Origin of the sequence: Piscinibacter defluvii (assembly GCF_004011805.1) — a bacterium.
Lineage (GTDB): Bacteria > Pseudomonadota > Gammaproteobacteria > Burkholderiales > Burkholderiaceae_C > Piscinibacter > Piscinibacter defluvii.
The window spans coordinates 169,406-224,748 of the sequence record NZ_RCHJ01000005.1 but is presented as its reverse complement, the minus strand read 5'-3'; the positions used below and the strand labels follow the sequence as shown (position 1 = coordinate 224,748).

The following is a 55,343-nucleotide window of genomic DNA, read 5'->3' as shown; positions in this document are numbered from 1 at the left end:
CGCTGGCGCTGGGCCGCCGTCTGGCTGACGCAGCTGGTGTTCTACGGCCTGCCGTGGCTGAGCTGGAACGGCCGCCAGGCGGTGCTGTTCGACCTGGAGGCCCGCCGCTTCTATGTCGGCGGCCTCGTGCTCTACCCGCAGGATTTCGTCTACCTGACCGCGCTGCTGCTGATCAGCGCCTACGCCCTGTTCCTGTTCACCGCGGTGGCCGGGCGGCTGTGGTGCGGCTACGCCTGCCCGCAGACCGTCTACACCGAGCTGTTCATGGCGATCGAGCGCCGCGTCGAGGGCGACCGCAATGCGCGCATGAAGCTCGATGCCGCGCCGTGGAGCGCGGCCAAGCTGCTGCGCAAGGGCGGCAAGCATGCCGCCTGGATCGCGCTGGCACTATGGACCGGCTTCACCTTCGTGGGCTACTTCACGCCGGTGCGGCAGCTGGCGGGCTCGGCGCTGGCGCTGGACCTGTCGGGCTGGGAGACCTTCTGGACCTTCTTCTACGGCTTCGCCACCTACGGCAATGCCGGCTTCATGCGCGAGCAGGTGTGCAAGTACATGTGCCCCCATGCGCGCTTCCAGAGCGCGATGTTCGACCGCGACACGCTGATCATCACCTACGACACGCAGCGCGGCGAGCCGCGCGGCGCCCGCACGCGCAACGAGGCCCCTGGGGCCGCCGCGCAGGGCGCCTGCGTCGACTGCGGGCTGTGCGTGCAGGTCTGCCCGACCGGCATCGACATCCGCAAGGGCCTGCAGTACGAGTGCATCGGCTGCGCCGCCTGCGTGGACGCCTGCGATTCGATGATGACCAGGCTGCGCTTGCCCACCGGCCTGGTGCGCTACGACACGCTCAACGGCCTGGCGCAGCAGCTCGGCGCCGCGCAGCGCCTGCGCCGGGTGCTGCGGCCGCGCGTGCTGGTCTACGGCGCGGTGCTGCTGGCCATCGTCACTGCGGTCGGCACCAGCCTCGCGCTGCGCACCCCGTTCAAGGCCGACATCGTGCGCGACCGCGCCACGCTGGCGCGCCTCGTGGACGACGGCCAGATCGAGAACGTCTACCGGCTGCAGCTGATGAACGCCACCGAGCGCGAGCAGCGCTACACCGTGCGCGCCGACGGGCTGCCCGGCCTGGCGCTGGCCGCGCCGGTGGAGCTGCGGCTCGGCCCGGCGCAGGCGCGCTGGGTCACGCTGGCGCTGCGCGTGCCGCCCGAGGGCGCGGGCGCCGCGGGCCCCGGGGCCCACGAGATCCACTTCGAGCTGCGCCGCATGGCCGACGGCGACGACGCGCCGCGCACGCTGCGCGAGAAGTCGACCTTCGTCGTGCCGCGCTGACGCAGCAGGGCCCAGGCGCGGCGCAAGGCGCGGCCGAGGCCCGACCAGAACGCCTGCTGCGCCTGCGCACGCAGCTCGAGTGCGCGGGCGCGGGCGGCATCGTGAAGGCGGTCGGTCGGGTGCATGGCAGGCTCCTGGTGAGGGGGTGCAGCCACTGTAGGCAGCGGCCGAACGGCGCGACAGCCCGGCGCCGCCAAAGTGGTGTTGCGGCACCTGCAACACCGCCCCACTACCATGGCGGTCCATGGACTCGCTCGCCTTCGACGACCTCAAGCTGTTTGCCCGCGTCGCGACGCTGGGCACGCTGTCGGCGGTGGCGCGCGAGCGCGACGTGCCGGTCAGCCAGGTCTCGCGCGCCCTCTCGCGCATCGAGAAGACCTGCGGCGCGCGGCTGATCCACCGCTCCACGCACGGCCTGGCGCTGACGGTCGAGGGCACTACCTTCCTCGAGTACTGCCGGCGCCTGACCGGCACGCTGGACGAGCTGGCCGGCGAGTTCGCCCGCAAGGCGGCCGAGCCGAGCGGCCGGGTGCGCGTGGCCGCCAGCACGGTGATCGCCAAGTACCTGCTGCTGCCCAGCCTGGCCGGGCTGCACGCACGACACCCGCGCCTGCAGGTCGACCTGGAGGTCAGCGACCGGCTCGTCGACCTGGCGCGCGAGGGCATCGACATCGCGATCCGCACCATGCGCACGGTGCCCGAGACCATGGTCGCGCGGCCGCTCGGCCAGCTCGGCCGCGCCCTCTATGCAGCCCCCTCCTACGCGGCCCGCGCCGGCCTGCCGCAGCGGCCGGAGGAGCTGGCGCAGCACCGCCTCGTGACCAACAGCGCGGCCACGCACCTGAACGCCTGGCCCTTCGTGGTCGACGGCCGCTCGCTGCAGTGGCCGGCCGACGGCGACTGGCGCACCAACGACACCGGCCTGGCCGCCGACATGGTGCTCGACGGCCTGGGCATCGGCCGCCTCGCCTCGCTAGTGGGCGATCCGCTGGTGCACGCCGGCCGCCTGGTGCCGGTGCTGCCGGCGCTGGTCGATCCGCAGCCGGTGCCGATCCACGCCGTGATGGCCGGCGCGCGCCAGCGCCTGCCGAAGATCCGCGCCTGCCTGGACTGGTGGGGCAGCTGGTTCGCGCAGAACCGCGCGACGGGCGGCTGAACCATGGACTCGCGCGAGGCCCTGCGCTGCTTCTGCCGCGTCGTCGAGACCGGCAGCCTGGCGGCAGCCGCACGCGACCTGGACCTCTCGCCCTCGGTGGTGACGAAGACCGTGCAGTCGCTCGAGGAGTGGACCGCGAGCCGCCTGCTGGCGCGCACCACGCGGCGCATGCAGCTGACCGAGGCCGGCGAGCAGTTCTACGCCTACGCGCGCCGCGTGCTGGCGGACACCGAGCAGACGCTGGCGGCGCTGCAGGCCAGCCGCGGCGCCATCGGCGGGCGCCTGGTGGTCGCCGCGCCGGTCTCGCTGACGCTGTGCCTGCTGGCGCCGCAGCTGCACGCCTTCCAGGACGAACACCCCGGCGTCGAGCTCGAGCTGCGCCTGTCGGACCGCCCGGTGGACCTGCTGCGCGAGGGTGTCGACCTGGCCGTGCGCGGGCAGGCGCAGCTCGACGACTCCTCGCTGGTGGCCGCCCCGCTGATGGTGATGCAGCGGCGTGTGGCCGCCGCGCCGGCCTACTGGGACCGGGTCGGGCGCCCCGCGCACCCGCGCGAGCTGGTGGCGCGCGACTGCCTGCCCTACCTCGGCGGCAGCGATGCGCTGCGCTGGCAGTTCGACGGCCCGGACGGCCGCCACGAGGTCGAGCCGCGCGGCCGCGTCCGCGCCGACAACAGCCTGCTGCTGGTGGACGCGATGATCCGCGGCGCCGGCGTCGGGCTGGTGCCGGTGCCGATGATGGCCGCGCCACTGGCCGACGGCCGGCTCGAGGCGGTGCTGCCCGAGCACCGGGTCGAGCCGCGCGGCGTGTGGGCCGTCTACCCGAGCCGCGAGCACCTGCCCGAGCGGGTGCGTGCGTTCGTGCAGTTCCTCAGGCAGCGCCTGGCGCAGGGCTGACCGACGGCAGGTCGAACAGCAGCCAGCGCGCCTGCGGCAGGCCCGTGGCCGTGCCGGCCGGTGCGGGCGCGTCGAAGGCCAGCGCGTCGCCCGGCGCCAGCACCAGCGGCGGCGCCTCGCCGACCTGCACCTCGGCCTGGCCGTCGACCAGGTGCAGGTACTGGCTGCGCCCGGGGCGGCCTTGCCAGGCGAGCCGCTGCCCCTCGCCCGCCAGGCCGAGCGCGATGCACAGGTCCTGCTCGACGACGAGGCTGCCGTCGCGTCCGTCGGACGAGGCGAACACCTGCCAGGCCCCGGGGGCAGGTGCACGCACGGCCTGCTGCCACACGCCGGGCGCGAGGCCGTGCCGGCGCGGCTCGACCCAGATCTGCAGGTGCCGGTCGACCTGGCCGGCCTGCGGGTTCATCTGGCTGTGCGCGATGCCGTGCCCGGCGCGCATCAGCTGCACCTCGCCGGGCCGCACCAGCGCGTGCCGGCCCTGGCTGTCGCGGTGCTCGACCAGCCCCTCGAGCGGCAGGATCAGGATCTCGAGGTCGCGGTGCGGGTGCATCGCGAAGCCGCGGCCGGGCTGCACCACGTCCTCGTTGAGGGCGCGCAGCACGCCGAATCGGTCGCCCTGCGGCGCGCGCCAGTCGGCGAAGGAGAAGCTGAAGCGCGCGTCGAGCCAGTCGTTGTGCAGCCGCCCGCGTGCCGCCCCGCGGCGCAGCGTCCATCCTGCTGCGTTCATGCCCGCACCCCGGCCGCGGCCGGCGGCAGGGCCGGATGGCGCCGCATCAGGGCCAGGGCCGCGACGATCAGCAGCAGCGCGGGCCCGGTGGCCAGGCCGAGGCGCTCGTCGAACAGCCAGCTGCCGGCGGCCACGCCGGTGGCCGTCATCACGTAGCCCATCAGGCTGAAGGTCACCGGCTCGGCGCGCCGCTGCAGCCGGAAGTACAGCAGGTAGCCCCCCACCAGCGCGAGCGCCTGGACGGCGAGCCAGGCCTGCGCGGCCGGCGCCTCGGGCCAGGGCGCGGCGCCGCTGGCCAGCGCGAGCAGCCCGAGCAGCAGCGCGGACGCCAGCAGCGTCAGCGCGCCGAGCCACTGCCCCGCCACGCCCGGCGGCCAGTGCCGGGCACGGTAGACATTGGCGGCGCCGATCATCGCCGGCACCGCCAGCAGCACCAGCACCGCCGCCATGTCGGGTGCGCCGTCGATGCGCCGGCCGCCCACCAGCAGCAGCGCACCGGTCAGCCCGGTGGCGACCGCGGCGACACGCGGCCCCTGCCAGGCCTCCAGGCGCAGCAGCAGCGTGAAGGCGAGCGTGAACACCGGCGGCAAGGTGAAGGCCAGTGCACTGAGCCCGGCGCCGCGCTGGCCGGACAGCCAGAACAGCGCCGTCATCGGCAGCGCGTGGCCGAGCGCGCCGGCGATCAGGCCGAAGCGCAGCAGCGCCGCGCCGAGGCGCGGCGGGCCATGGCGCCGCCAGGCCAGCAAGGCGAGCAGCATGCCCGCGGCGGCGGTGGGCCAGAACGCGAAGGCCAGCGGGCTCGCGCCGGCGAGTCCGGCCAGGCGCGCCAGCGGCACGCCGGTGCCGAGCACCAGGCCGGTGGCCACGAGCAGCGGCCAGGTCGAGGAGGGTTTGTTCATGCCGCGCAGCGTAGGAAGCCAGGGGCGGCGCCGCCAGCGGCGCGGCGGAAGCACTGTGTTTCTGCAGCGCGTCGAATCGACCGGGCCGGCGCGATTGTTGGCCGCGGCGCAATGGAGCTTTCGCGCATGGCGCCTTGGTCGCGGGCGGTGCGGTTCCTAGATTGGAGTCATCGCAGACGCGACAACCCACCGAAAGGAAACGACCATGAAGACCTTCTCCCTCGCCACCCTCTCCGCCGCCTTCATCGTGTTTGCCGGCCCCGCTGCCGCCCAGTCGGGCACCGACGAGGCCCGTGCGCTCGCGGCGCAGCAGCATCAACTCGTCCCGTACGGCTCGGTCTCCGGCGTCGTCTCGGTCGGCGACTACCGCGCCGCGGCGCACGAGCAGCAGCGCCTGGCCCAGTGGCAGGCGCGTCAGCAGGCCGTGCGCGCCTATGCGGCGGGTGCGCGCAGCACGCCGATCGTGGTGAGCTCCGAAGACAGCGCACGCGCCGAGGCGCAGCGGGTGCATGCCGAGCAGGCGCTGGCCGAGCAGGCGGGCGGTTTGCGCGCCACCGTCGCGGCGCAGTGAGACGGACTCAGCCGCCCACGTGGCGGCAGCCCGCCTGGGCGGCGGCCTCCTCGATCGCGCTGTTCGAGATCCAGCCCTCCAGCACACCCGCGCCGGCGCGCCAGATCACCAGCACCGGCTTGAAGCCGGTGTACCCGCCGAACGCGTTCTTCGCGTTGACGTCCGCGCAGATGCCCCAGCCGTAGCGGGCCGGCACGAGCAGCGACGCCCGGGTCGTGGTGATGCGGCCGACGGCACGCATCTGCATCTGTGCCGACAGCGGGTCCTTCAGCTGGACACGCAGGTAGTCCTGCATGATGCGGGTGGGGTCAGCCGGCTTCGGGCCGTACTCGGCATCGCCGCCGGCGGGGCTGGCGCAGCCGAGCATCACGCCGGCGGCCAGCGTGAGCGGCAGTCGGATCGCTCTCGACACCTCAGGCCCCCGTGCCGTTCGGATCGCGCCAGGCCCGCTCGAACGGCAGGCGCCAGGCGTGCGGTGCGATCAGCTGGTGGATCGACTTCGGCCCCCACGACCCCGGCTCGTACAGCCGCACCGGCGGCGGTGACTCGAGCAGCGGCGCAGACACCTGCCAGAGCCGCTCGATGCCGTCGGCGGTGGTGAACAAGGTGCTGTCGCCGCGCATCGCGTCGAGGATCAGGCGCTCGTAGGCCTCCAGCACCTCGCCCATCAGCCCGGTGTCGTGCATCGCGAACTGCAGGCTCAGCTTGTCCAGCCGCATGCCCGGTCCGGGACGTTTGCCGTAGAAGCTGAGCGACATCTTCGAGGCGTCCGCGAGGTCGAAGGTGAGGTGGTCGGGCCCCTGCGCGCCCACGCCCGAGCCGGGCGGGAACATGCTCTTGGGCGGCTCGCGGAAGGCGATCGAGATGATGCGCTGCCCCTGCGCCAGGCGCTTGCCGGTGCGCAGGAAGAAGGGCACGCCGGCCCAGCGCCAGTTGTCGATGAAGCACTTCAGCGCGATGAAGGTCTCGGTCTCGGACTGCGGGTCGACGCCGGGCTCGTCGCGGTAGCCGCTGTACTGGCCACGCACCACGTCCGAGGGCCTGATCGGCAGCATGCTGCGGAACACCTTGTTCTTCTCCTCGCTGATCGGCTGCGGCTCCAGCGAGGTGGGCGGCTCCATCGCCATGAAGCCGAGGATCTGGAACAGGTGCGTCACCACCATGTCGCGGTAGGCGCCGGTCTGTTCGTAGAACGGCGCGCGCTTGCCGACGGTGAGCGTCTCCGGCACGTCGATCTGCACGTGGTCGATGAAGTTGCGGTTCCAGATCGGCTCGAACAGGCCGTTGGCGAAGCGGAACGCGAGGATGTTCTGCGCCGGCTCCTTGCCGAGGAAATGGTCGATGCGGTAGATGCGTTCCTCGCGGAACACCTCGTGCAGCCGGGCGTTCAGCGACACGGCGCTGGCCAGGTCGGTGCCGAAGGGCTTTTCCATCACGATGCGCGAGTTCTCCACCAGCCCCGCGCCGCCGAGCATGCGCACCGCGGCCAGCGCGGCCGAGGGCGGCACGCTCAGGTAGTGCAGGCGCTGGCACTCGGCGCCGAGCGCGCGCTCGGCCCGGTCCACCGCCTGGCGCAGCACCGGCGCGCCGGCGGCCAGCGGCACGTAGTCGAGGCCGGCGGCGAAGGCCTGCCAGGCCGCGTCGTCGAGCTGCCGGCTGCCGAACTCCTCCTGCGCGCCGCGCGCGATGGCGCGGAAGGCCTCGGCATCGATGTCGTCGAGCGACACGCCGACGATGCGGCAGCCCGGGATGAAGCCGGCGCTGGCGAGGTGGAACAGCCCCGGCAGCAGCTTGCGCCGCGCCAGGTCGCCGGTGGCGCCGAACAGCACGACGACCTGCGGGCTGCGCGGGCCGACGCCGGGGGGAATCTTGCGAGCCATCGGAGACCTCCATCCACCTGGCGGCGCCGGTACGCAAGAATCGTACTTGGAGACACCTCGCGATGCACGAACCGCCCGCCACCCTGACGCGCCGCCACCTGCTGCTGCTCGCGCTGCCCGCCGCCTGCAGCCGCGACGACCCGCAGGCCGCGCTCGAGGCCACCGTGCAGCGCCTGCAGGACGCGCTCGAGGCGCGCGACAGCGCCGCCGTGCTGGCCCTGCTGGACCGTGGCGCCGTGGTGCAGGGCGAGCCCGGCCGCGAATGGGCGCGGCGCACGATGACGCTGGTGTTCCTGCGCTACCCGAACGTGCGCATCGTCGCGCCGGTGCGGCGCAGCACGGTCGACCCGACCGCGCCGCACCTCGGCCTCACCGAGGCGCAGGTGCTGCTGGTCGGTGCGCAGGGGCTGCTGCCCGAGCGCGTCGAGCCCTATGCGGTGCGGCTGCGCTGGCAGCGCGAGGACGGCCAGTGGCGCCTGCTGGGCCTGGAATGGTCGTGATCGTCACCCGGCTGACGATCAGTGCAGGGATATCATCGCCGCTACCATGGGCAAGAAGACCACCGGCGCCGGCGTCGACCTCGACGAGCTGCCGGGCCACTACATCCGCCGCCTGCAGCAGATCGCCGTGGCGATCTTCCTGCAGGAGACCGAGGCCACCGGCATCACGCCGGTGCAGTACGCCGCGCTGCAGACCGTCTGCAACCAGCCCGGCATCGACCAGCGCAGCCTGGCGCGTGCGATCGGCTTCGACACCTCGACCATCGCCGCGGTGATCGACCGGCTCGAGGCCCGCGCGCTGCTGCAGCGCGCCGTCTCGCCGCAGGACCGGCGGGTGCGCCTGCTGACCCTCACGCCCGCCGGCCAGCAGGCGCTCGAGTCGGTGCTGCCCGGCATGCGGCGCGCGCAGGAGCGCATGCTCGAGCCGCTGCCCAAGGCCGAACGCGCCGAGTTCATGCGCATGCTCAGGCAGCTCGTCACGGCGAACAACGAGCTGAGCCGGGCACCGACGATGGAGTGAACCGGCCGGCCGGCACGACCCGGGCAACGCTCACGTGACCCAGAAGTCCGACGCGATGATCGTGGTGCCGACGCTGACGACGGCGAACAGCACGCGGGCGCCCGCGCCGCTGCCGTCCGCGTCGTAGAACAACTGTCCGCTGTCGGTGTCGTACAGCACATGGTCGTTGCCGTCAGCGGCCGTGCCGCTGGCGCTGGCACGAAAGGTCGCCGCATCGATCGCCCCGGTGCCCGTGAACGCCGTGAACACCGCGCTCTCCAGCAGGAATCGGTCGTCCACCGAGTTGAAGTCACCGATGCGGTCGACGTTGCCGGCCGCGTGCAGCGTGCTGTTGAAGACAAAGCTGTCCAGCCCGGCGCCGCCGACCAGCGAGTCGTTGCCGGCGGAGCCGTTCAGTCTGTCGTTGCCTGACCCACCGTTGAGCGTGTCGTTGCCGGAGCCGCCGTTCAACGAGTTCGCGCCGGCATTGCCGGTGATCGTGTTGGCCTGCGCGTTGCCAGTTCCGTTGAGGGCGCTCGAGCCCGTCAACGTCAGCCGCTCCAGGTTGGGGCCGAGCGTCCAGGTCACCGCGCTCAGCACCGTGTCGATCTCGGTGGCGTTGGTGCTGGACTCGCTGACGACGTCGGTGGTGGCGTTCACGAGGTAGATGTCGTTCCCTGCCCCGCCGGTCATCCGATCGGACCCCGGACCGCCGTCGAGCCGATCGTTGCCGCCATTGCCGCTGAGCCGATCGGACCCGCTGCCGCCGTCGAGGCGGTCAGCGCCCAGTCCCCCCGCGAGCGTGTCGTTTCCGTCCTCGCCGAACACGGCCCCCGACACCGTGCCCGTGCCCTGGTAGGTGTCGGCGTCCGAGCCCAGCCGCACGTTGCCGATGACCGTGCCGTTGTTGTCGACGAAATCTCTCTGATCGGTCGAGGTGCCGACCACGTCTCCGATCATCCGGCCGGTATTGGTGACCATCAGCCGGTCACCGTTCTCGGCCAGCACCGAATGCGTCCCCCCCTTGATGGTGCCGCTGTTGGTGATCACGGGTTGAGCGCCCGTCGCGTTCAGCAACCACACCCCCTTGCCGTCGGACGAGATGGTGCCGGTGTTGGTGATGTCGACGACGAGCGCAGAGCCGGACGAGATCGCGATGCCGCTCAGCGTGCCCGTGATCGAGCCCGAATTGGTGATCGACACGTGGTTCGATGCACCCAATGCATGGATGCCGTGCTCCGCGAAGGCGTGCATGGTTCCTTCGTTGCGGATCTCGTTCCGATCGGAAGCGACGGACAGTGCCCTGAAGCCGGCCATGAGGGCGCCGGCCATGTTGTGGACGACTACATCGGGCTCCACGAAGTACGCGGCAGCGATGGTGTCGCCCATCAGGTTGCCGTAGTTCACGAGCGTCGAGCCGGCGAAGACGCTGGAGACCGAACCGCCGGCGTTGACGCCAGGCGCGATGAGCCAGGCCTGGTTGACGCTCGTGTAGTGGATCGTCGTCGCGGTGTGGGTGACTTGCACGGGCATGGAATGCTCCTCCTGCGTCATGGACGCCCGGGTGCCTGGAAGACCGTCACCTTCCCCGCGCTGGTGAAGATCTGCGTCGCGCCGACGAAGATCCTGTCGCCGTCCATCGCGGCAGCGAGTCCGAACCAGTCCGAGTCCTCGGCGTCCGAGGCCGCGAGCGTCAGGACCTCGACCGAGCGGCGCGGCTCGCCGATGTCGAAGACATAGGCCGAACCCGAAGACAGTCCGAAGGGGCCGTCGGAGAAGGGAACCCCGACCACCGCCGTCCTGTTCCTGAGCGCGACCGACCAGCCGAAGTTGAATGACCTCGTGGGCGGGGTGGAAGCCGTCAGCCTGGCCAGCCGGCGCCCCGAGCTGGCATCGAACAGGTAGGCCGCGCCCATGAACGCCTCCCCGCTGCGCACCCATGGCGCTCCCACGAGGATCCGGTCGCCGTCGATGGCGAGGGCATGGCCGAACCGGCCGTCACCGGCATCGGCGGCGGTGAGCTTGTGGCGCTGGACGGGATGATGCGGGTTGCTCACGTCGAAGACGTAGACGGCGCCGGTGTCACCGTCCTTGACCGGCGCGGAGACGAGCAGCGTGTTGCCGCTGATCGCGAGCTGCCGGCCGAAGGCATCGCCCGTCACGGTGTCCGACGCCGTGAACGCGGCGAGCTGGTCTCCCGTGGCCAGGTCGAACAGGTACACCTTGCCGTTCGCATGCAGTCCGTTGCCCACGTAGGCACCCACGGCGGCCAGCTTTCCGCGGACCGCCACCGAGGTGCCGAACTCCCACGCCACGCTCCCGTCGGCGTCGCCGGGAAGCAGCTTCATCCGTTCGACGGGCCGGTCCCGGTCCCGCACGTCGTACACCGTGACCGAACCGGTCGGCCAGCCGGCGCCGATGACGTCGATGCGGTCACGCGGGGCGCCCACCAGCACGGTGTGGCGATCGATGGCCACGGCATGGCCGAATCGGGCGAAGCCGGCTGCGTCGTTGGTGGGTGGCAGGAGCGCCGTCTGCCGCCCCGTCGTCGCGTCGAACAGATAGGCCGCTCCGGCCGAGAATCCGCCGCCGCCGCCATAGCTGGGCGAACCCACGACGACAGTCGATCGGTCCACCGCGATGCTCTCGCCGAAACTCCACCCGAGGCCCGGACTGAAGGCCGTGAGCCTGAGCAACTCGTCGCCGGCGGCCGGCCGCGCGGCGGGGCAGGTTCCCGAGCAGATGTTCAGCGTCCATCCCCGCAGCGATCCCGTCTCGTCGCCCGCCCATTCGGTGATCTCCAGGGTCCACGCGCCATCCGCCCGCTTGCCCCCGAAGGTGCGTGCAAACGAGGCGGGCGTGTACATGTAGTCGAGCGCATTCGCGTCGGGCGCGTTCGGGTTCGACGTGGGGCGGAAGGTTCCCGACGAGATCGACGGGCCTTCCTGCCAGCCCCCCGGCGGGCCGGCCAGGGGGTGGGGCAGGAACAGGATCGTTCCGTTGTCCGCGAAGGTGTACTTGTTCGTGGCGACGAAGTCCGCACCGAATCCGAAGGTGCTCGAGATCGTGAACTCGCCGGCGCCCCGGCCCGGACGGCTGAAGAGATCCATCGCCGTCGTCCCGTCGGGGTGGATCAGGCGCGCACGGAGGTCGCCGGGCCAGGTGTGCGCCAGCCCATCGAACTCCACCCAGACCGTCGTGACGGGACCGGAGAAGTGGCGCGGCACCACGATGGTCGAGCGCAAGGGCGCACCCGACATGTTGGTGCCGATGCCGTCGGGAATCACGCCCCCCGCACCGCGGCCGGAGAAGAGCCACCCCGGCGCGGGTCGGGCGTCCCGCAGATCGTCGCCGTCGCGCTCGTGCGCGAGGGATCGCGGCGGCGAACCCAGGGCCATGGCGACCAGCACGGCGAGCCCCAGGCTGCAAAGCGAGCGAAGCGAGATCGACCTGTTCATGCGTGGCTCCTGGTGGGCTGAGGTGACGGCGCGCCGCGCCGGACCGTTCCTGCTCTCCAGTACGTGCCGAACCCACCAGACCGGACATGGCACCGCCATGCAGGCATCGCCTCGGCCGGGGCGTTCGAGACCGGCGTTTCGCGTGCCGGCCGGAGCCACCGTGAGCTACAGATGGTGCTTGAGCGGCACGGCAGGGTCGGCCGCGAGCTCCGGTGCAGGGCTCCTGCCCGCCTCCAGCAGCTTGCGCGCAGTCATGTGGTCGAGCGGCGCATTCACGCTTTCCACACACGCCAGTCGGTCACCCTGGTAGTGCAGCAACGAGAAGCTGGTCGGTGTCGGGCCTGGCCGGCGCACGCGCCTGGCATCCGGCGGCATCAGGCCGACCATCTGCAGGCGCATGGATCCCTGCTCCGACCAGAACCAGGGCACGGCCCGATACGGCTCCGGTCGGCCTTGCATGGTCGCTGCCGCGGTGCGCGCCTGGTCGTTGGCGTTCTGCACGGACTCCAGGCGCAGGCGTCGCCCGGTGCCGTGCTCGGGAAAGTTGGCACAGTCGCCGATGGCCAGGATGGACGGGTCGGAGGTCTGCAGGCAGGCATCGACGCCGATGCCGTTGTCGCACACCAGCCCGGCCGCCTGCGCGAGCGAGGTCTCCGGCGTGGCACCGATGCCCATCACCAGCAGCTCGACGAGTTCGCGACGCCCGTCGACCGAGAGGGCGACGAGCCGGTCACCCTCGACCACGAAATCGCTCACCGCCACGCCCAGCCGCACATCGGTGCCGACGGCGCGGTGTCCGTTCAGCACGTGCTCGGCCAGCTCCGGTGACACCGAACGCTGCAGCAGGCGCGGTGCGGCCTCCAGCACGGTGACCGACTTGCCCAGCAGCGCGGCGGTGGCGGCGATCTCCAGGCCGATGAAGCCGCCGCCGAGCACGGTCACGCGCCGTGCGGCGTCGAGCAGACTGCGCAGGCGCAGCGCATCGGCGGCGCTGCGCAGCACGGCCACGTTGGCCAGCGAGGCGGGCAAGGCCGGCACGGTGCGCGCCGCGGCGCCGGTGGCGAGCACCAGCCAGCCGTATCGCAGCACCGCACCCGAGCGCAGCGTCAGCGTGCGGGCCGCGCGGTCGATAGCCAGGGCCGGGTCGGCGCGGTGCAGCGTGATGCCCGACTCGGCGTACCAGGCCTCGTGGCGATGCAGTTGCACCGCCTCGCCGGGGTTCTTCAGGAATGCCTTGGACAGCGGCGGGCGCTGGTAGGGCAGATCGTGTTCGGCGCAGACGAGATGGGTGCGGCTGTCGAGTCCTGCGGCGGCCAGCGCAGCACACAGCGCGGCGCCGGCGTGGCCGCCGCCGACGATCACGATCGGTCCGTCGGGTTCACTCGTCGCCATCGTGGGCCTCGCGTGCAGCACCGCGCTTCGCCGCCTTCGGGAAGCGCTGCGCCACGTAGCGCGCGGTGGCGGTCTCCACCGCCGGCAGGTTCTCGTGCAGCCGCTTGAGCAGCCCGATCAAGGTCTCGGTCTCGGCCGGTGTCAGCACCGACAGGAAGGCGCGCTCGCGCTCCAGCGCCACGCCGAGGATCTGGTCGTGCAGCGCGCGGCCCTTCTTCGTCAGCGTGGCGATGCGCAGGCGGCCGTCGTCGGCATCCAGGCCCATCGCGATCAGGCCCTTGGCCTGCATGCTCTTGAAGCATCGGCTCACCGAGGCCTTGTCCATGCCGATGATGCGCGAGACCTGCTGGGCCGAGATCGAGCCGTGGATGGCCAACAGCACCAGGCAGCGCCAGGTCTCGATGCCGACGTCGAACACCGCCAGGTAGTTCTGCGAGGCGCCGCGCGACAGCTTGTTGGCGATCCAGGTCAGGAAGGCCGGAACGTAGCGTTCGAGGTCGACGTTGGTCGGCGCCGCCTCGTCCGGCGGCAGCGTCGGCCGGGTGGCCTTGGCGCGCGGGCTCGTGGCCATCTACTGCTGGCGCTCCGGGATGCGCACCACCAGCCCCTGCAGCGCGGCGGTGAGCTTGATCTGGCACGACAGCCGGCTGTTCGGCTGCCGCTCCGCGGCAGTGCACTCGAGCATCTCCAGCTCGTTGGCCAGAGGCGCAGGCAGCTCGTCGGCCCAGGCGTCGTCGACGTAGACGTGGCAGGTGGCGCACATCGCCGAGCCGCCGCACTCGGCGACGATGCCCGGCACGCCGGCCCCGGTGGCCGCGGCCATGACGCTGACGCCCTCGGGCGCCTCGAGGCCGCGCTCGCTGCCGTCGGCCAGGATGAAGGTGATGTCGGGCATGGTGAGGTTCGCTCGCAGGAATCAGGCCGGAATCAGTCGCAGGGGCAAGGTGTCGAGGGCACGCAGCGTGTTGTTCAGGCGGCGGGTATGCTGACCGGCAGGCTCGATGCGCTTGACGCGCCTGGCCAGCGCCGTCAGCACCACTTCGCCTTCGAGCCGAGCCACCGCCTGACCGACGCAGCCGTGGATGCCGGCGCCGAACGCCACGTGGCCGCTCGGCCGCCGCTCGATATCGTAGCGGTCGGGGTCGGGCCACTTGCGCGGGTCGCGGTTGGCCGCGGCGAGCATGCACAGCACCTTGGTGTTCTCGGCCACCGGCACGCCAGCGATCTCGCAGTCGCGCACCGCGGTGCGGTAGAAGGTCTGCGCGGTCGATTCCCAGCGCAGGGCTTCCTCGAACGCCGGGCGGGCGAGCGACGCGTCGGCGTGCAGCTTCGCATACTGCTCGGGGTGGTGCGCCAGCGCGAACAGCGCATTGCCGAGGCCGTTGATGGTGGTGTCCACGCCGGCCGACAGGAACGAGCGCACCAGCAACGGCGCCTGCTCGTGGGTGATCTCGCCGGCGTCGGCGGCCTGGTAGATCTGATCGCCGAAGCCGCCGGGGCGCAGGTGCTCGCGCTGGCAGTTCGACATGATCCACTCGGTCACCGGTCCCATGCGCTCGGCCGACCGGGCCAGCAGCGCATTGCGCGGGCCCATCGAGTTGAAGACGAGGTCGCCGTAGACCAGCAGGTTGTCCCGGCCGTCGTCGCCCACACCGACGGCATCGGGAAAGACCTTCAGCGGATAGATCTGCGCCAGATCGTGGATGCCGCAGATCGTGCCCTTCTCGACGCAGCGCTCGACCAGTTTCTCCGCCACTGCGGTGAAGGTGGCACGGATCTGCATCACCGCCTTCGGGCTGAGGATGCGGGAGAGCACGGCGCGGGTCTGCGTGTGCAGCGGCGGGTCGGCCTCGAGGATCAGGCTCTTCGGCCGGAACGGCGTCTCCAGGTTGAAGTTGGTCAGGCCGACGCCCGCGCCGGAGATGAAGGTGGCGTGGTCGTTGAACACCGCGTGCACCTGCTCGTGGCGGGCGCAGGCCACCACGGTGGGATAGGGCGCGAGCCGGACCACCGGGCCGGCCTCGCGCATGCGCTCGTGCATCGGATAGGGATCGAGCAGGTTCTCCGTCGCGTAGGGATCGATGTCCAGCACGGGCATGTTCGCGGTCTCGTTCATCGCCTCTCCTCCAGTTCCTTCAGTGCACCGCCACGCCGACCAGGCGCTCCAGCGTCGCGGTGTCCTCGCGCAGCGCCGGCGCGCTCGATTCGTGGGCCACGGCGCCGCGCTCGAGCACCAGGGCGCGGTCGGCGTAGCCGAGTGCTTCCTGCACCTGCTGCTCGACGATGACCACCGTGATGCCGTGCTCGCGGCTCATGCGGGCGAAGGCGGCCAGCAGCTCCTGGCGGATCAGCGGCGCCAGGCCTTCGAGCGGTTCGTCCAGCAGCAGCAGGCGCGGCGCGCCGAGCAGCGTGCGGGCCACCGACAGCATCTGCTGCTCGCCGCCGGAGAGCTGCGCGCCGCCGTGGCGCCGCCTCTCCGCCAGGCGCGGGAAGAGCGCGTAGGCCTCGTCGATCGCACGGCGCGGCCGGCGCTTCAGCCCGGCCACGAGGTTCTCCTCCACCGTCAGCGAGGGGAAGATGTCGCGCGTCTGCGGCACCAGCCCGAGCCCGCGCGCCGCGCGCTGGTGCGGCGCGAGGCCGGCCAGATCCTCGCCGTCGAAGACGATGCGGCCGCCGTGCAGCTCGGCCAGGCCCATCACCGCGGCCAGCGCGGTGGTCTTGCCGACGCCGTTGCGGCCGATGATCGCCAGCTTCTCCTTCGGCGCCACGGAGAAGGACAGTCCGTTGAGCACCGTGATCGGGCCGTAGCCGGCCACCACGTCGTGCAGTTCGAGCAGCGGCGCGGCCATGCTCATTGCCCCAGGTAGGCGGCACGCACGCGCGCGTCGCCGCGGATCTCGGCCGGCGCGCCGTCGGCGATCACCGCGCCCTCGGCCAGCACGACGATGCGGCTGGCGAAGCGGAAGACGAGGTCCATGTCGTGTTCGATGATCAGCACGGCCAGTTCCTTCGGCAGCGCATCGAGCGCGGCGAGCAGCCGCGTGCCTTCGCCCTGCGGCACGCCCGCCATCGGCTCGTCGAGCAGCAGCACCTTCGGCCGCAGCGCGAGTGCCAGCGCCATCTCCACCAGGCGGCGTTCGCCGTAGGCCAGCCGCTCGGTCGGCCAGCCCGCGTGCGCGCCCAGGCCGAGTTGCTGCAGCAGCGCGCGCGCTTCGGCGGCCAGCGCCGGATAGCCGTCGATCGAGCGCCAGAAGCGACCCGTCAACCCTTCGCGCTCGAACAGGGCCAGCTCCACCTGCCGTTGCACCGGCAGGTGCGGCGCCAGGGTGGTGATCTGGAAGGTGCGGGCCAGGCCGGCGCGCACACGCTGCGCCTGGGAGCGGCGCGTCACGTCCTCGCCGTCGAGCCAGACACTGCCGGAGCTCGGCGCCACCGTGCCGCTGATCTGGTTGACCAGCGTCGTCTTGCCCGCGCCGTTCGGGCCGATCAGCGCCAGCCGGTCGCCGGCACGCATCAGCAAGGAGACCTGGCGCGTGACGTGCAGGCCACCGTAGCGCTTGTCGAGCGCGCGGGTTTCGAGCAGCACCTGGCTCACGCCTTCCACCCCAGTCGCGCACGCAGCCAGCCCCAGGCCTTCTGCGGCGGCACCAGCACCACCGCCATCAGCGCTGCGCCGATGATGAAGAGCCAGTGGTACGGATTGATCGATGCCGCCGTGTGGTGCAGCAGCGTGAAGATCGCCGCGCCGATCAGCGCCCCGTGCAGGCGGCCGGCACCACCGAGGATCAGCATCACCAGCGCCTCGGCCGAGAGCGCGAAGGACAGGCTGTCCAGCGCGACGATGGCATGGGTCTGCGCCGACAGCGCGCCGGCCGCGCCGGCCAGCGCACCGGCGAAGGTGTAGGTGGCGAGCAGCCGCGTCGTGACCGGCGTGCCCAGCGCGGCCATGCGGGCGCGGTTCTCGTGGATGCCGCGAACCGCCAGGCCGAACGGCGAATCGACCACGCGGCGCGCCACGTAATAGCCGACGACGAGCACGCCCAGCGCATACAGCGCCGCCGTGCGGCCCTCGAGGTCGAAGGCGAAACGCCCGAGCAGCGGCCCCATCATGAAGCCCGACAGGCCGTCGTCGCCGCCGGTCCAGTCGCGCGCCTTCTGCGCCAGGCTGAGCAGGATCTGCGCGATCGCCACGGTCAGCATCAGGAAGGTGAAGCCGTGGTAGCGCAGCAGGAAGGCGCCGGATGCCAGCGCCAGCAGCGCGCCGGCGCCCGTGCCGACGGCCAGCCCCATCAGCGGATCGCCGTGGACGCGCAGCGCGAAGATGCCGGCCGCATAGGCGCCGGCGCCGAAGAGCGCGGCATGCCCGAGCGTGGCGAGTCCGGCGATGCCGACCACCAGGTCGAGCGACAGCACGAACAGCGCGGTGATGGCGATGCGGGTCAGCAGGCCGAGCTGATCGGGCAGGGCCCACCAGGCGATGAGGCCGATGCCCAGCAGGATCAGCGGCGCGCGCCAGGGGGGCGCCATGCGCGGTGCCTGCGAATCGGTGCCGTTCATCGTTTCAGCAAGCCGTCGGGACGCCATGCCAGCAGCACGGCCATGGCGAGGAAGAAGAACAGGCTCCCCCAGTCGGAGGCGAGGTACTTGCTCGCCGTCTCCACCGTGCCGAGCACGAGGGCGGCGAGCAGCGAGCCGGGCAGGCTGCCCATGCCGCCCACCGCGACGACGACGAGCACCAGCACCAGATACTTCAGCGCGTAGTACGGCTCCAGCGGCATCAGCTCGGCGCCCAGCACGCCGCCCAGCCCGGCCAGTGCAGCACCGGCAGCGAAACTGGCGCATTGCACCGTGCGGATCGGGATGCCCAGTGTGGCCGCGGTGTCCGGATGATCGACGGCGGCACGCAGCCAGACGCCGAAGCGCGTGCGCGTCACCGTCCAGGCCGCGCCAGCGGCCACCACGATGCCTGCGCCGATCACCAGCAAGCGCTGCGCGGGCAGCGTGCGGAAGCCCAGGTCCACCGGCTGCGCCAGCAGCGGCGGCAAGGTGATCAGCTGCACCTGCGGCCCCGCGAGTGCATTGGTCAGCGCAATCAGGAAGAAGGTCAGGCCGATCGTGAACAGCACCTGCTCGAGTTCGCTGCGGCGGTACAGATGGCGCAGCACCAGCGACTCGAGCAGCGCGCCGGCCGCCGCGGTGAGCGCCAGCGCCACCGGCACCGCCAGCCAGAAGCTCCACTGTGCCTCGCGGGTGAGCAGGGCCGCCGCATAGCCGCCGATCATCGCGAAGGCGCCATGCGCGAGGTTCACGAAGCGCATCAGGCCGAGCGTGGCCGACAGGCCCACGGCGATGATGAACAGCACCATGCCGTAGGCCACGCCGTCGATCAGCACATTGGCCAGCAGTTGCATCTCGGTCGCCCAGGCGAGCCGTTACTTGTCGAGACCGAAGTCGATCTGCGGCCCGAAGTTCTGCACTTCCTTGTTGACCAGCGTGCCGCCTGCCTTCTCCACCTTGCGCAGGTAGACGTTCTGCACGATGTGGCGCGTCTTCGGGTCGATGCGCACAGGGCCGCGCGGGCTTTCCCACTGCAGCGAGCGGGCGGCCGCGATGGCCTTCAGGCCGTCCTTCTTGCCGCCGGTTGCCTCGATCATCCTGTGGATGACGAACATGCCGTCCCAGGCGCCCACGGCCGCATAGTTGGCGATGGCATTGGGATCCTTCTTCTTCAGCGCGGCGACGAAGGCCTTGTTGGCGGCCGACTCGTGTGCCGCCGAGTAGTGGAAGGCCGTGGTCAGCCCGAGTGCGGAGTCGCCGAACTTCTGCAGGTCGAACTCGTCCATCTCGGCCGTCCCGAGGAACCGGACGCCGGCCTTGGCCAGGCCGTTCTCGTTGTAGGCCTTCACGAAGCCGAGGTTGGGTGGGCCGCCGGGCAGGAAGGTGTAGACCGCCTGGGCGCCGCTGGCCTTGATGCGCTGCACGAAGGGCGCGAAGTCGGTGGTCGCGATCGGCATGCGGATGCTTTCCACGACCGTCCCGCCCTGCTTGGTGAATTCGCTCTTCCAGGCGGTTTCCGCATCGATGCCGGGGCCATAGTCGGTGACGGCCGTGACGACCTTGTTGATGCCGCTCTTCGCTGCCCACTGGGCCAGCGGCACCGTCACCTGCCACAGCGTGTAGCTGGTGCGGATGAAGAACTCGCTCTTGTCGGTGATCGAGGACGTGGCCGCATTGAAGATCACCGTCGGCGTCTGGCTCTGCTGGATCAGCGGTGCGACGGCGAAGGCATTCGGCGTGAAGACGAAGCCGCCGAGGTAGTCGACCTTGTCCTTGACGATCAGCTCCTGCACCAGTGTCTTGGTCTGGCCGGGGTTGGGACCGCCGGTGTCGCGGTAGATCAGCTCCACGTCCTGGCCGGCGAGCTTGCCGCCCTGCGAGGCGATGTAGGCCTCGGCGCCGTTCTTGAACAGCGTGCCGTAGTGCGCGAACGGGCCGGAGAACGGCCCGACGATGCCGATCTTCACGGTCTGCGCGGCGACCTTGGCCGAGGCGAGCGAGGTGAGCGCGAGGGCGGCGGCGAAGGCCAGCGTGCCGCGACGGGTGTTCAGGCTCATGGTGTCTCCGAGGAGGTGCGCCGCAGTCGAGCAGGGCGCGTGTTGATCTGGCGCAATGGTCGGAGCAAACGGTTGGTATGTCAACCAATTGGTATATCAACCAAGAGGCGGGTAAACCCGGCCCTGGGCTCGGGCCACCGCGTTCATCGGCGAGCAGGCGGCCTGGCGCCGAGACGACAGCGTGCACTGTCGAGCCATCCCTGAGTGGACGGTGGCACTGAAGACGACTGTCGCCGGCGCGGCCGAGGCCATGGCTGGACCTGTTGCGCGGTCGAGTAGCCGTCACCCCATGGCGCCGCGGACTACTTCGGGCGCGACTGCAGCTCGAGGACGTTTCCTTCCGGATCGGTCACGTAGACCCAGGTCAGCCTCTGCCCGGCCGCGTTGGTCAGCGTGACGACCTCGCCGACCGGGCGCCCTCCCGCCTGGAGTACCGCGTCCCGGGCAGCGGGTACGTCGTCCACGACGAACGCGATGTGGCCGAAGCCCGGCCGGTTGACGGCAACGTCCGGCCTGTCCTCCAGGACCTTGTAGTTGAAGATCTCCAGCGTCGGCCCCTCGGGGCCGTGCCCCGGCAGCCGCAGGTGCTCACCGCGCAGCTCCGCGCCGGCGATGCCCGTCCCCCTCTCCAGGTCCTTCCCCTTGAAGTCGCGCTCGGGTGGCACCGGTGTGCAGCCGAACTGCTCCTGATAGAAGCGCGAGAGCGCTCTCCAGTCTTTCGCGATGAGGTTGGTATGTCCGTACCTTGCGCCTGAGATCATTCAACGTCCTCAACGTCGTGGTGGTTGTGCATGCGTCGGAAGGTCTGTCCGGGCGGGCCGGGTCAGCCGCTGACGCTCTTCGTGTGGCGGAACAGGTTGGCCGGGTCGTAGGTGTGCTTGACCGTCGCCAGCCGGTCGAGATTGGATCGACCATAGGCTGCCTCGATGCGGTCACGGCCCTCCTCCTCGGTCAGGAAGTTGATGTAGGTGCCGCCGGTCGAGAACGAACGCGTGGCGTCGAAGCAGTCGCGCGCCCAGCGGACATTGACGGCGTCGTCCTCGGGCCTCTCCCAGGAGCCGGCGATGTTCAGCACATAGGCCGCATCGCGATTGCCCACCGGCGAATGCCCTGCAGGGAGCTCGCCCAGTGCGCCCTGGATCTGGAACAGCAGGATGGCCGAATACGGCGAGGCGATGCGGGCCGCGTGGGCCACGGCAACGTCGACCAGCGCACCGTCGATGCCGGGCAGGTAGTGCGACTTCCAGTAGTAGCGCCGCCCCTTGGGCTGCGTGGCATCGAGCAGGCTCTGCATCTGGACATAGGGTCGCCGCGTCACGATGTCGGCGATGGGCCGGCCGGTCGCGCGCAACGGCGCCAGCAGGGCTTCGCCGTCCTCGACCGGGCCGGAATGGCAGACGAAGATGGCGGCGATCGGCTTGCCGTGCACTTCCTTCGGGAGCCAGGGCGCCGGTGGCGCGATCCGCAGGACGGCCACGCTGGTCAGCTCGCGCGGCGCCGCGGCGCTGAAGGCGCGGTACGCCTCGAGGACCTGCGCGGCGTCCTCGCCGTGCCAGGCGATCGCCCCGCCCAGGATCTCCGGGCCGACGGGAAAGAGCCGGTACTCGAAGGACGTGACGATGCCGAAGTTGCCGCTGCCGCCGCGCAAGGCCCAGAACAGGTCGGCGTTCTCGTCCGCAGAGGCGCGCAGGACCTGGCCGTCGGCGCTCACCACCTCCATCGACACCACGTTGTCGCAGGTCCAGCCATGGCGCCGGGTGAGGTAGCCGAAGCCGCCGCCGACGGTGAGGCCCGCGATCCCGGTGTCGGACACGAAGCCCAGCACGGCCGCCAGCCCGTGAAGCTGCGTCTCGCGGTCGACGTCGCCCAGGGTGCACCCGGCCTGCGCGAGCGCCGTGCGACGCACCGGGTCGACCCAGACGCCGCGCAGCAGCGACAGGTCGATCATCAGGCCGCCCTCGCACACCGCCAGACCGGCGATGTTGTGCCCGCCGCCGCGCACCGAGCAGAGCAGCCCGTGCTGGCGCGCGAAACGCACGGCCTGCACGACGTCGACCGTGCCGGTGCAGCGCGCGATCAGGCCGGGACGCCGGTCGATCATCGCGTTCCAGACCTTGCGCGACGCCTCGTACTCCGCGTCGTCCGCGGTCAGCAACCGGCCCTTGAAACCGGCCTTGAACGACTGCAGGGCTTCCGGTGGGAGATCCACGGTCCCCCCGTCCATTCGTGTGAGCTTGATGGCCATGATGGGCTTCCAGGTCAGTGAAGAAAGACAGGGACAGCATGCGCGTGACACGGCACCGGGGCCAGTCCAGAATCTGAAGCGTTTGCGCTCGGGGGGCGAGGCGATGGAGAGCTCGTACGGTCAGTTCTGCACGGTCGCAAGAGGGGCCGAAGTGCTGTGCGAACGCTGGACCCCACTGGTGATCCGCGAGCTGCTCTGCGGCAGCAAGCGCTTCAACGACCTGCGCCGCGGCGTGCCGCGCATGTCGACCAGCCTGCTGGCGCAGCGGCTCCAGCGTCTCGAGCAGTTCGGCATCGTGCGGCGCACGGCCGCCGGCAAGGTCTGGGAGTACAGCCTCACGGCGGCCGGCGAGGAACTGCGGCCCATCGTCATGGCGCTCGGCCATTGGGGCGCGCGCTGGATCGGCAGCCGCCTGCGCGACGAAGAGCTGGATGCCGGCCTGCTGATGTGGGACATCCGGCGGTTCGTCTGCATCCCGGAGTTCCCGCCCCGTCCCGTCGTCATCAATTTCCAGTTCCGCGACGCGCGGCCTGGTGAGCGCACATGGTGGCTGGTGGTGGAGGACGGCATGGCCGACCTCTGTCGCGACGATCCCGGGCGCGAGTTGACGCTGGTGGTCGATGCCACCGTGAGGGCGCTGACCGAGATCTGGTCGGGCGACCTCACGCCCGGGCAGGCCCTGCAGTCGCGGGAGGTCCGCGTCGATGGGGCGAGGCGCGATGCACAGGACCTCTGGCGGTGGCTGGGCACCAGCGCGTTCGCACCGACACGGCGGGCAAGGGCTGCCTGAGGAGTCTCCGGTCAACCGGTGTCTGCGTTCATGTCTGTCTGCCCGATCGATGCCCCACTGCAGCGGCGGCAACTGGCCCGATGGCAGCCAGACCGCAGGTGACCGGGGCTCGTGACGTGGGGAATCCCGGCGCTGCCCGGCGTCTCCGGGTTCAGCGTCGTGCCGGCCCGCCCGGGCGACGACCGAACCGCGGCAGCAGCATGCCGGTCTGCTCGCGGTACAGGCGGTAGCGCTCGCCGAACTGCGCGATCAGGTCGCGCTCCTCGAACCAGATGCCCACCAGGATGTAGCCGGTCGTGGCGACGGCGAACAGCAGGTGGCCTGCGCTCATGTCGGGCGTGGCCCAGAACGCGATCACGAAGCCCAGGTAGATCGGGTGGCGCACGTGCCGGTAGAACAGCGGCGTGCGGAAGTCCGGCGCGGGCATGGCGCGCCCGCTGAAGGCCGTCCACACCTGGCGCAGGCCGAAGAGCTCGAAGTGGTTGATCAGGAAGGTGCTGATCAGCAGCACACCCCAGCCGATGCCGCAGAGCGCGTACAGGGCCAGCCGCGCGCCGGGATCGGTGACCTGCCACACCACGGGCGTGGCGATGGGTCGCCACTGCCACAGCAGCAGCGCCAGCGCGAGCGTCGCCGCAAGCACGAAGGTGCTGCGCTCCACCGACTCGGGAACGATGCGGGTCCACCAGCGCTTGAACGAGCGGCGCGCCATCACGCTGTGCTGCACGGCGAACAGGCCGAGCAGGGCCAGGTCGACGGCCAGCGCCTCCAGCAGCGGGCCGGGTGTCCCGCCGTCGATCGTCTTCGGCAGCAGCGGCAGGTTGCCGACGAATCCGATCGCATAGACGAAGGTCGCGAGGAAGAACAGGTAGACGATCAATCCGTAGAGAGCAGCCAACATGGTGAACCTCCGCAAGGGCCATGTGTGAAGGGGCGAGCGACGCCGGCGGCCCCCGGGCGACTGCAACGGGCCGAAGACATCCACGGGGCCGTGGTGGCGGCTCCGTGCGGGGAAGTCGGGATGCGCCCGGCTGCCGGCTAGGGCGCTTCGTTGCCGGGCGGCCGGTGCGGCCGGCCACCGCGCCGGCCCGGCGTGTCGCGTGTCGTGTTCATCGCGCCCAGTGGCGGTTCTCGAGCACTTCGGCGATGCGGCGGGCCGCGCGGGCGGCGCCGTCCGTCTCCACCGGCCGGTAGCGCACCGGCTCGTGCATCGTCTGCAGCGCACGCCGGGCCAGGGTGTCCGGGTCCAGCGTCGCGAAGTCCATCGAGCGGTCGGCGGCGTAGTTGGCCAGCCGCTGCCGCACGTGCACGCACTGCTCGAAGTGATGCTGCAGCGGGAACGAGAGGAAGGGCCGGCGTGTGGCCACCAGCTCCATCGTGGTCGACAGACCGCCCTGCACCAGCGCGAGATCGCAGCAGGCCAGGTGCTCGAAGAGCTTGTGCACGTAGGGCCGCAGCTCGAGCCCGGGCTGCGGCGCGAAGCCTTCGGTCGCCAGCCGCGGGCCGGTCACCAGGATCATGCGCAGCTCGGGGCACTGCCGCTTCATCTGCGGGAAGGCCTGCGCGATGCGCTGCAGCAGCCGGGCACCGACCGCGGTGCCGCCGACGCTGGCGATGACGACCTTCTCGTCGCGGCCGTAGCCGTGCCGTGCGCGCAGCGCCTCGGTGTCGGCCAGCGCCGCCGGGTCGAAGGGCAGGCAGTAGCCGCAGTAGCAGAAGTTGCGGTCGGTCCAGTCGCGGATGCCGGGCAGCCCGGGCCCGAAGGCCTGCTCGGTGACGTCCTCGCGGTTGCCCACGAACAGCGAGAGGTCGCGCACGTGCGGATAGCGCGCCACGTGCTCGATGTCGTCGGCATTGCGGTCGGTGCACAGGTGCACCTCGCGCGGATCGTCCGGGTTCATCGGCAGGCAGCCGACGAAGTCGGTCAGGAAGACGAAACGCTGGCGCTTCAGCTCGGGGTTCTCGTGGTACTGGTAGTCCACGTCCCAGGCTTCGTCGCCGATCACCAGGTCGTAGTGTTCGGCCTCCATCAGGTCGGAGAAGGTCATGAAGTTGCTCGTCATGACCTCGTCCATCGTGCGCAGCGCGAAGAAAGCCGACAGGTCGTGCTCCGAGCCGGCACAGCGCTCGAAGTGCCGGCTCTCGTTGGCCAGCCGCGCGGTGATCGGGTGCACGTGTTCGCCCTCGCGCTGCAGGTAGGCAGCGGCGGGGTCGACGGTGAACCAGTCGATCGCCAGGTCCGGCTGCAGCTTGCGCAGCTCGCGGGCGATGGCGAGGTCGCGCTGCACGTGCCCCAGGCCGATCGGGCTGGAGATGAACAGCGCCTTGCGCGCACGCTGCATGCCGCGCACCCAGGTGCGCGCGGCGGGCGGGCCGCCGACGAACTCGCGCAGCGCGCGGTTGAAGACCACCGGGTCGCGTGCCATCGGCACGTGGCCGCCGCCGCCGATCGTCAGCAGCCTCGCGCCGGGCACCAGCGCGTGGATCTCGGCGCCCTTGGCATGCGGCACGCGCCGGTCGTCGTCGCCGTGCATCACCAGCGTCGGGCAGCGCACGCGGCGCGCATGGTCGCGCAGGTCGAGGTTGATCCACGCGTGGCGCACCCACTGGATCACCTCCCGGTCGGTGGCCCAGCCGTAGTGCACGCCGTCCTCGTAGGCCTTGGTCGAGTGCGGCTCGCTGAAGATGCACGACATGAAGTAGTCGAGGTAGCCCGGCCAGTCGCGCTCGAGGAGCTCGGACTCCATGGCCATGCGGCGCTGCATCGCCTCGGTCTGCACCAGCGAGTCGGCAAAGCCGCCCACCGTCACGAGGTGGCTCACGCGCTCGGGCTGCTCGGCGGCCACACGCAGGGCGATCATCGCCGCGGCCGAGTGGCCGACCAGCGCGACCCGGTCGATGCGCAGGGCGTCGAGCACGGCGACGAAGTCGTCGTGGAAGTGGTCGAAGCTGTAGGCCTCCTGCCCGCGCGGCCGGCCCGACCGGCCGTTGCCGCGGCCGTCCATGGTCAGCACGCGGAAGTGCTGCGAGAGGTAGGGCACGGCCTGCTTGAGCAGCTGCGAATGAACGATCTGGAACGGCTGGGCAAAGGCGATCCACGGTCCGCGCTCGCCCCAGACCGCATGCCACAGCGCCACGCCGCCGCGCTCGATGAAGCCTTCGGCCGCCGGCGCAACGGTCTCGTACGGCAGGCGATCCGCGTCCGGGACGGCGCCCGGCGCCGGCAGCGGGCCGGCGACCTGGGCGAACCGGGGGGGCAGTGCCGACGGCGTCACCGGCGGCCCCTCGATCGCGCCACCGGTGCGCCGGCCGCGATGCGCTCATCCAGCAGCTGCAACAAGGCCTGCATCGCGTCGAGCGCGGCCCGGTGCTGCTCGCGCTGCTGCGGCGCGCCGAGCAGGTCGCCGAATTCCATGCCCAGCCAGAACTCGCTGATCCAGCAGGCGACGACGTCGGAGCTGAAGGGCGCGGGCAAGGGCGCGCCGCGCGCCTCGAGCGCCGCCAGCGCAGCGCCGACGGCGTCCCGGACACGCTGCTTCCAGGCCAGCAGCCGGGGCAGGAACTTGTCGCGCAGCTCGGGGTTGGAGAAGCTCGCCGCCCACAGTTCGGCCTGAACGCGCACGAAGCCGGAGGCCAGGTCGCTCTCGTAGAAGCGCCGCGCCTGGGCCCACTTCTGCGCGAAGCCGCCGGGCCCCTGGTACATCTCGTCCTGGCGCGCCAGCAGCCGGCGGTTGGCGCCGTCGAGCACCTCGATCACCAGCTGGTCCTTGCTGCCGAAGTGGTAGTTGATCAGCGCATGGTTGAGGCCCGCATCCTTGGCGATCTCCCGCACGCTGAGCGCGGCATAGCCTTCGCTGGCCAGGCGCCGGAAGGCGGCCGACAGGATGCGCGCCTTCGTCTCGCCGAGTTCCGCCGCATCGAACAGTTCCGCCAGTTCTGGCTTCGCCCTCTGGAGCGCCGCAGTTGCAGGCATGCCGATCCTTGTACGTTTGGTTTAACCAACTGTTCAAATCTTAGTGGATCATCCACGGCTGTCAAGCCGGATCGAACGGGCGTCGTCCGATGACGGTCCACCGCCCGAACCCGGGGCCGCCCGAACCGCCCCCTATGATCGGTGCATGGTCTCGCCGGTCCTGCCCCTGCCGCCGCGCCTCACCGCACCCGCGCGCGGGTTGCGCCGCTGGCTGCGCGGCTGGTGGCGGCTGATCCACCTGGCCGCGGTGCTGCTGGCGCTGGCACTCTCGCCTTCCAGCTACGCGGCCGGGCACCGGCGTTCGTTCGCGCGCCACCTCTGGCTCGGCACCGCGCCGACGCTGCTCTCTTTCGCGGTGCTGACCACCCTGATCTGCCTGGTGCTGATCCGCATCGTCGTGGTCACCGCGGTCAGCTACGGGCTGACGCAGTACGCGCTCGAGATGGTGGTGCGCGTGCTGGTGCTGGAGCTGATCCCGCTCACCGCCGCGCTGTTCGCCGCCCTGCGCTGCACCATCCCGCAGGCCGACCAGATCGCCGCGCTGCGCCGCAGCGGCCGCTGGGACGCGCTGCGTGCCGAAGGCCTGGAGCCGCTGCGCCGCGAGGCGCTGCCGCGCGCCACCGCCGGCATCTTCTGCGCGCTGATGCTCGCGGCCACCAGCGCGGTGGTCGGCCTGGTGGTGGCCTACCTGTCGGTGCACGGCTTCACCACCGCGGGGCTGGCGAGCTACACCCACACCGTGGGCCAGGTGTTCACGCCCGCGGTCACGCTGGTGTTCGTGCTCAAGGCGCTGCTGCTCGCGGTGGCCGTGGCGCTGCTGCCGCTGGCCGCGGTGCTCGACGAGGCGCCGCGCAAGCGCCTGTCGGCCAGCGCCGAGCTGCAGGGGCTGGTGCGCATGTTCGTCGTGATCGTGCTCGTCGAGGCCGCCTCGCTGGTGGGCAACTACTACTGATGTCAGCTCCGGACCCGCTCGAACCCGCCGCGCCGATCGCCAACGTCGAGCTGAAGGCCGCGGCGCTGCTGCTGCTGTTCGTGCTGCTGGTGGGCAGCGCGGCGCTCTACCTGCTCTACGCCCGCGGCGCCTTCGAGCCGACCCAGCGCCTGGTGCTGATCGCCGAGGATTCGGAGGGCGTGCGGGTCGGCATGGACCTCACCTTCGCCGGCTTCCCGGTCGGCCGCGTGCGCGACATCGAGCTCGGCGCCGACGGCCAGGCGCGCATCCTGGTCGACGTGCCGCGCAAGGACGCGCGCTGGCTGCGCGAGACCAGCGTGTTCACGCTGACGCGCAGCGTGGTCGGCGGCGCCAACCTGCGCGCCTACACCGGGCTGCTCGAAGGCCCCGAGCTCGCCGACGGCGCGCAGCGCCCGGTGCTGATCGGCGACACCGCGGCCGAGATGCCCAAGCTGGTGTCGGCGATGCGCGAGCTGATCGACAACCTGACGCGCCTGACCGCCGGCGACGGGCCGCTGGCCGCCAGCCTGGCCAACATCCAGGTGCTCACCGAGAAGCTCAACGGCCCGCGTGGCGCCGCCGGCCTGCTGCTGGGCAACGAGGCCGACACCAAGAAGCTCTCCGAGGCCGTGGCGCGCACCAACGCGCTGCTGGCGCGGCTGGACGGCATTGCCGCGCGCGCCGACGCGCAGGTGCTCGGCCCCGACGGCCTGGTGCGCGAGAGCCGCGCCACCATCCAGCAGCTCAACGCGATGCTGCTGGAGGCACGCGGCACGCTGCGCAAGGTCGACGGTCTGCTCGAGCAGGCGCAGGGCATCGCCGGCGACGTGAAGGGTGCCACCGCCGACCTCGGCGCGCTGCGCCAGGAGGTCGATGCGACGGTGCGCAAGCTCGAGCAGATGGTGGACGAGGTGAACCGGCGATGGCCGTTTGCACGCGACAACGAGCTGAAGCTGCGCTGAGCGCGCTGCTGCTCGCGCTGGCCGCCGGCTGCGCCTCGGGCCCGCCGGCGCCGGCCTGGCAGGGCGAGGCGCGCAGCGCGGTCGAGGCCGCCGTGACGGCGCACCTCGAGGGGGATGCACGCGCCGAGAACGCCGCCGCGCAGCGCGCCCGGCAGGCGCTGGCGCGCACCGGCCGCCCCGAACTGCTGGCGCGCGCCGAACTGATGCGCTGCGCGGCGCGTGTCGCGAGCCTGGCGTTCGGCCCCTGCGAGGGCTTCGAGCCGCTGCGCGCCGACGCCGGCGCAGCCGAGCAGGCCTACGCCGAGCACCTGCAGGGCCGCGCGCTCGCGCCCGAGCGCATCGCGCTGCTGCCCGAGGCGCAGCGCGGCGTGGCCGCGGCGATGGCCGGCGGCCGCGGGGCCGGCGACGCGGTGGCCGCGATCAAGGACCCGCAGTCGCGCCTGATCGCGATCGCCTTGCTGTTCCAGGCGGGCCGGGCCGACCCGGCGCTGATCGCACGCGCCGCGGACACCGCCTCGGCCCAGGGCTGGCGGCGTCCGCTGCTGGCCTGGCTGAAGGTGCAGCAGCGCCTGGCCACCCAGGCCGGCGCTGCGGAGGAGGCGCAGCGCCTCGCGCGGCGCATCGCGCTGGTGGAATCCGGCGGCGCAGCCGGACGATGACAAACGTGACGGAAACAGGAGGGTTTCGACACCCGGCCGATACATCCGGTGCCTAGCCTGTGGACAGGGCCTCAGTGCCCGACGTACCAGGAGGCACCATGCAAGTCACCGAAGCCACCCGCACTGCCGCCCGCTGGGAACTGCGCTTTGCGTCGCTGTTCGACGCCGGGCGCGGCTACGCGTTTCCGTGCGATGCCGACGGCGGCATCGACCTCGCCGCACTGAGCGACCGCGAGCGCGCCAGCCTGCGGCAGGCCCAGCATGCGGTGGGCCGCGACCTGGGCGTGCCGGTGGTCGTGCCGGCCGCGCGCCACTGAACCACGGCTCCCCCGCGCCATGCACACGCCGGGCTCGCCGCACGAGGAACTGGCCAACGCGGCCAGCCACCTGCTCGGCTGCCTGCTCGCGCTGGCCGCCGCGCCGGCGCTGCTGCAGTCGGCCGCCGCGCACGACGGCCGGCATGGCGCGCTGGCCGCGGCGCTGTTCTGCACCACCATGCTGCTGCAGTACGCCGCCTCGGTGGCCTGCCACGCCTGCCCGCCCGGGCTGCTCAAGCCGCGCCTGCGCGCGCTGGACCATGCGGCGATCTTCCTCTTCATCGCCGGCAGCCTGACGCCGTTCGCCCTCGGCGCCGGGCGGGCCGAGGTCTGCGTGGCGGTGTGGCTGCTCGCGCTGGCGGGTGCGGCGCTCAAGCTCGCCGGCCGGCTGACCGACCGGCGCCGCTCGACCGGCGTCTACCTGCTGCTCGGCGCCGCGGCGCTGGCCGCCCTCGCCCCCGCGCTGCGCGAGCTCGACGCCGGCGCGCGCGGCTGGCTGGCCGCCGGCGTGGCGGCGTACGGCGCCGGCGTGCTGTTCTTCCTCGCCGATGCGCGCCTGCGCTTCGGCCACCTGGTGTGGCACCTGTTCGTGCTGGTCGGCAGCGCCTGCCACCTGCGCGCGCTGCTGCTGGCGACCACCGCCGCGCCGCCGGCCTGAGCCGCGCGACCTGAGCGAGCACGGCCTGCGGGCTCCCACAATGGACGCCGCAGGGGCAATGGCGCACCATCGGCGACAGGCCCGGTAGCATGCCGCCCCCGGGCCGGACGACCCGCCCCTCAGGAGACATGCATGGACAAGAACGACCGGCCCCTCTCGCCCGCCGAGCAGGCCCTGCGCGACGCGGCGCTCGAATACCACCGCAGCCCGGTGCGCGGCAAGATCGCGGTGGCTCCGACCAAGCCCTTGTCCAACCAGCGCGACCTGTCGCTCGCCTACTCGCCCGGCGTGGCCTACGCCTGCCTGGCGATCGAGAAGGACCCGTCGCTCGCGGCCGAATACACCTCGCGCGGCAACCTGGTCGGCGTGGTCACCAACGGCACCGCGGTGCTCGGCCTGGGCGATATCGGCCCGCTGGCCGGCAAGCCGGTGATGGAGGGCAAGGGCTGCCTGTTCCAGAAGTTCGCCGGCATCGACGTGTTCGACATCGAGCTCAACGAGAAGGACCCGGACAAGCTGGTCGAGATCATCGCCGCGCTCGAGCCCACGCTGGGCGGCATCAACCTCGAGGACATCAAGGCGCCGGAGTGCTTCCAGGTCGAGCGCCGGCTGCGCGAGCGGCTGAACATCCCGGTGTTCCACGACGACCAGCACGGCACCGCGATCATCTCCGCCGCGGCCCTGCTCAACGGGCTGGAGCTGGTGGGCAAGCAGATCGGCGAGGTCAAGCTCGCGGTCTCGGGCGCCGGCGCCGCGGCCATCGCCTGCCTGGACCTGATGGTCGAGCTGGGCATCAAGCGCAGCAACGTGTTCGTGTGCGATTCCAAGGGCGTGATCCACGACCGCCGCGAGGACAAGCTCGACGAGTCGAAGAAGCGCTACCAGCAGAAGACCGAGGCGCGCACGCTGGCCGACGTGATGAAGAACGCCGACGTGGTGCTGGGCTGCTCGGCCGCCGGCGCGATCACGGCCGACATGGTCAAGTCGATGGCCGACCGGCCGATCATCCTCGCGCTGGCCAACCCCGAGCCGGAGATCCGACCCGAGGCGGCCAAGGCGGCGCGGCCGGACTGCCTCATCGCCACCGGCCGCTCCGACTACCCGAACCAGGTCAACAACGTCCTGTGCTTCCCGTACATCTTCCGCGGCGCGCTCGACTGCGGCGCGACGCGCATCACCGAGGCGATGAAGGTGGCCTGCGTGCGCGAGATCGCCGACCTGGCCAAGGCCGAGATCAGCGCCGAGGTGGCCTCGGCCTATGCCGGGCGTGAACTGCGCTTCGGGCCCGACTACATCATCCCGACGCCGTTCGACTCGCGCCTGATCCTGCGCATCGCGCCGGCGGTGGCGAAGGCGGCGGCCGAGTCGGGCGTCGCGACGCGGCCGATCGCCGATCTGGAGGCCTACCGCCAGTCGCTCACCCGCTTCGTCACCCACACCGGCATGTTCATGCGGCCGGTGTTCAGCGCGGCACGCGCGGCGCCCCGGCGTGTGGCCTACGCCGAGGGCGAGGACGAACGTGTGCTGCGCGCGGTGCAGATCGCGCTGGACGAGAAGATGGTGCGCCCGATCCTGATCGGCCGCCCGGCGGTGATCGCCGCGCGCATCGAGCGTGCCGGCCTGCGCCTGCAGCCCGGGCGCGACCTGGAGATCGTCAACCCCGAGGACGACGCGCGTTTCCGCCAGTACTGGGAGGCCTACCACCGGCTCAACGCGCGCAACGGCGTGACGCCCGACATGGCCAAGGCCACGGTGCGGCGCTCCAACACCACCATCGGTTCGCTGATGATCCACCTCGGCGACGCCGACGCGATGCTGTGCGGGCTGGTGGGCCGCTTCGACGGCCACTTCGAGCACATCAAGGAGGTGATCGGCGCGGCGCCCGGTGCGAAGACCTGGGCCACGATGAACGCGCTGATGCTCGACAAGCACACCCTCTTCATCGCCGACACCTTCGTCAACGACGACCCGGACGCCGAGCAGCTGGCCGAGATCGCCGCGATGGCCGCCGAGGAGGTGCGCCGCTTCGGCATCCCGCCCAAGGTGGCGTTCGTCTCGCACTCGATGTTCGGCTCGAGCAAGCGCGCCTCGGCGCTGAAGATGCGCGCCGCGCGCGACCTGTTCGTGCAGCGCCTGCCCGACGTGCCGGCCGACGGCGAGATCCAGGGCGATGCGGTGTTCAGCGACGAGCTGCGCAGCGCGATCGTGCCCGACTCGCGCCTGACCGGTGCCCCCAACCTGCTGATCCTGCCCAACCTGGACGCGGCCAACATCCTGTTCAACGTGCTGAAGATGACCGGCGGCAAGGGCGTGACGGTGGGCCCGATCCTGCTCGGCGCGGCCGGGCCGGTGCACATCCTCACCCCGGCCGCCACGGTGCGCCGCGTGGTCAACATGACGGCGCTCGCCGTGGCCGACGCCGGGGTGCGCAGCCGGCCGGCCTGATGCTGTTCGAGCCGGCGCGCCACGAGGCGCTCGCGCCCCTGGCCTGGGACGAAGGCCGGGTGCGCGCCGCGATCGAGGCCATCGTGCGCGACACCGAGGCGGCGCGGGTGCCGGGCCGCTGGTGGCCGACGCACCCGAACGACCTCGAGCCGGGCGAGGACCCGCAGGCGATCTCGCCCTCGCTCTACTTCGGTGCGGCCGGGGTGGTGTGGGCGCTGCGCTACCTGGCGGCGGTCGGCGCGGCGCCGCGCGGCCCGTGGCGCGAGGACTTCGTCGCACTGCGCGACGCGAATCGCGCCTGGCTCGCCGCCGGCGGCAGCGACGACCACGGCTCGTACCTGATGGGCGAGCTGCCGATCGCCATGATGGCCGCGCAGGACGAGCCCGACGGCGAGCTGGCGCGCAGCCTGCCGGCGCTGCTCGGGCGCACGCTCGACCATCCGACCCGCGAGCTGATGTGGGGCGCCCCCGGTGCGCTGCTGGCCGCGGCCTTCCTGCACGAACACGACGGCGCGGCGCACTGGGCCGAGGCCTTCCGCCGCATCGCCGCGATGCTCTGGTCGCAGCTCGAATGGAGCGCCGAGCATGGTTGCCACCACTGGGTGCAGGACCTGTACGGACAGCGCTGCAGCTACCTCGACGGCGTGCACGGCTTCGTCGCCACCGCGGCGGCGCTGCTGCGCGGCCGCCACCTGCTGCCCGACTGGCCGGCCTGGCAGCGCTGCATCGCCGAGACCGTGACCCGCAGCGCGCGCCACGAGGACGGCCTGGTCAACTGGCCCGCGCAGCTGGCCGACGTGACCCGCGGCCCGTCCAAGTGGCTGATGCAGTTCTGTCACGGCGCGCCGGGCTTCGTGGTCTGCCTCGCGCGCTGGCCCGACGCCGGACTCGACCCGCTGCTGAGCGCCGCCGGCGAGACGGTCTGGCGCGCCGGCCCGCTGGCCAAGGGCGCCAACCTGTGCCACGGCACGGCCGGCAACGGCTACGCCTTCCTGGTGCTGTACCAGCGCACCGGCGAGGCCCGCTGGCTCGAACGCGCGCGTGCCTTCGCGATGCATGCGCTGGCGCAGAGCGAGGCCGATCGCGCGCAGTTCGGCCGGGGCCGGCATTCGCTGTGGACCGGCGACCCCGGCCTCGCGGTCTACCTGTGGGACTGCCTGCGCGGCCGCGCCGCCTTTCCGACGCTCGACGTGTTCTTCGCTCCCGCCGCGGCGCCCTGACCACGTGACCCCGCGCGGGGGTCCCCCGGCTTGCACGAGAAGCTGTATGCATATACAGTACCCTGCATTCGATCGCCGGAGCGCCCCATGCACTATCCGCTGCGCCAGAACTACCGCCCGAGCAAGTACCAGGCGCCGGCCTGGCTGAAGCGCCTGTGGCGCTGGCTGTGACACCCCGCGGGGCTGCCGGCCGCGGTTGACCGCGCGCAAGAGCCGGCTGGCGGCTTCGCCAACACTCGGGCGATGGACACGCCGCCCGAGACCACCCCGCCGCCCGAGGCCTGGTGGGCGCAGGATGCCGGTGCGCTGCTGGCCGCGCTAGAGAGCCGCGCCGAGGGGCTCGACGATGCCGAGGCCGCCCGGCGCCTCGCAAGCCGCGGTCCCAACAGCCTGCAGCGCGGCCCGACGCACGTGGTGCTGCGCCTGGCGCTGCGCCAGTTCACCAACCCGCTGGTGCTGATCCTGGTGGTCGGCGCGCTGCTGTCGATGCTGCTGCAGGACTGGGCCGACGCGGTGCTGATCCTGCTGATCGTGGTCGCCAGCGCCGGCCTGGGCTTCGCGCAGGAACTGCGCGCCTCGCGTGCGGTCGAGGCGCTGCAGCGCCGCCTGGCGCTGACGGCGCGGGTGTGCCGCGGCGGGCAGGTGCGCACGCTGCCGGCCGCCGGCCTGGTGCCGGGCGACGTGCTCGAGCTGGCCGCCGGGCACCTGGTGCCGGCCGACGGCGTGCTGCTCTCGGCCACCGACTTCCTCGTCAACCAGGCCAGCCTGACCGGCGAATCGCTGCCGGTGGAGAAGCGGCCGGGCCGCAGCGCGGCCGACGCGGCGCTGGCCGAACGGCACAACGCCCTGTTTGCCGGCAGTTCGGTGCGCAGCGGCCAGGCCCGCGTGCTGGTGGTGCGCACCGGCGCAGGCACGGTGCTGGCCGGGCTGTCGGGCCACCTGCTCGGCAACGAGCCCGAGACCGAGTTCGAGCGCGGTCTGCGCCACTTCGGGCTGCTGCTGCTGCGGCTGATGCTGCTGGTCGTGATCGTGGTGCTGGTGGCCAACCAGCTGCTCGGCCGGCCGGTGGTCGAGTCGCTGCTGTTCGCGGTGGCGCTGGCGGTCGGGCTGTCGCCCGAGCTGCTGCCGGCCATCGTCAGCGTCTCGCTGGCGCGCGGCGCGCTGCGGCTGGCACGCGCCGGCGTGCTGGTGCGCCGGCTCGATGCGATCGAGGACCTCGGCGGCATGGACCGCCTCCTGACCGACAAGACCGGCACGCTGACCGAGGGCACCCTCGCGCTGGCCGCCACGGTCGATGCGGCCGCCCGGCCGTCCGACGAGGTGCTGCGCCTGGCGCACCTGAACGCGGCCTTCGAGACCGGCATCGACAACCCGATCGACCAGGCGCTGGTCGATGCCGGCCGGCGCGCCGGCCTGTCGACCGCGCCCTGGCGCAAGCTCGACGAGATCCCCTACGACTTCGTGCGCCGCCGCCTGACCGTGGTGCTCGAGCGCGACGGCGAGGCCCCGCTGCTGGTCACCAAGGGCGCCGTGCCGCAGGTGCTCGACGCCTGCGCCATCGACGCCGCCGGCCGCGCCGCGGCCGAGGCCTTCGTGCAGCAGCAGGGCGAGCAGGGCCTGCGCGTGCTGGCGCTGGCCACCACGCGGGCGCCGCGGCGCGACAACTACACCGTGGCCGACGAGAAGGGGCTCGTGCTGGCCGGCTTCGTCTGCTTCCACGACCCGGTCAAGCCCGACGCCGCGGCCACGCTGCAGGCGCTGGCGCGGCGCGGCGTGCGCGTGGCGATGGTCACCGGCGACAACCGCCACGTGGCCGCGCGCGTGGCCGCGCAGGTCGGGCTGGACGCGACGGCGCTGCTGACCGGCGCGCGGATCGCCGGCCTGCGCGACGAGGCGCTGTGGCACCTGGCCGAGCGCACGCATGTGTTCGCCGAGGTCGAGCCGGCGCAGAAGGAGCGCATCGTGCGTGCACTGCAGCACCGCGGGCATGCGGTCGGCTTCCTCGGCGACGGCATCAACGACGCGCCGGCGCTGCACGCGGCCGACGTCGGCATCTCGGTCGAGCACGCGGTCGACGTGGCGCGCGAGAGCGCCGACCTGGTGCTGCTGCGTGCCGACCTGGGCGTGCTCGAGCGCGGCATCGCCGAAGGCCGGCGCACCTTCGCCAACACGCTGAAGTACATCCAGATCACCACCAGCGCCAACTTCGGCAACATGGTCAGCATGGCCATCGCCACGCCGCTGCTGCCCTTCCTCCCGCTGACCGCGGGCCAGATCCTGCTCAACAACTTTCTCTCCGACCTGCCCTCGCTGGCCATCGCCACCGACCGCGTCGACGCCCCCGCGCTGCGCCGCGCCGGCCGCTGGGACCTGGCCGCGCTGCGCCGCTTCATGCTGCTGTTCGGCGCGATCAGCTCGCTGTTCGACCTGCTCACCTTCTGGCTGCTCGTGCGCGTGTTCGCGGTCGCGCAGCCGGCCTTCCACGCGGCCTGGTTCCTGGTCTCGCTGCTCACCGAACTGGCCGTGGTGATGGTGCTGCGCACCGCCGGGCCGGCCTGGCGCAGCCGGCCCGGGCGCGGGCTGGCCATCACCACCGTCGCGGTGGCGGCCGCCTCGGTGCTGCTGGTGGCCTGGCCGCCGCTGGCCGGGCTGCTCGGCTTCGCGCCGCTGCCCGGCACGCTGTGGGCCGTGCTGCTGGCGATCGTGCTGGCCTACGTGGCCGCCACCGAGCTGGCGAAGCGCCGCTTCTTCAGCTGACGGCGGCGTCGCCGCCCACCACCCGCAGCCGCGCGCGCGGCGCGGCACACACCCTGCCCCGGCCCGCGTTCTTGGCGGCATAGCAGGCGGCGTCGGCCGCCTCCATCCAGGCCGCCGCATCGGCCGTCTCGGGCGTCAGCGAGGCCACGCCCAGGCTGGCACCGACGCGCAGCTGCTCGCCCTGCCAGGGCAGCGCGATGTCCTGGATCGCACCACGCGCGGCCTCGGCGATGCGCAGCGCGGTCTCGTGGGGGCAGCGTTCGAGCAGGAGCGCGAACTCGTCGCCGCCCAGCCGCACGACCAGGTCGCTGGCACGCACGCGCGCGCCGAGCACCACCGCCACCGCCTTGAGCATCGCGTCGCCGGCCGCGTGGCCGGCGCGGTCGTTGATCGGCTTGAACCGGTCCAGGTCGACCATCACCAGCGCGGCCGGCAGCGAGCGCGGTCGGGCCTGCAGCACACGCTCGAGCTGCTGCAGCAGCAGCGTGCGGTTGGCCAGGCCGGTCAGCGCGTCGTGGCCGGCCGACCATTCGAGCGCCTCGCGCGCCGCGACCTGTGCCGTCACGTCGGCCACCGACCAGATCGTGCCGGCGCCGGCGTCGTGCATGTCCACCGGGCGGGCCCTCAGCTGGGCCCAGAAGCGGCTGCCGTCGCCGCGCCGCATCTGCCACTCGCCCACGTAGGGCTCGCCGCGCGCGAACGCGGCGCTGACCTGCGGGTCCAGCGCGGCATGGTCCTCGTCGGAGACATGGATCATGCGCGCGGCCTGGCCCAGCAGCTGCTGCTGCGACAGCGCGAACAGGCGGCAGAACTCGGCGCTGACCAGCTCGAAGCGCTGGGCTCTCGTGAACGCGATGCCCAGCGGCGCCGCATCCATCACCGAACTCAGCTTGCGCAGCACCTCGGCGTTGAAGGCCTCGAGCTGGGCGCGTTCGGCCGTGACGTGGCGCAGCACGCGGGTCAGTCGCCCGATCTCGCCCCTGGTCTCGGGCCAGCCTTCGGTCACCTCGTGCGTGCCGTCGAACAGGTGCCCGGCACGCTCCTGCAGCCGGGCCAGCGGCTGCAGCAGCCGGAACAGCAGCGTCAGCATCACCAGCGACAGCACCGCGATCAGCCCGCCGGCCCAGAGCACCGTCTTGCCGCGGGCGGCATGCAGCGGGGCCAGCAGGTCGCTCTCCGCACGGATGCGCCAGACCATCCAGTCCGGCCCCGCGACCCCGGCCGCGCCGACCAGTTCACCCGGTTGCCGCAGCAGCAGTCCGGCCGGCTCGACCGGCGCACCGCTGCGGCGCCACTCGGCGATCGCCTGCTGCAGTCGGGGTTCGTCGTCCAGGTCCTTCAGCACCCTTTCACGCGACGGGTGCACCAGCACATGGCCGTGCGCGTCGGTGACGATGCTGAGCACCCGGTCGGCGTTGTCGTCCTCCACCAGGTCGGCAATCAGGCCCTGCGTCGCCAGGTTGAGCACGCCGCCGAGCACCCCATGCACCGGGCCGCTACCGCCCAGCGGATGCGTCACCACGATCACCGGATCGCCGGACACGCGGCTTGCCACGGCCTCGCCGATCTGGCCGCGGCGTTCGGACAGCGTGAGGCGGAAGTAGTCGCGGTCGCCCAGGTAGACCTCGCTGCGGCGCACGCCCGCAGCCTCGGCGAGCACGCGGATGCGGCCATCGGCCCCGGCCACGAACACCGCGGAAAACAGGCCGCGCAGCAGCGGCTTGGCGTCCAGCAGCGCAACCAGGCGTGCCGGGTCGTCGATCATCGCCGCGTCGATCTGGCCCGCGTTGGCGGCCAGCGCCTTCTGGCGCTCGACCACCCGGCGCGACAGCAGCGTCGCGATGCGCACCGTGTCGGCCAGCGCGCGGTCACGCTGCAGCGCCAGGGTGTCCTGCTCGGCCTGGTGCACCAGCAGCAGCGTGGTCAGTCCGATGCCCAGCACCAGCGCGGCCAGCGCACACAGCGTGATGCGCAGCTTCAGCGAGCCGAGCGCATACGCCAAGCGGCGGCGCCAGGACCTCGCCGCGTTGGCAGGGCGATGGCCATACATCCGGGGGTTTTCGGCAGCGGAGGCGCGGACTTGAGTGCCCGAGCGCGTCAGCCCGGACGGCCCCCCAGGTACTGGCGCGACGTGATGCCCATCGACACGTAGATGCTGGTCACCGCGTCGACGCCCAGTTCGGCCGGCACGACCCACTCCGCCGGCACGTAGAGCAGGCCGCCGCCCACCGGCACCGGCGCGGTGGGCACCAGCACCGCGAGGTAGCTGCGCCCGCCGATCGTCACCGGCTCGGGCGTGGACAGCAGCGCCAGCGCCGCCGCGCCGCCCGGGCCGCCGAAGTGCAGCCACACCGGGCTCATCGAGCGCAGGCCGTCCTGGTCGCGCTGCGCGAGCAGGTCGACGAAGCGCTTCGACAGGTCGTAGACCGAGCGCACCAGCGGGATGCGCTGCAGGATGCCGTCGACCACCGCGGTCAGCACGTGGCGCAGCCGCGTCTGCACGACCAGGCCGAGCAGGAACACGCCGGCCAGCACCACCGCCACGCCGATCGTGTAGCCGAAGATCTCCGAGCCGGTGACGCCCAGGCCGATGCGCACCAGCGTGCCGCCGATCAGGCTGTCCGGCCCGAGCCACTCGACCAGCAGCCGCACCGTCCAGACCAGCACCAGCACGGTGGCCGCCAGCGGCAGCGCAGCCAGCGCGCCGGTGACGAAGATGTTCAGCAGGTGGCGGGCGGTGCGGGTCATGGCGCGGCTCGGGGCGGGAGGAGCGTGCAGTCTCGCACGCAGCGGCAGCGCCGCCCCGGCAGGAGTTCAGCGCGGCGGCGCGAGCGGCTCGCCGAGCGCACGCCGCCACAGCCAGGCCAGCGCCGGGCCGATCGGCGGCCGGCGCCCGGCCGCCACCGGCGGGGCCAGCGCTTCGACGCGCCCGCCGGCCACGCGGCCGACGACGAAGGCGAAGGTGTAGCTCGGCTCCTGGCCCATGCGCAGGTCGCTCACCAGCACCCGGTCGCCCTCGCGCGAGAGCTTGCAGAAGCCCTGGCTGAAGCGGCACAGGCGCTGCACCGGCGCATGGCCGTCGAGTGCCGGACGCAGCGCCACGCCGGCGTCGAAGCGGTCGAAGCGCAGCTCGCCGTGGCGGTCGAGCAGCGAATGGAAGCCTTCGTGCAGGCCGTCGGGCGTCACCGCGACGATGCGCCACAGCACGCTGTTGAAGGCGGTCGGCGTGACCAGCACGCGCTCGGCCGCGATGCCCTGGCGCGCCAGCGAGTCCAGCGCCACGCCGCGCACATGCTGCTGCGCCGCGGCGCCCCAGCCCAGGTAGGCCGTGCTCAGCAGCAGGCCGGCGGCGTTCCAGCGCAGCGCGCGTGCATCGCCGCCGCGGCGCAGCGCGACGATCACGCCCACCAGCAGTGGCAGCGTGTAGAGCGGGTCGATGATGAACACGCTGCCGACGGCGTACGGGTGGTCGGTGAAGGGCCGCAGCAGCTGCGTGCCGTAGACCGTCATCCAGTCCAGCAGCGGGTGGGTGACGAGCGCCAGCCAGATCGCCAGCCACCAGCGCCGGTACAGCGCCCGCTCGCCGTGCAGCCAGGCCGGCAGCAGCGCCAGCAGCGGTGCGGCCAGCGTGAGCCAGAAGAGGGCGTGGCTGTCGGCGCGGTGCAGCACCATGTTCGCCAGCGGGTCGCCGTGGTCGAGAAAGGCGTCCAGGTCGGGCAGCGTGCCGGCGATGCCGCCCCACAGCGCCGCCTTCCAGACCGCGCTGCGCCGGCCCATCGTGGCGATGCCGACCGCTGCGCCGAGCGCGAGCTGCGAGAGCGAATCCATGGGCCGCGATTGTCGCGACCCGCGATGCCCCTCGCCGGCCGCGGCGATTTGCGGGAGTCACCGCGGGTCGCGGACGCGCTAAGGTGGCGCCCGCCCGATCAACCGCCAGGAGGGCATCGCATGGACCCGACCCGCGGCGCGCTGCCGGAGCCCGGCGGCAGCTTCCGCCAGCTGTGGATCAAGCGCGTGGCAGGGCCCGACGGCCCCTTGTGGCACGCCGAGGCCTTCGACCCGAACGTCATCCGCGCGGCCACGCTGACCCTCCTCGTGCCGCCACCCGGCCTCGACGCCGACCGGCTCGCGCAGGCGACCCAGGCCTTTCTCGACGAGGCACTGGCGCTGGCGCGGTTCAACCACCCCGCGCTGGCCGCGGTGTGGGACTTCGGCGTCGAGCAGGGGCACGCCTACGTCGTCACGGCGCCGCGCCACGGCCGCACGCTGCGCGCGTGGCGCGGCAGCGTGCCGATCGACGACGCGCTGCTGCGCGGGCTGCTGCACCTGACGTTCACCGCGCTCGTGCTGCTGCACCGCGAGCACACCATCCACGGCGCGATCTCACCCGAGCGCCTGCTGCTCGACGAGCACGCGAGGCCCTTGCTGCTGCCGCCCGAACGGGTGCGGCGCGTGCTCGGCGAGCCGCCCGGGCCTTACGCGGCGCCCGAGCAGGTGGGCGCCGACGCCGGCGGGCCCGAGGGCCCGTGGAGCGACCTCTACGCGCTCGGCGCGACCCTGCGTTTCCTGATCACCGGTGCCGACCCGCCGCCGGCCGTGCAGCGCCTGCACGACGACCCGCTGACGCCGCTCGCGGCGCTGGCGCCACCCGGCCTCGACCCCGACCTGCTGCGGCTGGTCGACCGCCTGATGGCGCCGCGGGTGGGGGATCGGCCGCCGTCGGCCGACGCGGCCCTGGCCGCATTGTCCGGGCCGAGCGCGCACGGCGCGCCCGAGCGCACGCTCGCGGCGCCCGGCCCCGTGGCGTCGCCGCAACCCGCGCCGGCGGAACCGGCGCGCAGCAGCCGCTCGACGCTGACCGGGCGCCTCGGCGACGCGCTCGCCTCGTGGTGGCGCGGCCTGCGCCCCACCGCGGCCGAACCGCCCGCCGACGACCCGGTCTGGCTCGGCGTCCGCGCACCACGCCGCTGTGCGCCGCGCAGCGAATTCACCGTGCACCTCGCGGCCTACGTGCAGGCGGCGCGCGCGGCGGTGCAGGCGCAGTTCGACGCGGCCGGCGAACCGGACGAGCGCCGCCTGCTCGACGTGGCGCCCGAGGGCGCCTCGCGCTGGCGCCGCGGCGCACCGGTCACGGTGCGGCCGGGCGGCCGCCACTTCCGCTTCACGCCCGAGGAGCGCCGCTTCGAGTGGAACGGGCAGCACCGACTGGTCGGCTTCACCGCCTGCGCCGCCGACGACGCGCCGCCCAGCGCGGTGTTCGAGCTGCTGGTGCTGATCGACACCGTGCCGGTGGCCGCCCTGCCGGTGCAGCTCGCCGTCGGGCCCGGTGCCGGCGCGGCGGCACCCGCGCAGCGGGCGGTGCGCGCGCCGGCCAGCGCCTTCGCCTCCTATGCGTCCAAGGACGCGCAGGAGGTGGCCGGCCGGCTCTCGACCCTGGTGCGCTGGGCGCCGGGGCTGGACATCTTCCAGGACTGCCTGGACCTGCGCCCGAACGAGGACTTCAAGCGCCAGCTCGCGCAGCAGATCGGCGCACGCGAGCTGTTCCTGCTGTTCTGGTCGCGCCACGCCGCCACCTCGCCCTGGGTGCGCTGGGAGCTCGAGACGGCCCTCGCGCACAAGGCGCTCGAGGCCATCCTGCCGCTGCCGCTGGAGGACCCGGCGCTGGCGCCGCCGCCGCCGGAACTCGCCCACCTGCACCTGCGCGACCGCTTCATGGTCGCCGGCCAGGCCTTCAGCAGGCGGCCATGAACCCGCGCAGCAGCCGCTCGAAGGCCTGCGGCTGTTCGGCCACCGACAGGTGCGCGGTGTCGAGCACCTCGAGCCGCGCGCCGGGAATGCGCTGTGCGATCGCCTCGCTCATCGCCGGCGGTGCGCCGGCGTCCTGCCTGCCGGCGATCACCAGCGTGGGCAGCGTCACCTGAGGCAGTGCATCGAGCCAGTCGACCGCCGCCACCGCGTGGCAGCAGGCCAGGTAACCCTCGACGCTGCCGCGCAGGATGGCCTGCCGGTGGCGCTCGACGACGTCGGGCCGGGCGGCGCGGAAGGCCGGCGTGAACCAGCGCTCCATCGTCGCGTCCGCCACCGCGGCCAGGCCATGCTGCTGCACACTCGCGATGCGCTGCGCCCAGGCGGCGCGCGCCTCCTCCGGGTAGCGCGCGCTGCTGTTGGCGATCACCACGCCGCGCAGCAGCGCCGGGTGCCGCAGCGCCAGGCCCTGCGCGACCATGCCGCCCATCGACAGGCCGACGAACACCACCGGGCCACGGCCCCATTCGCCGATCACGCGCGCCGCGTCGTCGACCAGCTGTTCCTGCGTGTACGGGCCGGCAGGCACGGCCGAGCCGCCGTGGCCGCGCTGGTCGTAGCGCAGCACCTCGTGGTCGGGCGCGAGCGCGGCGGCGAGCTCGTCCCACATGTGCAGGTCCACGCCGAGCGCATGCGCCAGCACCACCGGCGTGCCGCGGCCCTGCAGCGCGATCCGCAGCTGCGGCGCGCTGAAGGTGTGGTGCACGGCCACGCGCACGCCCTCGGTCAGCGGCTGCGCGGCCGGCAGGCGGCCGGCCTCGCGCAGCAACTTGGTGGTGATCTTGAACGCGGTGTTGGCGGCCGGCACGCCGCAGTAGATCGCGCCCTGCATCAGCGTCTCGCGCAGCGGCTCGAGCGGCACGCCGGCCTGGATCGTGGCGCGGCAGTGCAGCTCGAACTCCTCCCAGCGCGCGGCGGCCATGGTCATCGCCAGCACGAGCAGGCGGCGCGTCTGCACGTCCAGCCCCGGGCGGCCCCAGATGTCGAGCCAGGCATGGCGCGTCACCAGGTCCTGGAAATCGGCGTTGAAGGCGGTGGTGCCGGCCAGCGACTGGTCGACCCACTCGTCGCCGAGCACCGCGCGCCGGTTCGCGACGCCGCGCGCGAAGTCGTCAGCGCGCTCCACCGGAACTCCCTTCCGCCTTGGCCCCATCCTTCGCCGCCTGGGCGCGCCGCGCCTTGCGCTCGACCATCGCGCGCAGGTGGTTGGTCGAGGCCAGGTGCAGGTTCAGCAGCGCGAGCATGCCGTTGCGGTGCATCTCGAGCACCGGCGCATCGGCCAGCGCGCGCAGCTTCTCGTCGTCGATCACGTAGAAGCCGTCGATCGAGAGCGTCATGCCGTCGGGCAGTGTCGCGTCGGCCTTCATCTCCTTGAGCAGATCGAGCTCGGCGATGCGCGCGCAGAACAGCTGGGTGCGCTGCGCCTCGGTCTCGAAGCGGTCGAGGAACTCGATCGCACGCTGCAGCGCCGGCGCGGGCTGGCCGTCGTCGCCGAACAGCGGCTCGCCCTCGGTCTCGGAAAAGCCGGTCCAGGCGCGGTCGATCATCACGCCGGGCGCCGGCGCGCCACGCAGGTTCGCGGTCAGGAACGGGTAGCGGCGGATGAAGGCCGGGATGTAGCGCGCCTCCCAGCGCGTGCCCTCGACGAACAGGTTCTCGCCCTGCGACAGCCCGAGCAGCGCGATCGGCGAGACCGTGGCGCGGCCGGCCTCGTCGCGCACGCCGGTGTGCACGAACACGACCGGGAACTCGAGCGCTGCCTGCGGGATCTCGGTGGCGGCCAGGAACACGGCATGCATGCCGCGTGCGATGGAGAAATCGGCCAGCGTGCCGATCTTCAGCGGCCGGTGGCGCGCCGGCTCCAGCAGCACCGGCTCGCGGTACAGCGCCGAATTGATCATGCAGGTTCTCCGGGGGGTTCGTTCTCGCGCGGCGGCAGCAGGCTGGCCAGCACCTTGTCGACACGCTTGCCGTCGAGGTCGACCACCTCGAAGCGCCAGCCCTCCCACTCGACCGAATCGGCGGTGGCCGGCAGGCGGCCGAGCAGCAGCATGATCATGCCGGCCAGCGTGTTGTAGCGCCCGCGGTCCTCCTCGGGCAGGGCCTTCAGCGCCAGGCGGTCCTTCAGCTCCGGCACCGGGATCAGGCCGTCGAACAGCCAGCTGCCGTCCTCGCGGCGCACCGCCCAGGAGTCTTCCGCGGTGGGCGTGGTGAACTCGCCGGTGATCGCCTCCAGCACGTCGAGCACGGTGATCATGCCCTGCACCTCGCCGTACTCGTCGACCACGAACACGAGCTGCGCGCTCGAGGCCTTGAAATGCTCGAGCAGTTCCATGCCCGAGAGCGTCTCGGGCACGAACACCGCCGGCTCCAGCCCCTCGGTGAGCGAGAAGGTCTCGCCGCGCATCTCCTGCTGCAGCAGGCGCTGCGTGGTGGCCACGCCCAGCACGTCGTGCAGGCCGCCGCGGCACACCGGATAGCGCGAGTGCTGCACATGCTCGATCAGCGCCAGCACCTGCTCGCGCGTGGACCCGGCGTCGAGCCAGACGATCTCGGTGCGCGGGATCATCATCGAGCCGACCTGGCGGTCGTCGAGACGGAACACGTTGCGCACCATCTGGTGCTCCTGGGCCTCGATCACGCCGGCATCCACGCCCTCCTCCAGGCTGGCGGCGATCTCCTCCTCGGTGACGCTGCGGTCGGGCCCGTCGCGCACGCCCAGCAGGCGCAGCGTGCCCTCGGTGCAGACCGACAGCAGCTTGACGAAGGGCCGCGTCGCGATCGACAGCCACTCCATCGGCCGCGCCACCAGGCGCGCCACCGTCTCCGGGTACATCTGGCCGAGCCGCTTGGGCACCAGCTCGCCGAAGATGATGGTCAGGAAGGTGATCACCACCACCACCATCGCGGTGGCGGCGATGTCGGCCATGTTGTCGCTGATCGGGAGTGCGTCGTGCAGCCAGGCCGCGAACGGCGCGGAGAAGGCGGCGTCGCCGACGATGCCGTTGAGCACGCCGATCGAGGTGATGCCGATCTGCACCACCGAGAGGAACTTGGTCGGGTCGTCGTGCAGGTCCATCGCGCACTGCGCGCCTGCGTCGCCGGCCTCGACCATCACCTGCAGCCGGGCCTTGCGGGCGGCGGTGAGCGCCATCTCGGACATCGCGAACAGCGCGTTCAGCAGGATCAGGAAGATCAGTAGGGCAACGTCCATGCAGGGCGTGCATCGAGGCGACCGGGGCGAGCGTAGCAGAATCGCGCGATGCACTACCTCGTGGGCGACCTGCAGGGCTGCGACGACGCGTTCGAGCGCCTGCTCGCCGAGATCGGCTTCTCGCCCTCGCGCGACCGGCTCGTCGTGCTCGGCGACCTGGTCAACCGCGGCCCCGGCTCGCTGGCCGTGCTGCGCCGGCTGCGCGGCTTCGGCGACGCGGCCGACTGCCTGCTCGGCAACCACGACCTGCACCTGCTCGCGGTTGCCTTCGGTGGCCGCACGATGCACCGCGGCGACACCTTCGCCGACGTGCTCGACGCGCCGGACCGCGACGCCTGGATCGAATGGCTGCGCGCGCGCCGCATGGCGCTCGTCGCGGACGGCTGGCTGTGCGTGCATGCCGGCGTGGTGCCGCAATGGGACCGCGACGCGACGCTGGCGCGTGCCGCCGAGGTGGAGGCCATGCTCACGAGCGACGCGCTGCCCGACTTCCTGCACCGGATGTACGCCGACGAGCCGGTGCGCTGGAGCGACACGCTGGCCGGCGCCCACCGGCTGCGCTTCATCATCAACGTGCTGACGCGCATCCGCTTCGTCGACGCGCAGGGCACGCTGGACCTGAAGACCAAGGAAGGCGCGGGCGGCGCGCCGCCGGGCTTCGCGCCCTGGTTCGACGCCCCCGGCCGCCGCACGCAGGGCGTGCCGGTCGCCTTCGGCCACTGGTCCACGCTCGGCCTGGTGATGCGGCCCGAGCTGCTGGCGCTGGACACCGGCTGCGTCTGGGGCGGCTGCCTGAGCGCGGTGCGCATCGACGGCGGGCGGCGCGAGCTGGTGCAGGTGAAGTGCGCGCAGGCGCAGCGGCCGGGGGGGTGAGGGCGAGGTGCGGTCGGGGGCTTCGCGGTGTGGGCGGTCGGGCGCTGGCGGCGACTCGGCTCACGCCGTCGGCGAGGAGCCGACAACAGCAGATGTCCGCTCAGCGGAGGGTTGTTTCCGTTCGCGCCGCTTCGCTGTGCACCCATGACAAGAAGGCCTCGACCGGAGGGCGCTTCGCGTGCCTGGCCGGATACACCACGAAGTGCGCCTTCACGCGGATGGCCTTGTCCAAGCCGAAGACGGCCTTCAGCCTCCCGGCAGATAGATGCGGACCGGCGTTGACGGCACTCTCGAGCGCAACACCCAGTCCCTGGGTTGCCGCGTCCAGCGACATCTGGGCACGGTCGAAGCGCAACGCGAACTGATCTGGCGAACGCCTGTCCGCGAACTCGCTCAACCAGTCGGACCACTGGACCACGCTGACATTGCTCTGGATGAGCGGCACGTCGAACAGCTGCTCGATCCGCTTGAGCCGGTGCTCCCGGATGAAGGCCGGACTGGCGAGCGGCACGACACGCTCCGTGAAAAGGGGCTCGACGACGAGATCGCCCCACTGAGGCACGCCGTAGCGAATGTCGAGATCCGCCTGTCCGAGCGCGAAGTCGCTGGGCGTGTGCGCGGCCGACAGGTTGAGCGCGATGTCCGGGTGCGCCTGCGCGAAGCCGCGCAGCCGCGGCATCAGCCACAGACTCGCGATGCTGGGCGCCGCGTGCAGGTACAGGCTGTTGCCGACACCCTTGCGCACGTCCTCCGTGGCTGAAGAGATCGCCGACAGCGCGCCGGACACGCGCTCGAGGTAGCGCTCGCCCGCATGGCTGAGCCGAACGCCGTGCGCGCTGCGCTCGAACAGCCGCACGCCGAGGTCGGCCTCGAGGCGCGCGATCTGGTGGCTGATCGCCGACGCGGTCAGGTGCAGCTCCGTGGCAGCAAACGCAAAGCTGCGGCGGCGCGCGACGGCCTCGAACGCCAGGAGATTCGCAACAGGAGGGAGCGACGCCATGGGGTTCTCCCGGTCGTTGCATGAAGGATCGTCATCTTAGCCTGATGATTCATCGTTTGCCTTCAGCACGTCCGGCGCCGAACATGCCTCCATCAACCCACGCATGGAGACGACGAAATGCTGCTCAAGGACAAGGTCGCGGTGATCACCGGCGGAGCCGGGCTCAACGGACTCGGCTACGCGACGGCGCGCCAGATGGCCGCGCAGGGCGCCACGGTGGTGATCCTCGACCTGGCCCGTGCCGAACCGGCCGCAGCGGCCGCACGCCTGGGCGACGGCCACCTCGGGCTGGTCGCCGACGTGACCGACAAGGCTGCCTGCGAGGCCGCTGCAGCCGCGGTGCTGAAGGCCTTCGGCCGCATCGACGTCCTGGTCAACAACGCCGGCATCACGCAGCCGGTGAAGACGCTGGACATCACCGGCGCCGACTACGACCGCATCCTCGACGTGAACCTTCGCGGCACGCTGTACATGTCGCAGGCCGTGCTGCCGGCAATGCGCACGCAGAAGAACGGTTCGATCGTCTGCATTTCGTCGGTCTCCGCGCAGCGCGGCGGTGGCATCTTCGGCGGGCCGCACTACTCGGCCGCGAAGGCTGGCGTGCTTGGCCTGGCGCGTGCGATGGCGCGCGAATTCGGCATCGAAGGCATCCGCGTCAACAGCATCACCCCGGGACTGATCGAGACCGACATCACCCAGGGCAAGCTGACTCCGGAGAAGAAGGCCGAGATCGCCGAGACGATTCCCCTCGCCCGACTGGGCGCCGCCTCCGACGTCGCCGGCGCCTGCGTGTTCCTCGCCAGCGACCTTTCCGCCTACTGCACCGGCATCACGCTCGACGTGAACGGCGGCATGTTGATCCACTGAATCCAACCAACCACCCGGAGACAAGACCATGCAACGCAAGACCTTCATCCGTACGCTGCTCGCCATCGCGGCCGCGGCCACGCCGCCGCTCGCCGTCCAGGCCCAGGCGATCAAGCTGACGCTCGGCCACGGCGCCGCCCCCGGCAATCCGCGCCACGAGGCGTCCCTGAAGTTCGCCGAGGTGCTCAAGGCGAAGAGCAACGGCCGCATCGAGGTGCAAGTGGCGCCGTCGGCGCAGCTCGGCGACGACGCCGCGATGGTGACTGCGCTGCGCACCGGCGCGCTGGACCTGAGCGCGAACTCGCAGGGCGCCGTCGCCAACGCGGTTCCCGAGTACGCGGCGTTCGGCATGCCCTTCCTGTTCTCGAGCGCCGCCGCGGCGTTCCAGCTGCTCGACGGCCCGCTCGGCAAGGAGCTCGCCGAGCGGTCGGCCGACAAGGGTCTGATCGCGCTCGGCTACTGGGACAACGGCATCCGCCAGATGACCACCAGCAAGCGCCCGGTCAGCAAGGTCGAGGACCTGAAGGGCCTGAAGATGCGCACGCCGCCCGACACGGTTCTCGTGGACGTCATGCAGGCGCTGGGCGCCGAGGCGCAGCAGATCAAGTTCGCCGAGTTGTATGTCGCCCTGCAGCAGGGCGTGGTCGACGGGCAGGAGAACCCGGTCGTGAACGTGCACGCCAGCAAGCTCTACGAGGTGCAGAAGCACCTCGCGCTGACGAACCACCAGTTCCAGATGACGCCGTTCCTGATGAGCAAGCGCTCCTGGGACAGGCTCTCCGACGCCGACAAGAAGGCTGTGCAGGAAGCCGCCGCCGAGGCCACTGCACTGCAGCGCAAGCTCTCGCAGGAGTCGGAGGAGAAGCTGCTCGCCGACCTCAAGGCCAAGGGCGTGCAGGTGACGACCGTCGACAAGGCGGCCTTCGCCAAGGCCACCGCGCCGGTCACCGACAAGTGGCAGGCCGGCCCGATCGGCCCCTACGTGAAGAAGGTCATCGCCGCGGCGCAGGCCAAGTGAGTGCGTGACCTTGGGGCGCGCTTCGCGCCCCGTCCGGAGACAAACCATGAATGTGATCGAACGCGCCGTTGGCGGCCTCTGCCAGGCGGTGCTGTGGGTGAGCACGTCGGTGATCTTCCTGATCCTGTGCGGCAACACCGTGTTGCGCTACGCCACCGGCTCGAGCCTGCAGTGGGGCAACGAGGTGCCCGAGCTGCTGTTCCCGTGGATGGTGATGGCGGGCGTGGTGCTGGCCGCCCAGCACGGGGCACACATCACGACGACCTTCCTGATGGAGAAGCTGCCGTTCGCGGTGTGCCGTCCGCTGTCGGCGCTCGCGTGGCTCGTCGTCGCGGCGCTCTATGCCGTGCTCGCCGTCGCGACCTTGCGCATGCTCGAGATCGTGCACGACGAGAAGTCGCCGATCCTGCAGGTGCCCGGCTCGGTGACCTACGCCTGCGTGATGGGCGGCATGGCGATGCTCGCGGTGCTCGCGCTGTTCTCGGCGTGGCGCGCGTGGAACACGACCGAGCAACCCGCTGCCGTCGGCGCTGAAGTGCCGCAGGCGCACTGGTGAGACCAAGGAGAACGACATGACGGCATTGATCCTGTTCGTCTTCCTCGGCGCCGCAACGCTCGCGATCCCGATCGCCCATGCGCTGCTGGTCGCCGCGATGGCAGCGGCGGCGACCTCCGACAAGGTGCCGCTCGACCTGCTCGTGCAGCAGATGGTCGCGCAGGTGCAGAGCTTTCCGCTCATCGCGATCCCGTTCTTCATGCTCACCGGTACGCTGATGATGGGAGGCAAGCTGGGCGAGGCGTTGATCGGCGTGCTCTCCACCCTGATCGGCCGCTTCCACGGCGGCCCGGGGCAGGTGGGCGTGCTGTCGTCGACGATCTTCGGCGGGGTCTCGGGGTCGGCGGTGGCCGACGCCTCGGCGATCGGCTCGCTGCTGATCCCCTGGCAGAAGCGGCTCGGCTATCCGCCGGCGTTCTCGGCGGCGACGCTCGCCGCCGCGGCGACGATCGACATCCTGATCCCGCCCTCGATCCCGATGATCCTGTTCGCGCTGGTCAGCAACACGTCGATCGCGTCGCTGTTCGTCGCCGGCATCCTGCCCGGTCTGATGATGTGCGGCGGCTTCATGGCGGTGTGCTGGTGGGTCGGGCGGCGGCGCAACTTTCCGCGCGAGACGCGGCCGCTGGACTGGGCGGCGTTCCGCAAGCAACTCGTGTACGCCGCGCCGGCGCTGGTGCTGCCGGTGCTGATCGTCGTGATGCTGCGTTTCGGGTTCGCCACACCCACCGAGGTGGCGGTGCTGTCGACCCTGTTCGCCGGCCTGGTATCGGCGCTGGTCTACCGCGACCTCGGCATCAAGCGGCTGCACAGGGCGATCGTTCACGCGGGGCTCGCGACCGGCGTCGTGCTGCTCGTCATCATGGCCTCGGCGGCGATCGGCTGGCTGCTGACCTTCGACCGCATGCCCGACGGCATCGTGGCTTGGGCGAAGGACAACCTGTCCAGCGGCTGGTCGGTGATCCTGATGATGAACCTGCTGATGCTCGTCTGCGGCATGTTCATCGACCTGCCCGCGGCCGTGCTGCTGCTGACGCCGGTGTTCGTGCCGCTCGCCAACTCGATCGGCATGGACCTGACCCAGCTCGGGATCGTGATGACCATCAACCTGGCGATCGGGCTGTACACCCCGCCGGTCGGGACGACGCTGTTCATCACCAGCGCGCTCGCCAAGGTCAAGGTCGGCCAGACGGTGCGCGAGCTCGGCCCGTTCTACCTGGTCGCATTCCTGATCCTGGCGCTGTACTCGTACGTGCCTGCGTTCACCTTCAAGTGAGCCCTCTGTCCGACAACCCAAGGAGCCATCCGTGACGACCACCAACAACCAGCTCGCCGGCCTCGCGCAGCGCGCCTACCGCATTCGGCGCTTCGCGCTGCGCATGGGCGAGGTCCAGGGCCAGGGCTACATCGGCCAGGCGCTCGGCTGGGCCGACGTTCTCGCGACTGCCTACTGCCATGCGATGAACCTGCGCCCGCAGGAGCCCGAATGGGAGGGTCGCGACCGCTTCCTGCTCTCGCATGGGCACTACGCGATCGCGCACTACGCGGCGCTGATCGAGGCCGGCGTCATCGCCGAGAGCGAGCTCGAGACCTACGGCAGCGACGACAGCCGCCTGCCGATGTCGGGCATGGCGACCTACACACCCGGCATGGAGATCTCGGGCGGCTCGCTCGGCCAGGGGCTGATCATTGGCGTGGGCATCGCGCTCGCGCTGAAGCAGAAGAAGAATCCGGCCTTCGTCTACAACTCGATGTCCGACGGCGAGCTCGACGAAGGCTCCACGTGGGAAGCCGCGATGTCGGCCGCACACCACAAGCTGGACAACCTGATCTGCCTGGTGGACGTCAACAACCAGCAGGCCGACGGTCCGTCGGGCAAGGTGCTGGGGTTCGAGCCCCTTCTCGACAAGTGGGCTGCCTTCGGCTGGCACGTCCAGCGTGTGAACGGCAACGACCTTGCCGCTGTCGTCGAGGCCTTTGACACGGCGCGGCTGCTGAAGGATGCGAAGCCGCGCGTGATCGTCTTCGACACGCTGATGGGCAAGGGCGTGCCCTTCCTCGAGCAGCGCGAGAAGAACCACTTCATCCGCGTCGACCCGACCGAGTGGCAGAAGGCCCTCGAGATCCTGGACCAGTCCCAGCCCTACGTGCAACCTGAAGGAGCCCCGGCATGAGCACCGCCGCCGCAGACAAGAAACCGCGCCTGACCACTTCGGCGATGATCGCCTCGATCGCCTCCGAGGGCCAGAAGGTCAAGGCCGCGCCATTCGGAAAGGCGCTCGTCGCCTACGCCGCGGACCGGCCGGATGTCGTCGGCCTCACGGCCGACCTCGCCAAGTACACCGACCTGCACCTGTTTGCGCAGGCGTACCCCGAGCGCTTCTTTCAGATGGGCATGGCCGAGCAGCTGCTGATGGGCGCCGCCGGTGGCATGGCCAAGGAGGGCCTGGTCCCCTTCGCGACGACCTACGCCGCGTTCGGCACGCGTCGCGCGTTCGACTTCATCCACCAGGTGATCGCCGAGGAGGACCTGAACGTCAAGATCTGCTGCGCCTTGCCGGGCCTGACCACGGGTTACGGCCCGAGCCATGCCGCGATCGAGGACGTCGCGCTGATGCGTGGCGTTCCCGGCCTGACCATCGTCGATCCCTGCGATGCGCTGGACATCGAACAGGCCGTCCCGCAGATCGCGGAGCACAAGGGCCCGGTCTACATGCGCCTCCTCCGCGGCAACGTGCCGCTGGTGCTCGACGAGATCGAGGGCTACCGATTCGAGCTGGGGAAGGCCAAGCTGCTGCGCGACGGCGGCGACGTGCTGGTCATCTCCAGCGGCCTGATGACGATGCGGGCGCTGGAGGCGGCGAAGGATCTGGCCAGAGACCATGTCGATGTTGCAGTGCTGCATTGCCCCACCATCAAGCCGCTGGACGAGATGGCGATCGTCGAGAACGTGCGCTACAAGCACCGCCTGGTGGTCGTGGCCGAGAACCACTCGGTAATTGGAGGGCTCGGCGAGGCGGTTGCAAGCGCACTGTTGCGACACCGCGTGCAGCCCGCCGGCTTCCAGCTGGCCGGGCTGCCCGATGCGTTTCTCGATGCGGGCGCGCTTCCGACGCTGCACGACCGCTACGGCATCAGCCGCGAGAGCCTGGGCGCTCGCATCAAGGACTGGCTTCGTTGAGCCGGTTGCAGCGCACGACCAAACGAGTCGACGCCGCTGCCATGGGGCCCGTTGTCGGGGCAGAGGGCACTGCCGAATGTGCGGTCATGCGGGAGCGACCGGTTCGCGACGCGCTGTTGGGGGCACCGGATGTCGCTGATGGGTCGGCAGCACGCATTCAATCCGTGCGTGCGAACGTTGCTCATCGGTCCAGGGTGGCCGCCCAGGCTCCGAGAGGCCGATCCGCTCGGGCACTCGCCTGCGCAGCCCGCCCCAGCCACCACCAGCAGCCTCGATCCAGCCGCAGTCCTTCGTCGACACGAGCCCGCACGACGGGCCGCTGTCGAGACTGCTCCGGCCCCTGCCCCGGCCCGATGCCCACCTCGACGGTGCACCCCACCGCCGAAGCAGCCGCACTACGGCGTGACCTGGAACTCCCGCTCCGGGCTCGGCTCGCGAATGCCCGCCGCCTCGATGTAGAGCACGTACGGGCCCGGCACGTCGGGGGCCTTCATCTTCACGTCGTTCGCGCCCTTGTTGCGGAACGCGGCACTGGGCAGTGCCCAGCCTTTCGGGCCGCTGCCCCTGAACTCGACGATCACGCGCGTGTTGTCCCAGCGCTTGTTCTTGAGGCTCCAGCGGGCAGGTGTCCACACCTTGAAGAGCATCGGCCCGCCCGGCGCAACCCTCGGCGGCACGCCATCGAAGACGAACCGTTCGTTCCCCTTGCCGCCGCCGATCTCGATGTCCTTGGTGACTATCACTTCGCCGGGGGCCTCGTCGGGCTTGGTCCCGGTCGGCGGAACACTCGGGTCCGGTCGCTTCACTTCGCCGGCCGTCTTGCCGATGGCCAGCTCGATCAGCTTGACGAAGCCCTTCTCCAGCCCCTTGTTGGCGAGTTCATCGAGCGCCGCGTGCAGCCCCTCCTTGAACTTCTTGTCGGAGACGAAGGGCTGGATCCTGTTCAGCCCGTTGCGGAGCACCGCCACGAGCGGATCGCGGCGCTGCTTCTCGCCGATCCGCGTGACCACCGCGGCCAGCTGCTCGGCACCCTTGAGCTGGGTCTTCTCGAAGGCGGCCCTGGCCTTTGCGATCTCGTCGTCGGTCGGCTCGCCGGGCTTGGCGGCGTTGCCCCCAGCCGGGATCTTCGGCCGCAGGTTCGGCGGCAGGCCGCCGGTGCCGAGCGGATCGCGCCGCATGCGCAGGCTGTCCGGCACCGAGCCCGCGGGCGGCTTCGGCGCGCCCTGGCTCGGCGCCGGCGGGCGCTGCGCGGGCAGTTCCTCGCGGGGCTCGACGCCCGGCGCACGGATGGGGCCGGTGGGCTGCCTGGGGCCGGCCTTCGCCTGCCCCGGCAAACCACGCCGAGGCGGCGGCAGACCAAGAAAGGAGAGAAGTGAACCCGTCACATCGCACCTCCAGTCGCATCAATGCCGAGTGCCGCGCCGCGCGGACCACGACGCTTGGATGGTGCTGGATTGCGCGCCGCCGACATCCCTAGGTTCTTGCGGCACCGCTGTCGCGGACTTCGATCAGCGTCGCGTCAGGTCGCCCGAGGACAACCGCTCGATAGAATCCCCCGCACGGGAAGCGTGGCAGAGTGGTCGATTGCACCGGTCTTGAAAACCGGCGACGGGCAACCGTCCGTGAGTTCGAATCTCACCGCTTCCGCCAGCGCTGGGCCGACCGCGCCAGTCCCATCACCGCGACCGTCGGCGCCATCGATTCGTCTGCGTCATCTGCGTGTGGCGAGCCAGATACTCGGCAGGATCAGTGCCGCGCCGACGACGTGGTAGCCGCGCGGCGGCTCGCCGAGCAGGGCCCAGGCGAGCAGCGCGGCATACAGCGGCGCCAGGTAGAGCATCAGGCCGGTGCGTGCCGCGCCCAGCTCGCGCTGCACGATGGCGTAGGCGGTGTACGAGAGCGCGCCGGGCAGCAGCGCAGCCAAGACAACGA

At 71.7% G+C, this 55,343-nt stretch carries 53 protein-coding genes and 1 tRNA gene (2 of these 54 running past the window's edge); 25 read left to right on the top strand and 29 right to left on the bottom strand.

Going from position 1 to position 55,343, the window contains the following annotated elements; genetic code table 11:
- From ccoG to D9C15_RS16555, 3 genes are all read left to right on the top strand, one after another.
- Window positions 1–1,329: the 3' portion of a cytochrome c oxidase accessory protein CcoG gene (gene ccoG, locus D9C15_RS16565; RefSeq protein WP_127999205.1), read on the top strand. The gene continues 87 nt to the left of window position 1, outside the view; only the last 1,329 of its 1,416 coding nucleotides appear in the window; its start codon lies off the left edge, out of view; its stop codon occupies window positions 1,327–1,329.
- 244 nt (window positions 1,330–1,573) lie between these two features.
- Window positions 1,574–2,485 carry a LysR family transcriptional regulator gene (locus D9C15_RS16560; RefSeq protein WP_127999203.1) on the top strand — a complete coding sequence of 304 codons (912 nt, stop codon included), beginning with the start codon at window positions 1,574–1,576 and terminating at the stop codon, window positions 2,483–2,485.
- Window positions 2,486–2,488: 3 nt separating this feature from the next.
- On the top strand, window positions 2,489–3,379 hold the full coding sequence (locus D9C15_RS16555; protein WP_127999201.1) for a LysR family transcriptional regulator: 891 nt from the start codon (window positions 2,489–2,491) through the stop codon (window positions 3,377–3,379).
- On the opposite strand, the gene D9C15_RS16550 is transcribed toward D9C15_RS16555, so the two are convergent.
- On the bottom strand, window positions 3,354–4,106 hold the full coding sequence (locus tag D9C15_RS16550; protein ID WP_127999199.1) for a pirin family protein: 753 nt from the start codon (window positions 4,104–4,106) through the stop codon (window positions 3,354–3,356). The genes D9C15_RS16555 and D9C15_RS16550 overlap by 26 nt on opposite strands.
- Window positions 4,103–5,005: a DMT family transporter gene (locus D9C15_RS16545; protein WP_127999197.1), complete on the bottom strand. Its 903-nt coding sequence runs from the start codon at window positions 5,003–5,005 to the stop codon at window positions 4,103–4,105. The genes D9C15_RS16550 and D9C15_RS16545 overlap by 4 nt, the downstream gene beginning before the upstream one ends.
- A gap of 205 nt (window positions 5,006–5,210) precedes the next feature.
- Between D9C15_RS16545 and D9C15_RS16540 the strand changes: the two genes are divergently transcribed.
- Complete coding sequence (locus D9C15_RS16540) at window positions 5,211–5,576, top strand: hypothetical protein (protein ID WP_127999195.1); 366 nt, start codon at window positions 5,211–5,213, stop codon at window positions 5,574–5,576.
- Window positions 5,577–5,583: 7 nt separating this feature from the next.
- Here D9C15_RS16540 and D9C15_RS16535 read toward each other — a convergent pair whose 3' ends face one another.
- Both D9C15_RS16535 and zwf read right to left on the bottom strand, forming a co-directional pair.
- Entirely contained in the window at window positions 5,584–5,988 is a 405-nt protein-coding gene (locus tag D9C15_RS16535) for a hypothetical protein (RefSeq protein WP_127999193.1), read from the bottom strand.
- 1 nt (window position 5,989) lies between these two features.
- A complete protein-coding gene (zwf, locus tag D9C15_RS16530) occupies window positions 5,990–7,456 on the bottom strand; it encodes a glucose-6-phosphate dehydrogenase (protein ID WP_127999191.1) in 1,467 nt (488 codons plus the stop codon).
- Between the two features lie 62 nt (window positions 7,457–7,518).
- Here zwf and D9C15_RS16525 point away from each other — a divergent pair, with 62 nt between their 5' ends.
- On the top strand, window positions 7,519–7,956 hold the full coding sequence (locus D9C15_RS16525) for a nuclear transport factor 2 family protein (RefSeq protein ID WP_127999189.1): 438 nt from the start codon (window positions 7,519–7,521) through the stop codon (window positions 7,954–7,956).
- Window positions 7,957–8,002: 46 nt separating this feature from the next.
- Complete coding sequence (locus D9C15_RS16520) at window positions 8,003–8,476, top strand: MarR family winged helix-turn-helix transcriptional regulator (protein ID WP_127999187.1); 474 nt, start codon at window positions 8,003–8,005, stop codon at window positions 8,474–8,476.
- 30 nt (window positions 8,477–8,506) lie between these two features.
- Here the strand turns inward: D9C15_RS16520 and D9C15_RS16515 are convergent, their stop codons facing one another.
- The 13 genes from D9C15_RS16515 to D9C15_RS16455 all read right to left on the bottom strand — a co-directional run bounded on the left by D9C15_RS16515 (window position 8,507) and on the right by D9C15_RS16455 (window position 22,128).
- Window positions 8,507–9,988 carry a calcium-binding protein gene (locus tag D9C15_RS16515; RefSeq protein WP_164886751.1) on the bottom strand — a complete coding sequence of 494 codons (1,482 nt, stop codon included), beginning with the start codon at window positions 9,986–9,988 and terminating at the stop codon, window positions 8,507–8,509.
- Between the two features lie 17 nt (window positions 9,989–10,005).
- Window positions 10,006–11,913, bottom strand: coding sequence for a proprotein convertase P-domain-containing protein (locus D9C15_RS16510; protein ID WP_127999183.1), 1,908 nt, complete (start codon window positions 11,911–11,913; stop codon window positions 10,006–10,008).
- Between the two features lie 165 nt (window positions 11,914–12,078).
- Complete coding sequence (locus tag D9C15_RS16505; protein WP_127999181.1) at window positions 12,079–13,305, bottom strand: NAD(P)/FAD-dependent oxidoreductase; 1,227 nt, start codon at window positions 13,303–13,305, stop codon at window positions 12,079–12,081.
- Window positions 13,292–13,876: a MarR family winged helix-turn-helix transcriptional regulator gene (locus D9C15_RS16500; protein WP_127999179.1), complete on the bottom strand. Its 585-nt coding sequence runs from the start codon at window positions 13,874–13,876 to the stop codon at window positions 13,292–13,294. The genes D9C15_RS16505 and D9C15_RS16500 overlap by 14 nt, the downstream gene beginning before the upstream one ends.
- Window positions 13,877–14,200, bottom strand: coding sequence for a 2Fe-2S iron-sulfur cluster-binding protein (locus tag D9C15_RS16495; protein WP_127999177.1), 324 nt, complete (start codon window positions 14,198–14,200; stop codon window positions 13,877–13,879).
- Window positions 14,201–14,221: 21 nt separating this feature from the next.
- Complete coding sequence (locus tag D9C15_RS16490) at window positions 14,222–15,421, bottom strand: cytochrome P450 (RefSeq protein ID WP_127999175.1); 1,200 nt, start codon at window positions 15,419–15,421, stop codon at window positions 14,222–14,224.
- Window positions 15,422–15,440: 19 nt separating this feature from the next.
- Window positions 15,441–16,154: an ABC transporter ATP-binding protein gene (locus D9C15_RS16485; protein WP_127999173.1), complete on the bottom strand. Its 714-nt coding sequence runs from the start codon at window positions 16,152–16,154 to the stop codon at window positions 15,441–15,443.
- Between the two features lie 2 nt (window positions 16,155–16,156).
- Window positions 16,157–16,900: an ABC transporter ATP-binding protein gene (locus D9C15_RS16480; protein WP_240668435.1), complete on the bottom strand. Its 744-nt coding sequence runs from the start codon at window positions 16,898–16,900 to the stop codon at window positions 16,157–16,159.
- Complete coding sequence (locus D9C15_RS16475; RefSeq protein WP_164886750.1) at window positions 16,897–17,862, bottom strand: branched-chain amino acid ABC transporter permease; 966 nt, start codon at window positions 17,860–17,862, stop codon at window positions 16,897–16,899. The genes D9C15_RS16480 and D9C15_RS16475 overlap by 4 nt, the downstream gene beginning before the upstream one ends.
- On the bottom strand, window positions 17,859–18,716 hold the full coding sequence (locus D9C15_RS16470) for a branched-chain amino acid ABC transporter permease (protein WP_127999169.1): 858 nt from the start codon (window positions 18,714–18,716) through the stop codon (window positions 17,859–17,861). Before D9C15_RS16470 ends, D9C15_RS16475 begins: the two co-directional genes overlap by 4 nt.
- 21 nt (window positions 18,717–18,737) lie before the next feature.
- Complete coding sequence (locus tag D9C15_RS16465) at window positions 18,738–19,919, bottom strand: ABC transporter substrate-binding protein (protein ID WP_127999167.1); 1,182 nt, start codon at window positions 19,917–19,919, stop codon at window positions 18,738–18,740.
- A gap of 302 nt (window positions 19,920–20,221) precedes the next feature.
- Window positions 20,222–20,680: a VOC family protein gene (locus tag D9C15_RS16460; RefSeq protein WP_127999165.1), complete on the bottom strand. Its 459-nt coding sequence runs from the start codon at window positions 20,678–20,680 to the stop codon at window positions 20,222–20,224.
- Between the two features lie 62 nt (window positions 20,681–20,742).
- On the bottom strand, window positions 20,743–22,128 hold the full coding sequence (locus tag D9C15_RS16455) for an FAD-binding oxidoreductase (protein WP_240668434.1): 1,386 nt from the start codon (window positions 22,126–22,128) through the stop codon (window positions 20,743–20,745).
- 34 nt (window positions 22,129–22,162) lie between these two features.
- On the opposite strand from D9C15_RS16455, the gene D9C15_RS16450 reads away from it, so the two are divergent.
- Complete coding sequence (locus tag D9C15_RS16450) at window positions 22,163–22,954, top strand: winged helix-turn-helix transcriptional regulator (protein WP_240668433.1); 792 nt, start codon at window positions 22,163–22,165, stop codon at window positions 22,952–22,954.
- A 151-nt stretch (window positions 22,955–23,105) separates the two neighbouring features.
- Here the strand turns inward: D9C15_RS16450 and mddA are convergent, their stop codons facing one another.
- The 3 genes from mddA to D9C15_RS16435 form a co-directional block, all read right to left on the bottom strand.
- Window positions 23,106–23,855: a methanethiol S-methyltransferase gene (gene mddA, locus D9C15_RS16445; protein WP_127999161.1), complete on the bottom strand. Its 750-nt coding sequence runs from the start codon at window positions 23,853–23,855 to the stop codon at window positions 23,106–23,108.
- Between the two features lie 208 nt (window positions 23,856–24,063).
- A complete protein-coding gene (locus D9C15_RS16440) occupies window positions 24,064–26,229 on the bottom strand; it encodes an alpha/beta hydrolase (protein WP_127999159.1) in 2,166 nt (721 codons plus the stop codon).
- Window positions 26,226–26,927, bottom strand: coding sequence for a TetR/AcrR family transcriptional regulator (locus D9C15_RS16435; RefSeq protein WP_127999157.1), 702 nt, complete (start codon window positions 26,925–26,927; stop codon window positions 26,226–26,228). The genes D9C15_RS16440 and D9C15_RS16435 overlap by 4 nt, the downstream gene beginning before the upstream one ends.
- A 145-nt stretch (window positions 26,928–27,072) precedes the next feature.
- Between D9C15_RS16435 and D9C15_RS16430 the strand changes: the two genes are divergently transcribed.
- The 9 genes from D9C15_RS16430 to mgtA all read left to right on the top strand — a co-directional run bounded on the left by D9C15_RS16430 (window position 27,073) and on the right by mgtA (window position 36,897).
- Window positions 27,073–27,879: an MlaE family ABC transporter permease gene (locus tag D9C15_RS16430; protein WP_127999155.1), complete on the top strand. Its 807-nt coding sequence runs from the start codon at window positions 27,073–27,075 to the stop codon at window positions 27,877–27,879.
- On the top strand, window positions 27,879–28,841 hold the full coding sequence (locus D9C15_RS16425; protein ID WP_127999153.1) for an MlaD family protein: 963 nt from the start codon (window positions 27,879–27,881) through the stop codon (window positions 28,839–28,841). The genes D9C15_RS16430 and D9C15_RS16425 overlap by 1 nt, the downstream gene beginning before the upstream one ends.
- Window positions 28,802–29,500 carry a hypothetical protein gene (locus D9C15_RS16420; protein WP_127999151.1) on the top strand — a complete coding sequence of 233 codons (699 nt, stop codon included), beginning with the start codon at window positions 28,802–28,804 and terminating at the stop codon, window positions 29,498–29,500. Before D9C15_RS16425 ends, D9C15_RS16420 begins: the two co-directional genes overlap by 40 nt.
- A 98-nt stretch (window positions 29,501–29,598) precedes the next feature.
- Window positions 29,599–29,817 (top strand): hypothetical protein, encoded by a 219-nt coding sequence (locus D9C15_RS16415; protein WP_127999149.1) that lies wholly within the window; start codon window positions 29,599–29,601, stop codon window positions 29,815–29,817.
- A gap of 19 nt (window positions 29,818–29,836) precedes the next feature.
- Window positions 29,837–30,475: a PAQR family membrane homeostasis protein TrhA gene (gene trhA / locus D9C15_RS16410; protein WP_127999147.1), complete on the top strand. Its 639-nt coding sequence runs from the start codon at window positions 29,837–29,839 to the stop codon at window positions 30,473–30,475.
- Window positions 30,476–30,607: 132 nt separating this feature from the next.
- A complete protein-coding gene (locus D9C15_RS16405; protein WP_127999145.1) occupies window positions 30,608–32,920 on the top strand; it encodes an NADP-dependent malic enzyme in 2,313 nt (770 codons plus the stop codon).
- Complete coding sequence (locus D9C15_RS16400; RefSeq protein ID WP_127999143.1) at window positions 32,920–34,140, top strand: lanthionine synthetase C family protein; 1,221 nt, start codon at window positions 32,920–32,922, stop codon at window positions 34,138–34,140. Before D9C15_RS16405 ends, D9C15_RS16400 begins: the two co-directional genes overlap by 1 nt.
- Before the next feature lie 30 nt (window positions 34,141–34,170).
- Window positions 34,171–34,311 (top strand): hypothetical protein, encoded by a 141-nt coding sequence (locus tag D9C15_RS33435; protein WP_164886749.1) that lies wholly within the window; start codon window positions 34,171–34,173, stop codon window positions 34,309–34,311.
- Between the two features lie 72 nt (window positions 34,312–34,383).
- Window positions 34,384–36,897, top strand: coding sequence for a magnesium-translocating P-type ATPase (mgtA, locus tag D9C15_RS16395; RefSeq protein WP_127999142.1), 2,514 nt, complete (start codon window positions 34,384–34,386; stop codon window positions 36,895–36,897).
- On the opposite strand, the gene D9C15_RS16390 is transcribed toward mgtA, so the two are convergent.
- From D9C15_RS16390 to D9C15_RS16380, 3 genes are all read right to left on the bottom strand, one after another.
- Window positions 36,890–38,899, bottom strand: coding sequence for a diguanylate cyclase domain-containing protein (locus D9C15_RS16390; RefSeq protein WP_127999141.1), 2,010 nt, complete (start codon window positions 38,897–38,899; stop codon window positions 36,890–36,892). The genes mgtA and D9C15_RS16390 overlap by 8 nt on opposite strands.
- A 95-nt stretch (window positions 38,900–38,994) precedes the next feature.
- The gene (locus D9C15_RS16385) at window positions 38,995–39,645 is read right to left on the bottom strand and encodes a DUF502 domain-containing protein (RefSeq protein WP_127999139.1); all 651 of its coding nucleotides are present in this window, start codon (window positions 39,643–39,645) and stop codon (window positions 38,995–38,997) included.
- A 66-nt stretch (window positions 39,646–39,711) separates the two neighbouring features.
- Entirely contained in the window at window positions 39,712–40,725 is a 1,014-nt protein-coding gene (locus D9C15_RS16380) for a metal-dependent hydrolase (RefSeq protein ID WP_127999137.1), read from the bottom strand.
- Window positions 40,726–40,845: 120 nt separating this feature from the next.
- Here D9C15_RS16380 and D9C15_RS16375 point away from each other — a divergent pair, with 120 nt between their 5' ends.
- Window positions 40,846–42,645, top strand: a complete 1,800-nt coding sequence (locus tag D9C15_RS16375) for a TIR domain-containing protein (RefSeq protein ID WP_164886748.1) — start codon at window positions 40,846–40,848, stop codon at window positions 42,643–42,645.
- Here the strand turns inward: D9C15_RS16375 and pcaCD are convergent.
- The 3 genes from pcaCD to D9C15_RS16360 are packed head-to-tail and all read right to left on the bottom strand — an operon-like array spanning window position 42,629 to window position 45,916.
- Window positions 42,629–43,828 (bottom strand): bifunctional 4-carboxymuconolactone decarboxylase/3-oxoadipate enol-lactonase PcaCD, encoded by a 1,200-nt coding sequence (gene pcaCD / locus D9C15_RS16370; RefSeq protein ID WP_310734482.1) that lies wholly within the window; start codon window positions 43,826–43,828, stop codon window positions 42,629–42,631. The genes D9C15_RS16375 and pcaCD overlap by 17 nt on opposite strands.
- A complete protein-coding gene (locus tag D9C15_RS16365; RefSeq protein WP_127999131.1) occupies window positions 43,815–44,603 on the bottom strand; it encodes a SapC family protein in 789 nt (262 codons plus the stop codon). The genes pcaCD and D9C15_RS16365 overlap by 14 nt, the downstream gene beginning before the upstream one ends.
- On the bottom strand, window positions 44,600–45,916 hold the full coding sequence (locus tag D9C15_RS16360) for a hemolysin family protein (RefSeq protein ID WP_127999129.1): 1,317 nt from the start codon (window positions 45,914–45,916) through the stop codon (window positions 44,600–44,602). Before D9C15_RS16360 ends, D9C15_RS16365 begins: the two co-directional genes overlap by 4 nt.
- Before the next feature lie 48 nt (window positions 45,917–45,964).
- On the opposite strand from D9C15_RS16360, the gene D9C15_RS16355 reads away from it, so the two are divergent.
- On the top strand, window positions 45,965–46,789 hold the full coding sequence (locus tag D9C15_RS16355) for a symmetrical bis(5'-nucleosyl)-tetraphosphatase (RefSeq protein ID WP_127999127.1): 825 nt from the start codon (window positions 45,965–45,967) through the stop codon (window positions 46,787–46,789).
- A 100-nt stretch (window positions 46,790–46,889) separates the two neighbouring features.
- On the opposite strand, the gene D9C15_RS16350 is transcribed toward D9C15_RS16355, so the two are convergent.
- Complete coding sequence (locus tag D9C15_RS16350) at window positions 46,890–47,789, bottom strand: LysR substrate-binding domain-containing protein (RefSeq protein ID WP_127999125.1); 900 nt, start codon at window positions 47,787–47,789, stop codon at window positions 46,890–46,892.
- Window positions 47,790–47,906: 117 nt separating this feature from the next.
- On the opposite strand from D9C15_RS16350, the gene D9C15_RS16345 reads away from it, so the two are divergent.
- From D9C15_RS16345 to D9C15_RS16320, 6 genes are read left to right on the top strand one after another with little or no spacing between them, the layout of a single operon-like run.
- Complete coding sequence (locus D9C15_RS16345; protein ID WP_127999123.1) at window positions 47,907–48,656, top strand: SDR family NAD(P)-dependent oxidoreductase; 750 nt, start codon at window positions 47,907–47,909, stop codon at window positions 48,654–48,656.
- A 28-nt stretch (window positions 48,657–48,684) separates the two neighbouring features.
- The gene (locus D9C15_RS16340) at window positions 48,685–49,674 is read left to right on the top strand and encodes a TRAP transporter substrate-binding protein (RefSeq protein ID WP_127999121.1); all 990 of its coding nucleotides are present in this window, start codon (window positions 48,685–48,687) and stop codon (window positions 49,672–49,674) included.
- A gap of 46 nt (window positions 49,675–49,720) precedes the next feature.
- Window positions 49,721–50,230 (top strand): TRAP transporter small permease, encoded by a 510-nt coding sequence (locus D9C15_RS16335; RefSeq protein WP_127999119.1) that lies wholly within the window; start codon window positions 49,721–49,723, stop codon window positions 50,228–50,230.
- Between the two features lie 16 nt (window positions 50,231–50,246).
- Window positions 50,247–51,506 (top strand): TRAP transporter large permease, encoded by a 1,260-nt coding sequence (locus D9C15_RS16330; protein WP_127999117.1) that lies wholly within the window; start codon window positions 50,247–50,249, stop codon window positions 51,504–51,506.
- Between the two features lie 31 nt (window positions 51,507–51,537).
- Complete coding sequence (locus tag D9C15_RS16325) at window positions 51,538–52,404, top strand: transketolase (protein WP_127999115.1); 867 nt, start codon at window positions 51,538–51,540, stop codon at window positions 52,402–52,404.
- On the top strand, window positions 52,401–53,411 hold the full coding sequence (locus D9C15_RS16320; protein ID WP_127999113.1) for a transketolase family protein: 1,011 nt from the start codon (window positions 52,401–52,403) through the stop codon (window positions 53,409–53,411). Before D9C15_RS16325 ends, D9C15_RS16320 begins: the two co-directional genes overlap by 4 nt.
- Before the next feature lie 395 nt (window positions 53,412–53,806).
- Here the strand turns inward: D9C15_RS16320 and D9C15_RS16315 are convergent, their stop codons facing one another.
- Window positions 53,807–54,607, bottom strand: a complete 801-nt coding sequence (locus D9C15_RS16315) for a hypothetical protein (RefSeq protein WP_127999111.1) — start codon at window positions 54,605–54,607, stop codon at window positions 53,807–53,809.
- Window positions 54,608–54,973: 366 nt separating this feature from the next.
- Between D9C15_RS16315 and D9C15_RS16310 the strand changes: the two genes are divergently transcribed.
- Window positions 54,974–55,061 (top strand) — tRNA-Ser (locus D9C15_RS16310).
- A gap of 61 nt (window positions 55,062–55,122) precedes the next feature.
- Here the strand turns inward: D9C15_RS16310 and D9C15_RS16305 are convergent.
- Window positions 55,123–55,343: the final stretch of a DMT family transporter gene (locus D9C15_RS16305; RefSeq protein ID WP_127999109.1), read on the bottom strand. It continues 667 nt past the right edge of the window; 221 of the gene's 888 nt are visible here — the last part of the coding sequence; its start codon lies off the right edge, out of view; it ends in the stop codon at window positions 55,123–55,125.

Excerpts from the sequence above, each read along its gene's own strand:
- D9C15_RS16330 (WP_127999117.1), top strand. The coding sequence starts at position 50,247 with ATGACGGCATTGATCCTGTTCGTCTTCCTCGGCGCCGCAACGCTCGCG.
- D9C15_RS16430 (WP_127999155.1), top strand. The coding sequence starts at position 27,073 with ATGGTCTCGCCGGTCCTGCCCCTGCCGCCGCGCCTCACCGCACCCGCG.
- D9C15_RS16540 (WP_127999195.1), top strand. The coding sequence starts at position 5,211 with ATGAAGACCTTCTCCCTCGCCACCCTCTCCGCCGCCTTCATCGTGTTT.
- D9C15_RS16545 (WP_127999197.1), bottom strand. The coding sequence starts at position 5,005 with ATGAACAAACCCTCCTCGACCTGGCCGCTGCTCGTGGCCACCGGCCTG.
- D9C15_RS16550 (WP_127999199.1), bottom strand. The coding sequence starts at position 4,106 with ATGAACGCAGCAGGATGGACGCTGCGCCGCGGGGCGGCACGCGGGCGG.
- D9C15_RS16525 (WP_127999189.1), top strand. The coding sequence starts at position 7,519 with ATGCACGAACCGCCCGCCACCCTGACGCGCCGCCACCTGCTGCTGCTC.
- D9C15_RS16475 (WP_164886750.1), bottom strand. The coding sequence starts at position 17,862 with ATGAACGGCACCGATTCGCAGGCACCGCGCATGGCGCCCCCCTGGCGC.
- D9C15_RS16465 (WP_127999167.1), bottom strand. The coding sequence starts at position 19,919 with ATGAGCCTGAACACCCGTCGCGGCACGCTGGCCTTCGCCGCCGCCCTC.
- D9C15_RS16500 (WP_127999179.1), bottom strand. The coding sequence starts at position 13,876 with ATGGCCACGAGCCCGCGCGCCAAGGCCACCCGGCCGACGCTGCCGCCG.
- D9C15_RS16360 (WP_127999129.1), bottom strand. The coding sequence starts at position 45,916 with ATGGACGTTGCCCTACTGATCTTCCTGATCCTGCTGAACGCGCTGTTC.
- D9C15_RS16555 (WP_127999201.1), top strand. The coding sequence starts at position 2,489 with ATGGACTCGCGCGAGGCCCTGCGCTGCTTCTGCCGCGTCGTCGAGACC.
- D9C15_RS16520 (WP_127999187.1), top strand. The coding sequence starts at position 8,003 with ATGGGCAAGAAGACCACCGGCGCCGGCGTCGACCTCGACGAGCTGCCG.
- D9C15_RS16470 (WP_127999169.1), bottom strand. The coding sequence starts at position 18,716 with ATGCAACTGCTGGCCAATGTGCTGATCGACGGCGTGGCCTACGGCATG.
- trhA (WP_127999147.1), top strand. The coding sequence starts at position 29,837 with ATGCACACGCCGGGCTCGCCGCACGAGGAACTGGCCAACGCGGCCAGC.
- D9C15_RS16415 (WP_127999149.1), top strand. The coding sequence starts at position 29,599 with ATGCAAGTCACCGAAGCCACCCGCACTGCCGCCCGCTGGGAACTGCGC.
- D9C15_RS16450 (WP_240668433.1), top strand. The coding sequence starts at position 22,163 with ATGATGGGCTTCCAGGTCAGTGAAGAAAGACAGGGACAGCATGCGCGT.
- D9C15_RS16495 (WP_127999177.1), bottom strand. The coding sequence starts at position 14,200 with ATGCCCGACATCACCTTCATCCTGGCCGACGGCAGCGAGCGCGGCCTC.
- zwf (WP_127999191.1), bottom strand. The coding sequence starts at position 7,456 with ATGGCTCGCAAGATTCCCCCCGGCGTCGGCCCGCGCAGCCCGCAGGTC.
- D9C15_RS16320 (WP_127999113.1), top strand. The coding sequence starts at position 52,401 with ATGAGCACCGCCGCCGCAGACAAGAAACCGCGCCTGACCACTTCGGCG.
- D9C15_RS16420 (WP_127999151.1), top strand. The coding sequence starts at position 28,802 with ATGGCCGTTTGCACGCGACAACGAGCTGAAGCTGCGCTGAGCGCGCTG.
- D9C15_RS16350 (WP_127999125.1), bottom strand. The coding sequence starts at position 47,789 with ATGGCGTCGCTCCCTCCTGTTGCGAATCTCCTGGCGTTCGAGGCCGTC.
- D9C15_RS16485 (WP_127999173.1), bottom strand. The coding sequence starts at position 16,154 with ATGGCCGCGCCGCTGCTCGAACTGCACGACGTGGTGGCCGGCTACGGC.
- D9C15_RS16345 (WP_127999123.1), top strand. The coding sequence starts at position 47,907 with ATGCTGCTCAAGGACAAGGTCGCGGTGATCACCGGCGGAGCCGGGCTC.
- D9C15_RS16425 (WP_127999153.1), top strand. The coding sequence starts at position 27,879 with ATGTCAGCTCCGGACCCGCTCGAACCCGCCGCGCCGATCGCCAACGTC.
- D9C15_RS16380 (WP_127999137.1), bottom strand. The coding sequence starts at position 40,725 with ATGGATTCGCTCTCGCAGCTCGCGCTCGGCGCAGCGGTCGGCATCGCC.
- D9C15_RS16335 (WP_127999119.1), top strand. The coding sequence starts at position 49,721 with ATGAATGTGATCGAACGCGCCGTTGGCGGCCTCTGCCAGGCGGTGCTG.
- D9C15_RS16460 (WP_127999165.1), bottom strand. The coding sequence starts at position 20,680 with ATGATCTCAGGCGCAAGGTACGGACATACCAACCTCATCGCGAAAGAC.
- D9C15_RS16405 (WP_127999145.1), top strand. The coding sequence starts at position 30,608 with ATGGACAAGAACGACCGGCCCCTCTCGCCCGCCGAGCAGGCCCTGCGC.
- D9C15_RS16515 (WP_164886751.1), bottom strand. The coding sequence starts at position 9,988 with ATGCCCGTGCAAGTCACCCACACCGCGACGACGATCCACTACACGAGC.
- D9C15_RS16400 (WP_127999143.1), top strand. The coding sequence starts at position 32,920 with ATGCTGTTCGAGCCGGCGCGCCACGAGGCGCTCGCGCCCCTGGCCTGG.
- D9C15_RS16375 (WP_164886748.1), top strand. The coding sequence starts at position 40,846 with ATGGACCCGACCCGCGGCGCGCTGCCGGAGCCCGGCGGCAGCTTCCGC.
- D9C15_RS16505 (WP_127999181.1), bottom strand. The coding sequence starts at position 13,305 with ATGGCGACGAGTGAACCCGACGGACCGATCGTGATCGTCGGCGGCGGC.
- D9C15_RS16560 (WP_127999203.1), top strand. The coding sequence starts at position 1,574 with ATGGACTCGCTCGCCTTCGACGACCTCAAGCTGTTTGCCCGCGTCGCG.
- D9C15_RS16340 (WP_127999121.1), top strand. The coding sequence starts at position 48,685 with ATGCAACGCAAGACCTTCATCCGTACGCTGCTCGCCATCGCGGCCGCG.
- D9C15_RS16385 (WP_127999139.1), bottom strand. The coding sequence starts at position 39,645 with ATGACCCGCACCGCCCGCCACCTGCTGAACATCTTCGTCACCGGCGCG.
- mgtA (WP_127999142.1), top strand. The coding sequence starts at position 34,384 with ATGGACACGCCGCCCGAGACCACCCCGCCGCCCGAGGCCTGGTGGGCG.
- D9C15_RS16355 (WP_127999127.1), top strand. The coding sequence starts at position 45,965 with ATGCACTACCTCGTGGGCGACCTGCAGGGCTGCGACGACGCGTTCGAG.
- D9C15_RS16490 (WP_127999175.1), bottom strand. The coding sequence starts at position 15,421 with ATGAACGAGACCGCGAACATGCCCGTGCTGGACATCGATCCCTACGCG.
- D9C15_RS16510 (WP_127999183.1), bottom strand. The coding sequence starts at position 11,913 with ATGAACAGGTCGATCTCGCTTCGCTCGCTTTGCAGCCTGGGGCTCGCC.
- mddA (WP_127999161.1), bottom strand. The coding sequence starts at position 23,855 with ATGTTGGCTGCTCTCTACGGATTGATCGTCTACCTGTTCTTCCTCGCG.
- D9C15_RS16365 (WP_127999131.1), bottom strand. The coding sequence starts at position 44,603 with ATGATCAATTCGGCGCTGTACCGCGAGCCGGTGCTGCTGGAGCCGGCG.
- D9C15_RS16435 (WP_127999157.1), bottom strand. The coding sequence starts at position 26,927 with ATGCCTGCAACTGCGGCGCTCCAGAGGGCGAAGCCAGAACTGGCGGAA.